Source organism: Nocardioides sp. CCNWLW239, assembly GCF_037137035.1.
GTDB lineage: Bacteria > Actinomycetota > Actinomycetes > Propionibacteriales > Nocardioidaceae > Nocardioides.
In genome coordinates this window covers 55715-111464 of record NZ_JBBBNW010000007.1, presented here as the reverse complement: position 1 = coordinate 111464, position 55750 = coordinate 55715, and the positions used below count along the sequence as shown (strand labels likewise).

At 69.0% G+C, this 55750-nt stretch carries 57 protein-coding genes and 1 tRNA gene (2 of these 58 cut by a window edge); 36 read left to right on the top strand and 22 right to left on the bottom strand.

The annotated features are described in order from the left end of the window. The 3 genes from rsgA to WBG06_RS22825 form a co-directional block, all read right to left on the bottom strand. Positions 1 to 57, bottom strand: partial view of a ribosome small subunit-dependent GTPase A gene (rsgA, locus tag WBG06_RS22835; protein WP_336739549.1) — the 5' end (the start) only. The gene continues 966 nt to the left of window position 1, outside the view; the window shows 57 of its 1023 coding nt (coding positions 1-57); it begins with the start codon at positions 55 to 57; the stop codon falls past the left edge of the window. A gap of 4 nt (positions 58 to 61) precedes the next feature. Further along, positions 62 to 1345 (bottom strand): 3-phosphoshikimate 1-carboxyvinyltransferase, encoded by a 1284-nt coding sequence (gene aroA, locus WBG06_RS22830; protein WP_336739547.1) that lies wholly within the window; start codon positions 1343 to 1345, stop codon positions 62 to 64. 85 nt (positions 1346 to 1430) lie between these two features. Continuing rightward, complete coding sequence (locus WBG06_RS22825) at positions 1431 to 3986, bottom strand: sigma-70 family RNA polymerase sigma factor (protein ID WP_336739545.1); 2556 nt, start codon at positions 3984 to 3986, stop codon at positions 1431 to 1433. 375 nt (positions 3987 to 4361) lie between these two features. Here WBG06_RS22825 and WBG06_RS22820 point away from each other — a divergent pair, with 375 nt between their 5' ends. The 5 genes from WBG06_RS22820 to WBG06_RS22800 all read left to right on the top strand — a co-directional run bounded on the left by WBG06_RS22820 (position 4362) and on the right by WBG06_RS22800 (position 9321). Then, the gene (locus tag WBG06_RS22820; RefSeq protein WP_336739544.1) at positions 4362 to 5003 is read left to right on the top strand and encodes a hypothetical protein; all 642 of its coding nucleotides are present in this window, start codon (positions 4362 to 4364) and stop codon (positions 5001 to 5003) included. 45 nt (positions 5004 to 5048) lie between these two features. Beyond that, positions 5049 to 5792: an SOS response-associated peptidase gene (locus WBG06_RS22815; RefSeq protein ID WP_336739542.1), complete on the top strand. Its 744-nt coding sequence runs from the start codon at positions 5049 to 5051 to the stop codon at positions 5790 to 5792. Position 5793: 1 nt separating this feature from the next. After that, positions 5794 to 6432: an alpha/beta hydrolase family protein gene (locus WBG06_RS22810; protein ID WP_336739540.1), complete on the top strand. Its 639-nt coding sequence runs from the start codon at positions 5794 to 5796 to the stop codon at positions 6430 to 6432. Between the two features lie 209 nt (positions 6433 to 6641). Beyond that, entirely contained in the window at positions 6642 to 8423 is a 1782-nt protein-coding gene (locus WBG06_RS22805) for an IlvD/Edd family dehydratase (RefSeq protein ID WP_336739538.1), read from the top strand. Positions 8424 to 8451: 28 nt separating this feature from the next. Then, the gene (locus WBG06_RS22800; RefSeq protein ID WP_336739536.1) at positions 8452 to 9321 is read left to right on the top strand and encodes a fumarylacetoacetate hydrolase family protein; all 870 of its coding nucleotides are present in this window, start codon (positions 8452 to 8454) and stop codon (positions 9319 to 9321) included. On the opposite strand, the gene WBG06_RS22795 is transcribed toward WBG06_RS22800, so the two are convergent. Further along, the gene (locus WBG06_RS22795) at positions 9311 to 10399 is read right to left on the bottom strand and encodes a LacI family DNA-binding transcriptional regulator (RefSeq protein WP_336739534.1); all 1089 of its coding nucleotides are present in this window, start codon (positions 10397 to 10399) and stop codon (positions 9311 to 9313) included. The two genes, WBG06_RS22800 and WBG06_RS22795, sit on opposite strands and share 11 nt — an antisense overlap. 256 nt (positions 10400 to 10655) lie before the next feature. Between WBG06_RS22795 and WBG06_RS22790 the strand changes: the two genes are divergently transcribed. The 6 genes from WBG06_RS22790 to rsrA all read left to right on the top strand — a co-directional run bounded on the left by WBG06_RS22790 (position 10656) and on the right by rsrA (position 16473). Continuing rightward, positions 10656 to 11564 (top strand): carbohydrate ABC transporter permease, encoded by a 909-nt coding sequence (locus tag WBG06_RS22790; protein WP_336739532.1) that lies wholly within the window; start codon positions 10656 to 10658, stop codon positions 11562 to 11564. Then, positions 11561 to 12427 carry a carbohydrate ABC transporter permease gene (locus WBG06_RS22785; protein ID WP_336739530.1) on the top strand — a complete coding sequence of 289 codons (867 nt, stop codon included), beginning with the start codon at positions 11561 to 11563 and terminating at the stop codon, positions 12425 to 12427. The genes WBG06_RS22790 and WBG06_RS22785 overlap by 4 nt, the downstream gene beginning before the upstream one ends. Positions 12428 to 12460: 33 nt before the next feature. After that, positions 12461 to 13789, top strand: coding sequence for an ABC transporter substrate-binding protein (locus WBG06_RS22780; RefSeq protein WP_336739528.1), 1329 nt, complete (start codon positions 12461 to 12463; stop codon positions 13787 to 13789). 70 nt (positions 13790 to 13859) lie between these two features. Further along, positions 13860 to 15368, top strand: a complete 1509-nt coding sequence (gene arfA / locus WBG06_RS22775; RefSeq protein ID WP_336739527.1) for an arabinosylfuranosidase ArfA — start codon at positions 13860 to 13862, stop codon at positions 15366 to 15368. A 149-nt stretch (positions 15369 to 15517) separates the two neighbouring features. After that, positions 15518 to 16213 carry a sigma-70 family RNA polymerase sigma factor gene (locus tag WBG06_RS22770; RefSeq protein WP_442945500.1) on the top strand — a complete coding sequence of 232 codons (696 nt, stop codon included), beginning with the start codon at positions 15518 to 15520 and terminating at the stop codon, positions 16211 to 16213. Beyond that, complete coding sequence (gene rsrA, locus WBG06_RS22765) at positions 16210 to 16473, top strand: mycothiol system anti-sigma-R factor (RefSeq protein WP_336739525.1); 264 nt, start codon at positions 16210 to 16212, stop codon at positions 16471 to 16473. The genes WBG06_RS22770 and rsrA overlap by 4 nt, the downstream gene beginning before the upstream one ends. A gap of 78 nt (positions 16474 to 16551) precedes the next feature. Here rsrA and WBG06_RS26530 read toward each other — a convergent pair whose 3' ends face one another. Together WBG06_RS26530 and WBG06_RS22760 are read right to left on the bottom strand one after the other, a co-directional pair. Beyond that, positions 16552 to 16626 (bottom strand): 50S ribosomal protein bL37, encoded by a 75-nt coding sequence (locus WBG06_RS26530; RefSeq protein WP_370249596.1) that lies wholly within the window; start codon positions 16624 to 16626, stop codon positions 16552 to 16554. A 79-nt stretch (positions 16627 to 16705) separates the two neighbouring features. Next, entirely contained in the window at positions 16706 to 17545 is an 840-nt protein-coding gene (locus tag WBG06_RS22760; RefSeq protein WP_336739523.1) for a DUF2785 domain-containing protein, read from the bottom strand. An 84-nt stretch (positions 17546 to 17629) separates the two neighbouring features. Here WBG06_RS22760 and WBG06_RS22755 point away from each other — a divergent pair, with 84 nt between their 5' ends. Beyond that, the gene (locus WBG06_RS22755; RefSeq protein ID WP_336739521.1) at positions 17630 to 19120 is read left to right on the top strand and encodes a sensor histidine kinase; all 1491 of its coding nucleotides are present in this window, start codon (positions 17630 to 17632) and stop codon (positions 19118 to 19120) included. 31 nt (positions 19121 to 19151) lie between these two features. On the opposite strand, the gene WBG06_RS22750 is transcribed toward WBG06_RS22755, so the two are convergent. Next, on the bottom strand, positions 19152 to 19406 hold the full coding sequence (locus WBG06_RS22750) for a WhiB family transcriptional regulator (protein WP_008362075.1): 255 nt from the start codon (positions 19404 to 19406) through the stop codon (positions 19152 to 19154). A gap of 292 nt (positions 19407 to 19698) precedes the next feature. On the opposite strand from WBG06_RS22750, the gene WBG06_RS22745 reads away from it, so the two are divergent. Beyond that, entirely contained in the window at positions 19699 to 20070 is a 372-nt protein-coding gene (locus WBG06_RS22745; RefSeq protein ID WP_336739518.1) for a hypothetical protein, read from the top strand. On the opposite strand, the gene WBG06_RS22740 is transcribed toward WBG06_RS22745, so the two are convergent. From WBG06_RS22740 to sodN, 3 genes are all read right to left on the bottom strand, one after another. Further along, positions 20067 to 20816 carry a SigB/SigF/SigG family RNA polymerase sigma factor gene (locus WBG06_RS22740; protein WP_336739516.1) on the bottom strand — a complete coding sequence of 250 codons (750 nt, stop codon included), beginning with the start codon at positions 20814 to 20816 and terminating at the stop codon, positions 20067 to 20069. The genes WBG06_RS22745 and WBG06_RS22740 overlap by 4 nt on opposite strands. Positions 20817 to 20865: 49 nt before the next feature. Beyond that, on the bottom strand, positions 20866 to 21246 hold the full coding sequence (locus WBG06_RS22735) for an anti-sigma factor (protein WP_336739514.1): 381 nt from the start codon (positions 21244 to 21246) through the stop codon (positions 20866 to 20868). A 134-nt stretch (positions 21247 to 21380) separates the two neighbouring features. Beyond that, positions 21381 to 21782, bottom strand: coding sequence for a superoxide dismutase, Ni (sodN, locus tag WBG06_RS22730; protein WP_336739512.1), 402 nt, complete (start codon positions 21780 to 21782; stop codon positions 21381 to 21383). A gap of 54 nt (positions 21783 to 21836) precedes the next feature. On the opposite strand from sodN, the gene WBG06_RS22725 reads away from it, so the two are divergent. The 4 genes from WBG06_RS22725 (at position 21837) to WBG06_RS22710 (ending at position 26383) form a co-directional block, all read left to right on the top strand. Beyond that, the gene (locus WBG06_RS22725) at positions 21837 to 22187 is read left to right on the top strand and encodes a S24/S26 family peptidase (RefSeq protein ID WP_336739510.1); all 351 of its coding nucleotides are present in this window, start codon (positions 21837 to 21839) and stop codon (positions 22185 to 22187) included. Between the two features lie 191 nt (positions 22188 to 22378). After that, entirely contained in the window at positions 22379 to 23572 is a 1194-nt protein-coding gene (locus tag WBG06_RS22720; protein WP_336739508.1) for an NAD(P)-dependent malic enzyme, read from the top strand. Positions 23573 to 23695: 123 nt separating this feature from the next. Then, positions 23696 to 24664: a zinc-binding dehydrogenase gene (locus WBG06_RS22715; protein ID WP_336739506.1), complete on the top strand. Its 969-nt coding sequence runs from the start codon at positions 23696 to 23698 to the stop codon at positions 24662 to 24664. A 201-nt stretch (positions 24665 to 24865) separates the two neighbouring features. Continuing rightward, positions 24866 to 26383, top strand: a complete 1518-nt coding sequence (locus WBG06_RS22710) for an MDR family MFS transporter (RefSeq protein ID WP_336739505.1) — start codon at positions 24866 to 24868, stop codon at positions 26381 to 26383. 15 nt (positions 26384 to 26398) lie between these two features. Here the strand turns inward: WBG06_RS22710 and WBG06_RS22705 are convergent, their stop codons facing one another. Further along, on the bottom strand, positions 26399 to 27034 hold the full coding sequence (locus WBG06_RS22705) for a TetR family transcriptional regulator (protein ID WP_336739503.1): 636 nt from the start codon (positions 27032 to 27034) through the stop codon (positions 26399 to 26401). A 145-nt stretch (positions 27035 to 27179) separates the two neighbouring features. Between WBG06_RS22705 and WBG06_RS22700 the strand changes: the two genes are divergently transcribed. Genes WBG06_RS22700 through WBG06_RS22690 form a run of 3 tightly spaced genes read left to right on the top strand, consistent with a single transcriptional unit; the run spans position 27180 to position 29650 of the window. Next, complete coding sequence (locus WBG06_RS22700) at positions 27180 to 28274, top strand: flavin reductase family protein (RefSeq protein ID WP_336739501.1); 1095 nt, start codon at positions 27180 to 27182, stop codon at positions 28272 to 28274. A gap of 18 nt (positions 28275 to 28292) precedes the next feature. Then, positions 28293 to 29420: a fatty acid desaturase family protein gene (locus WBG06_RS22695; RefSeq protein ID WP_336739499.1), complete on the top strand. Its 1128-nt coding sequence runs from the start codon at positions 28293 to 28295 to the stop codon at positions 29418 to 29420. A gap of 26 nt (positions 29421 to 29446) precedes the next feature. Next, a complete protein-coding gene (locus WBG06_RS22690; RefSeq protein WP_336739497.1) occupies positions 29447 to 29650 on the top strand; it encodes a hypothetical protein in 204 nt (67 codons plus the stop codon). Positions 29651 to 29760: 110 nt separating this feature from the next. Here the strand turns inward: WBG06_RS22690 and WBG06_RS22685 are convergent, their stop codons facing one another. Together WBG06_RS22685 and WBG06_RS22680 are read right to left on the bottom strand one after the other, a co-directional pair. Beyond that, the gene (locus tag WBG06_RS22685) at positions 29761 to 29937 is read right to left on the bottom strand and encodes a DUF6104 family protein (RefSeq protein ID WP_008362094.1); all 177 of its coding nucleotides are present in this window, start codon (positions 29935 to 29937) and stop codon (positions 29761 to 29763) included. A gap of 12 nt (positions 29938 to 29949) precedes the next feature. Then, positions 29950 to 30636: a TetR/AcrR family transcriptional regulator gene (locus WBG06_RS22680; protein WP_336739493.1), complete on the bottom strand. Its 687-nt coding sequence runs from the start codon at positions 30634 to 30636 to the stop codon at positions 29950 to 29952. Between the two features lie 85 nt (positions 30637 to 30721). Between WBG06_RS22680 and WBG06_RS22675 the strand changes: the two genes are divergently transcribed. After that, the gene (locus tag WBG06_RS22675) at positions 30722 to 32902 is read left to right on the top strand and encodes an MMPL family transporter (RefSeq protein ID WP_336739491.1); all 2181 of its coding nucleotides are present in this window, start codon (positions 30722 to 30724) and stop codon (positions 32900 to 32902) included. A 69-nt stretch (positions 32903 to 32971) separates the two neighbouring features. On the opposite strand, the gene WBG06_RS22670 is transcribed toward WBG06_RS22675, so the two are convergent. Next, positions 32972 to 36721: a multifunctional oxoglutarate decarboxylase/oxoglutarate dehydrogenase thiamine pyrophosphate-binding subunit/dihydrolipoyllysine-residue succinyltransferase subunit gene (locus tag WBG06_RS22670; protein WP_336739490.1), complete on the bottom strand. Its 3750-nt coding sequence runs from the start codon at positions 36719 to 36721 to the stop codon at positions 32972 to 32974. A 219-nt stretch (positions 36722 to 36940) separates the two neighbouring features. On the opposite strand from WBG06_RS22670, the gene WBG06_RS22665 reads away from it, so the two are divergent. Together WBG06_RS22665 and WBG06_RS22660 are read left to right on the top strand one after the other, a co-directional pair. Next, the gene (locus tag WBG06_RS22665) at positions 36941 to 37618 is read left to right on the top strand and encodes a hypothetical protein (RefSeq protein ID WP_336739488.1); all 678 of its coding nucleotides are present in this window, start codon (positions 36941 to 36943) and stop codon (positions 37616 to 37618) included. 5 nt (positions 37619 to 37623) lie between these two features. After that, positions 37624 to 38562 carry an LCP family protein gene (locus WBG06_RS22660; protein WP_336739786.1) on the top strand — a complete coding sequence of 313 codons (939 nt, stop codon included), beginning with the start codon at positions 37624 to 37626 and terminating at the stop codon, positions 38560 to 38562. On the opposite strand, the gene WBG06_RS22655 is transcribed toward WBG06_RS22660, so the two are convergent. Next, a complete protein-coding gene (locus WBG06_RS22655; protein ID WP_336739486.1) occupies positions 38559 to 39407 on the bottom strand; it encodes an alpha/beta fold hydrolase in 849 nt (282 codons plus the stop codon). The two genes, WBG06_RS22660 and WBG06_RS22655, sit on opposite strands and share 4 nt — an antisense overlap. 52 nt (positions 39408 to 39459) lie before the next feature. Between WBG06_RS22655 and WBG06_RS22650 the strand changes: the two genes are divergently transcribed. Continuing rightward, entirely contained in the window at positions 39460 to 40221 is a 762-nt protein-coding gene (locus WBG06_RS22650; protein ID WP_336739484.1) for a lysophospholipid acyltransferase family protein, read from the top strand. On the opposite strand, the gene WBG06_RS22645 is transcribed toward WBG06_RS22650, so the two are convergent. The 3 genes from WBG06_RS22645 to WBG06_RS22635 all read right to left on the bottom strand — a co-directional run bounded on the left by WBG06_RS22645 (position 40205) and on the right by WBG06_RS22635 (position 41744). Continuing rightward, complete coding sequence (locus WBG06_RS22645) at positions 40205 to 40543, bottom strand: MazG-like family protein (RefSeq protein ID WP_336739482.1); 339 nt, start codon at positions 40541 to 40543, stop codon at positions 40205 to 40207. The two genes, WBG06_RS22650 and WBG06_RS22645, sit on opposite strands and share 17 nt — an antisense overlap. A gap of 45 nt (positions 40544 to 40588) precedes the next feature. Continuing rightward, positions 40589 to 40936 carry a VOC family protein gene (locus tag WBG06_RS22640; RefSeq protein WP_336739480.1) on the bottom strand — a complete coding sequence of 116 codons (348 nt, stop codon included), beginning with the start codon at positions 40934 to 40936 and terminating at the stop codon, positions 40589 to 40591. Between the two features lie 202 nt (positions 40937 to 41138). Continuing rightward, positions 41139 to 41744 carry an acetoacetate decarboxylase family protein gene (locus tag WBG06_RS22635; protein WP_336739478.1) on the bottom strand — a complete coding sequence of 202 codons (606 nt, stop codon included), beginning with the start codon at positions 41742 to 41744 and terminating at the stop codon, positions 41139 to 41141. Between the two features lie 106 nt (positions 41745 to 41850). On the opposite strand from WBG06_RS22635, the gene WBG06_RS22630 reads away from it, so the two are divergent. Beyond that, on the top strand, positions 41851 to 42057 hold the full coding sequence (locus tag WBG06_RS22630) for a DUF4287 domain-containing protein (RefSeq protein WP_336739476.1): 207 nt from the start codon (positions 41851 to 41853) through the stop codon (positions 42055 to 42057). 4 nt (positions 42058 to 42061) lie between these two features. On the opposite strand, the gene WBG06_RS22625 is transcribed toward WBG06_RS22630, so the two are convergent. Further along, the gene (locus WBG06_RS22625) at positions 42062 to 42850 is read right to left on the bottom strand and encodes a nucleotidyltransferase domain-containing protein (protein WP_336739474.1); all 789 of its coding nucleotides are present in this window, start codon (positions 42848 to 42850) and stop codon (positions 42062 to 42064) included. A gap of 101 nt (positions 42851 to 42951) precedes the next feature. Between WBG06_RS22625 and WBG06_RS22620 the strand changes: the two genes are divergently transcribed. The 3 genes from WBG06_RS22620 to WBG06_RS22610 are packed head-to-tail and all read left to right on the top strand — an operon-like array spanning position 42952 to position 44941. Next, a complete protein-coding gene (locus tag WBG06_RS22620) occupies positions 42952 to 43575 on the top strand; it encodes a metallophosphoesterase (protein WP_336739472.1) in 624 nt (207 codons plus the stop codon). 8 nt (positions 43576 to 43583) lie between these two features. Further along, positions 43584 to 44426 (top strand): methyltransferase domain-containing protein, encoded by an 843-nt coding sequence (locus WBG06_RS22615; RefSeq protein ID WP_336739471.1) that lies wholly within the window; start codon positions 43584 to 43586, stop codon positions 44424 to 44426. Further along, on the top strand, positions 44423 to 44941 hold the full coding sequence (locus WBG06_RS22610; protein WP_336739470.1) for a hypothetical protein: 519 nt from the start codon (positions 44423 to 44425) through the stop codon (positions 44939 to 44941). The genes WBG06_RS22615 and WBG06_RS22610 overlap by 4 nt, the downstream gene beginning before the upstream one ends. A gap of 3 nt (positions 44942 to 44944) precedes the next feature. Here WBG06_RS22610 and WBG06_RS22605 read toward each other — a convergent pair whose 3' ends face one another. After that, positions 44945 to 45586 carry an HAD family hydrolase gene (locus WBG06_RS22605; RefSeq protein WP_336739469.1) on the bottom strand — a complete coding sequence of 214 codons (642 nt, stop codon included), beginning with the start codon at positions 45584 to 45586 and terminating at the stop codon, positions 44945 to 44947. Positions 45587 to 45675: 89 nt separating this feature from the next. Then, a tRNA-Arg gene (locus WBG06_RS22600) sits at positions 45676 to 45748 on the bottom strand. A gap of 86 nt (positions 45749 to 45834) precedes the next feature. Between WBG06_RS22600 and argS the strand changes: the two genes are divergently transcribed. Together argS and lysA are read left to right on the top strand one after the other, a co-directional pair. Next, complete coding sequence (argS, locus tag WBG06_RS22595) at positions 45835 to 47499, top strand: arginine--tRNA ligase (RefSeq protein ID WP_336739468.1); 1665 nt, start codon at positions 45835 to 45837, stop codon at positions 47497 to 47499. After that, on the top strand, positions 47496 to 48884 hold the full coding sequence (lysA, locus tag WBG06_RS22590; protein WP_336739466.1) for a diaminopimelate decarboxylase: 1389 nt from the start codon (positions 47496 to 47498) through the stop codon (positions 48882 to 48884). The genes argS and lysA overlap by 4 nt, the downstream gene beginning before the upstream one ends. 106 nt (positions 48885 to 48990) lie before the next feature. Here lysA and WBG06_RS22585 read toward each other — a convergent pair whose 3' ends face one another. Continuing rightward, positions 48991 to 49563, bottom strand: a complete 573-nt coding sequence (locus WBG06_RS22585) for a hypothetical protein (protein ID WP_336739465.1) — start codon at positions 49561 to 49563, stop codon at positions 48991 to 48993. An 81-nt stretch (positions 49564 to 49644) separates the two neighbouring features. Here WBG06_RS22585 and WBG06_RS22580 point away from each other — a divergent pair, with 81 nt between their 5' ends. From WBG06_RS22580 to rho, 6 genes are all read left to right on the top strand, one after another. Beyond that, positions 49645 to 50307, top strand: coding sequence for a hypothetical protein (locus tag WBG06_RS22580; RefSeq protein WP_336739464.1), 663 nt, complete (start codon positions 49645 to 49647; stop codon positions 50305 to 50307). A 70-nt stretch (positions 50308 to 50377) separates the two neighbouring features. Next, entirely contained in the window at positions 50378 to 51322 is a 945-nt protein-coding gene (locus WBG06_RS22575) for a zinc-binding dehydrogenase (RefSeq protein ID WP_336739463.1), read from the top strand. Between the two features lie 60 nt (positions 51323 to 51382). Then, entirely contained in the window at positions 51383 to 52696 is a 1314-nt protein-coding gene (locus WBG06_RS22570; RefSeq protein ID WP_336739461.1) for a homoserine dehydrogenase, read from the top strand. Further along, positions 52696 to 53763, top strand: a complete 1068-nt coding sequence (gene thrC, locus WBG06_RS22565; RefSeq protein ID WP_336739460.1) for a threonine synthase — start codon at positions 52696 to 52698, stop codon at positions 53761 to 53763. The genes WBG06_RS22570 and thrC overlap by 1 nt, the downstream gene beginning before the upstream one ends. A 3-nt stretch (positions 53764 to 53766) precedes the next feature. Continuing rightward, positions 53767 to 54717, top strand: coding sequence for a homoserine kinase (gene thrB / locus WBG06_RS22560; protein ID WP_336739459.1), 951 nt, complete (start codon positions 53767 to 53769; stop codon positions 54715 to 54717). A 200-nt stretch (positions 54718 to 54917) separates the two neighbouring features. Next, positions 54918 to 55750 carry the beginning of a transcription termination factor Rho gene (gene rho / locus WBG06_RS22555; RefSeq protein WP_336739458.1) on the top strand. It continues 949 nt past the right edge of the window, so 833 of the gene's 1782 nt are visible here — the first part of the coding sequence; the start codon lies at positions 54918 to 54920; the stop codon falls past the right edge of the window.

Sequence of the window (55750 nt, the reverse complement as noted above, 5' to 3'; positions counted from 1 at the left end):
CGGACGGTCGTAGTGCTCGACGTCCTCGGTCCCGTAGCGCCGCTGTGCCTTCGCCATGTCGTCAGAACAAGCCGGCCCAGAAGGGCGCGAAGTCGGTGAAGGTCTTGGAGGTGGTGGTGATGTTCTCGACCAGGACGTCCTCGACGGCCGCCCCGATGATCACGCCGGCGTGAGCCATCCGGTGGTCGGCGTAGGTGTGGAACACCCCGCCGTGCAGGGTCGCCGGCCGGATCGTCAGACCGTCGGGGTGCTCGGTGACGTCGGCCCCCAGCGCGCCCAGCTCGCGCGCGAGCGCGGCGAGACGGTCGGTCTCGTGGCCACGGATGTGGCCGATGCCGGTCAGGTGCGAGGGCGTCTCGGCGAGGGCACAGAGCGCTGCGACGGCGGGGGTGAGCTCGCCGATGTCGTGCATGTCGAGGTCGATCCCGGTGAGCTTCTCCGGCCCGGTCACGGTGAGCCCGTCGCCGGAGACGGAGACCTCGCACCCCATCAGCGAGAGCACCTCGCGCAGCTGGTCGCCGGGCTGGTCGGTGGCCTGCGGCCAGTCGCGCACGGTCACGGTGCCGCCGGAGACCGCCGCCAGTGCCAGGAACGGAGCCGCGTTGGACAGGTCCGGCTCGATGGTGCGGTCCAGGGCCTTGATCGGCCCGGGCGCCACGGTCCAGCGGTTGGCATCTGAGTCGTCGACCGCGACGCCGTGCTCACGGAGCATCGCGACCGTCATGTCGATGTGGGGGAGCGAGGGCACGGGCTTGCCGTCGTGGCGTACGTCCACCCCCTGCTCGTAGCGCGCCCCGGCCAGCAGCAGCGCGCTGATGAACTGGCTCGACGCCGAGGCGTCGACCACCACGGTCCCGCCCGGCACGGCACCGCTGCCATGGATCGTGAACGGCAGCGCCTCACCGTCGATCGTGACCCCGAGGTCGCGGAGCGCCCGGAGCACCTCGCCGACCGGACGGTTGCGCATGTGCGGGTCGCCGTCGAAGGCGATCGTGCCGGTGGAGAGCGTGGCCACCGGAGGTACGAACCGCATCACCGTCCCCGCCAGCCCGCAGTCGATCTCGGCGTCGGAGCCGAAGGATCCGGGCGTCACGACCCAGTCGTCCCCGGAGGTGTCCACCCGCGATCCCAACGCCGTCAGGGCGGCCGCCATCAGCAGCGTGTCGCGCGACCGCAAGGCACGACGTACGACGCTGGGCCCCTCCGCGATCGAGGCCAGCAGCAGCGCGCGGTTGGTGAGCGACTTGCTCCCGGGCAGCGACACCGTCGCCGTCACCGGCTCGTGCGCTCGGGGCGCCGGCCAGGGGTCCGCGATGTCAGCTGCACGGTCGGTCGTGGAAGTCACGTACCAACCTTAGTGTCTGCGACCTGCGAAAACCGCAGCGCGTCCGCTGGCCGAAGCCGACGGACGCGCGTTGAGCGGATGTGGATCAGTCGAACCCGATCGCCTTCAGGAAGTCCTTCCAGGTCAGTCCGCCCGTGCTGGCGTCGGCCTTCTTCTCAGGAGCGACGGTCGGCGTCTCATCGGGGTCGGCGGTGTTGCTGGGCGCGCCGGGAGCGCTGGAGCTGTCCTCCGGGTCGGCCGAGCTGCTGGACGGAACCGGCTGCTGCGGCGGGTCGGGTGTCCCGGGTGCGGTCGGATGCGGCGGCACCTCCGGCGTACCGGTCGGCGTCGGTGTCGGTGTCACCGTCGGTGTCGGGGTCTCGGTCGGAGACGGCGTCACGGTGGGCGACGGAGAGGGAGTCGGCTCAGGCGCCGTGCCCGAGTCGCCGACCTGGTCGTTCCCGGAGGCGGGGTCCACGTAGCCGACGGCGGTGAGGTTCGCCTCGAAGGTCCAGTCGCCGGCGGGGACGAAGTCCAGGTGGAGGACGTCCTGGCCGTTGTCCGCGCTGGTCAGGGTGCACTCACCCTCGACGACGCCGTTGTCGGGTGCCGGCGGAGCCTGCGACTCCGAACAGGCCCACGACTGCGAGCCGGCAGGCCCCGGGTACGGATCCGCGACACCGGTCATCCGGTAGCGCAGGGTCGAGGTGCGACCGCCCTCGGGGATGCCGTCGGCCGTGACCAAAAGGTGCTCATAGGTGGGGTAGGACATGCTGTCGAGGCTGACCGAGGAGTCGCGTACCTCCTCGAGAGTCACCGTGACGGTAGCCACATCCTCGCCGCCGTGGCCGTCCGAGACCCGATAGGTGAAGGTGTCGCTGGAGCCGGCGTAGTCCTCGTCCATCGTGTATTCGACCTTGCCGTCGACCTTCGTGGCCTCGCCGTGTGCCGGCTGCTCGACGATCCCGACCAGCTCGAGCGTGTCGCCGTTGACGTCGTCGTCGTTGCGGAGCACGTCGATGGTGGTCTCGGCCGACCGGCCCTGGTTGCCCTGGCCGACGCCGTTGTTGCCGTCCTCGACGACCACCTGTGCCTTCGCGGAGTCGTTGACGGCGTCCGGGGCAGCGTTGGGCGTGGTCACGTCCACGGTGCCGGCGACCTCGCCGCCGTTGCCGTCGGTGAGGACGTATTCGATGGCCGCGGTCCCACGCCAGCCCTTCTTGGCCTGGTAGGTCACTGTCGTGACAGGCTCGTCGGCCATCCGCAGGCCGCCGAAGACCATGCCGCTGACGTTGCCGCCCTTGCCGCCGGACGGGGCCGTGCCGCCCAGGGTGACGGTGCCGGCCTCCTCGGGGACGGTGGCCGACTTGACCGAGAGCGGGTCGCCGTCGGCATCGCTGGCGCCCTGGGTCAGGTCGATGACCGCTTTGCCGCCGGGCGCGACGCTCACGGCGGGCAGGGGCGAGGTGATGACCGGAGCCTCTTGCGCCGGTGCAGTGTCGGCCGGCTGGTCGGCCGGCTGGTCGGCGGGCGGGGCGGCCGGCTGGTCGGCCGGCGGAGCCGCGGGCGGGGCGGCGGGAGGCGCTGCCGCGGGTGGCGGCGCTGCCGGCTTGGGCGCGGGAGGCGCGGCGGGATCAGCCGGTGCAGCCGGATCGGCCGGATCCGCAGGTGCCTCGGCGGCAGGCTCGTCGGCGGTCGGCTGCTTCGGCGCCGGGTCCCCGCCGGTGAGCGCGAACCCGGCGACGACGGCCGCAGCGGCCGCGACACCGGTCGCCCCTGCGACCGTACGTCCCACCGGATCGCCCAGCACCCAGTCCCGGACGCGTCCGAAGAAGAGCAGCACGCCGCCCTTGGCGGCGACACCGCCACCGACAGCGAGGTAGCCCGCGCCCGCGGCACCGAGCAGAGCCGGTGCGAGCCAAGCACCCATACCGGAGTTGACCTCGGTGAGCTCGAGGTAGATCGCGGTGCACGGGCGGCAGTCCTGCAGGTGGTCGTCGACCTTCTTCGAGTCGCGCTTGGACAGGCCGTTGCGGATATAGGCGCCCAGGTTGGCGCGCGTCGTCGCGCAGGCCTCCTCGCCGGCATCCTGCGCGTGCATGGAGATGAAGGCCTGCTTGAGGCCCTCGCGCGCCCGGTAGGCGAGCGCGGAGACCGAGTTGGCCGACATGCCGAGCATGGGCGCGATCTCGGCCGGCTTCTGGCCCTCGACCTCGGTGTGCCACAGCACCTGCTGCCAGCGCTCGGGGAGCTGCTGGAACGCCCGCGCGGCCGCCTGGTTGTCGAAGCCCGAGACCGCGGTGTCCTCGAAGGGGACGCCCGGGTCGAACGGGGTCAGGTCGTCGGTCGTGGTGAGCTTCGAGGCAGCGCGGATCTTGTCCACGTGGAGCCGGCGCAGCGAGGTCAGCAGGTAGGCGCGGAACGCCAGGTCCGGGCCGCCGCCGCGCTGCAGCACGTTGAGCACCTTGGCGAACGCCTCGGAGACGAGGTCGTCGACGTCGCCCGCCGACACCAGCTGGCGGGCGAGACGGCGCGCAGACTCGACGTGGCGCTCGAACAGAGTCCCGTAGGCATCCAGGTCGCCACCGCGTACGGCGGTGATCAGCTCGGCGTCGCCCGGGGCGTCGAGGGTCGGTAGAGAGGTGGGGGTCGTTTCGCTCACAGCACCAGAGACGTTAGAGGGACGGAGGTATGACGCAGGTTGCGCCATCGGCAGACATACGTTGTGCTAACGGCAGCCGTGGCCAGCACGTCACGCCCACCTCCCCGGGATCTGACAAAAGTTTCCGAGAAACCCGGAAAAGGCGGGTCTCTATCGCGTCATGGTTGCCGATTTCACACGTCAAGTCCATGTGAACGCGCTGTGGATCGGCTCGTCCACCACTGTATCCATGACCTGACAACTTCGAGCGAGGAACGACGACAACGCCAGGAAACACGAGGAAAGAGGTGAGTTGTGCGGCTGTTCTCCGGGGGTCGGCGTGCGCGTGCGTCCACCCCGCCTGAGATCACAGAGCTCACCGAGGAGCAGCGCGCGGTGCTGCCCCCTCGTTTCGAGGCCGTTGCCGAAGCGCTGGCCGATCGAAGCAGCTACGTCGCCGAGGCCTGCTGGGTGGTCGGTCACGACCTGGCCGAGACCGGTGTCTCGCTCGGGGAGGGTCTCGAGGACCTCCGGACGACGACCCAGACCGTCGAGAGCCGCGATCCGGCCTTCGCCGAGGTGCATGCGCTCTCGGTCGCCTGGAGCGAGGCGACCCTCGGCTATCTGCACACCATCTCCTGCGCCGACCCGCTCACCGGCCTCTCCACCCTCGCCCACGTCCGCGAACGGATCTCGGATCTCTACCGCGAAGCCAAGGCGTGCAGCCACGCGCTCGTCGTCACCGACGCTCACCTCCCGGGTACGCCGGGTGGGAAGACCGACAGCATCGCCACCGCACGCCGGATGTCGCTGCTGGGCCAGACCGCCCGTTCGGTCTTCGCCGGCGCCGCAGCCGTCGGACAGGTCGGCCACAGCCGGATGATCGTGGTCGCGGCACGCGACGAGACGCTGGTCAGAAGGCTCGGTCTCCTCAAGCGGATGGTCGAGCACAGTGCCGACCGGATCTGGATCGAGGGGCTTCCTGAGAACGACACGTCGGCCGGCTTCCTGCTCGACGAGCTCGCCCGCGGAGCCTAGGAGATACCGGGCAACACGGCGCTCACCCGGCGCTATGGTGAACGTATGTGCGGTCGTTACGTGTCCAGCCGCCAACCCGACGAGCTGGCCGAGGAGTTCGAGATCGATGAGCTGCGCCTGCAGGAGCCGCTGACCGAGAGCTACAACGTGGCGCCGACCGACGACGTCTACGCCGTCCTCGAGCGTCCGCCGCGCGAGGACGACGAAACCAGCGAGCGCCAGCTCCGCTCCGTACGTTGGGGGCTGGTGCCGTCCTGGGCCAAGGACGTCAAGATCGGCAACCGGATGATCAACGCCCGCATGGAGACGGTCGCCGACAAGCCCGCCTACCGTCGGGCCTTCGCCAAGCGCCGCTGCCTGCTCCCGGCGGACGGCTACTTCGAGTGGTATGCCACGGACGCCGTCGATCAGAAGGGGAAGCCGCGCAAGCAGCCCTACTTCATCACCCCGAAGGACGGGGGAGTCCTGGCGATGGCCGGCCTCTACGAGCTGTGGCCCGACCCGGCCAAGGCCGAGGACGACCCCACCCGGTGGCTGTGGAGCTGCACGGTGATCACCACCGAGGCCGAGGACTCCTTGGGTCGGATCCACGACCGGATGCCGCTCATGGTGGAGCGTGAACGCTGGGACCAGTGGCTCGACCCGACCCGTCCAGGCGACCTGGAGCTGCTGACCCCGGCGTCGCCGGGTCGGTTGGAGGCCTATCCGGTCTCGACGCTGGTGAGCAACGTACGCAACGACGGTCGCGAGCTCATCGAGCCGCTACCGCTCGAGGAAGCCTGGGGCTGACATGGGTGGCACCACGACGCAGATGATCGACACGCCCTACGGCGAGGGCCGGCTCTACACCCGCCGGGCGCGGCGGCCACAGGCGACGCTGCTGCTCTCCCACGGCGCCGGCAACGGGATCGACACCCACGACCTGATGGCGCTCAACGACGCGCTGCCGGCCCAGGGGATCACCGTGGTCCGCTTCGAGCAGCCCTGGCGCGTCAAGGGGAAGCCGGTCGCGACACCGCCCAAGTCCCTCGATGCGGCGTTGACCCTGGCGGCCAACTGGATGCGGGTGCGTACGCCGCTGGTGGTCGGCGGCCGTTCCGCGGGCGCCCGCTCGGCGGTCCGCACGGCGCGCGGCTTCGGCGCTGCCGGGGCGCTCTGCCTGGCCTTCCCGCTGCACCCGATCGGCAAGCCGCACATCTCGCGCGCCCACGAGCTGCTGGAGGCCCGGGTGCCGACCCTGGTGCTGCAGGGCACCCGGGACCGGTTCGGCAGGCCCGAGGACTTCCCCGAGAGCGTCGAGGTCACCCCGATCCCGGGTGCGGACCACTCGCTCGTCGTCGGCAAGCGGAGCCCGGTCACCCAGGCCGACGCCGACGCCATCCTGGTCGAGTCCACCCTGGAGTGGCTGGTCCGCGAGGTCATCGCCTAGGCCGTGTCTCCCAAAGACACGGCGGCCGCGAGCGGCGTTTCGGGCCGATCTGGCAAGGCGTCCGCCGCGAAGACATCCTGACGGCTTTCGAGTGGCGGCAACGCAGCCAGATCGGATGCGAAACGTCGCGTAGCGGGCGTGGATTTGGGAGACACGGCCTAGACAGGTTTCCGGGGCGGCGGCGGCATCGCGACGCTAGGGTTTACCACGTGGTAAACACCCGTCGCCTGCGCAGTCGAGACTGGTTCGACAACCCGACCGATCCCGCGATGACGGCGCTCTACATCGAGCGCTACATGAACTGGGGAGTGACCCGCGACGAGCTCCAGTCGGGCAAGCCCGTGATCGGCATCGCGCAGACCGGCTCGGACCTGGCGCCCTGCAACCGGCACCACCTCGGGCTGGCGCAGCGCGTACGCGACGGGATCCGGGAGATGGGCGGGATCGCGTTCGAGTTCCCGGTGCACCCGATCCACGAGATGGGCAAGCGGCCGACCGCGGCGCTGGATCGCAACCTCGCCTACCTCGGTCTGGTGGAGGTCCTCTACGGCTATCCCCTCGACGGAGTGGTGCTGACGACGGGGTGCGACAAGACCACGCCCGCCTGCGTGATGGCGGCGGCGACGGTGAACATCCCGGCGATCGTGCTCTCGGGCGGGCCGATGCTCAACGGCTGGCTCAAGGGGGAGCGCATCGGCTCCGGCACGATCATTTGGAAGGCGCGCGAGATGCTCGCGGCGGGGGAGATCGACCTGGCCGGGTTCACCGAGCTGATCGCGTCCTCCGCGCCGTCGCCCGGCCACTGCAACACCATGGGCACCGCCGCCACGATGAACAGCCTCGCCGAGACCCTCGGGATGAGCCTGCCCGGCTCGGCCGCGATCCCGGCGCCGCACCGCGATCGCGGCCGGGTGGCCTACCTGACGGGCAGGCGCATCGTCGAGATGGTCCACGAGGACCTCAAGCCCTCCGACGTCCTGACCCGGGAGGCGTTCGAGAACGCGATCGTCGTGAACTCGGCGATCGGTGGCTCCACCAACGCCCCGGTCCACATCAACGCGATCGCCCGCCATGTCGGGGTCGACCTCGGCATCGAGGAGTGGGAGACGATCGGCCACCGGATCCCGCTCCTGGTCGACATGCAGCCCGCCGGCCGGTTCCTCGGTGAGGAGTTCCACCGTGCGGGCGGAGTGCCGGCCGTGGTCCACGAGCTGATGCGTCACGGGTTGATCCACGAGGGTGCGCTCACCGTCAACGGCCGGACCATCGGCGAGAACTGCCGCGACGCGGTGAGCGAGGACGCCGAGGTGATCCGCGACTTCGACAACCCGCTCGTGGAGTCCGCCGGCTTCATCGTGCTGACCGGCAACCTGTTCGACAGTGCGATCATGAAGACCAGCGTGATCTCGGCGGAGTTCCGAGACCGCTACCTCTCCGACCCCGAGCACCCGAACGTGTTCGAGGGCCGCGCGATCGTCTTCGACGGGCCCGAGGACTACCACGCCCGCATCGACGACCCCGCTCTCGAGATCGACGAGGGGTGCATCCTGTTCATCCGGGGCGTCGGTCCGATCGGCTATCCCGGCTCGGCCGAGGTCGTCAACATGCAGCCTCCCGCAGCACTCATCGAGCGCGGGGTGCACTCGCTGCCGTGCGTGGGCGACGGTCGCCAGTCGGGTACGTCGGGGTCGCCCTCGATCCTCAACGCCTCGCCCGAGGCTGCTGTCGGAGGTGGCCTCGCGCTGCTGCGTACGGGCGATCGTGTCCGGATCGACCTCAACGCGGGGCGGGCGGACATGCTGGTCCCGGACGAGGAGCTGGCCGAGCGGCGCGAGGCCGTCGGGGAGCTCCCGGTGCCGGAGTCGCAGACACCGTGGCAAGAGATCCAGCGGTCCATGGTGGGCCAGCTCGCCGATGGCATGGTCCTCGAGCCCGCCGTGAGATATCAGCGGGTGGCCCAGACCAAGGGCACCCCGCGCCACAACCACTGAGCGACAACCATCGAGGTAGGAGCAGCCGATGCACCTTGTCCGGTACGACCGCGGGAACGGTCCCCAGGTCGGCGTACGCAGGGACGACTCGATCACGCCGCTGAGCGGTGTCGGCTCCATGGCGGACCTCCTCGCGATGCCCTACGACGAGCTCCGGGCCACCGTCGAGTCCGCCGACGCGGCGCCGGTCCCGGTCGCGTCCGCACGTCTGCTCGCCCCGCTGGACGGGCGCGCCGAGCTGTGGTGTGCGGGCGTCACCTATGACCGCTCGCGCAGCGCGCGGATGGAGGAGAGTGCGGAGCGGTCGGTCTACGACAAGGTCTACTCCGCACGGCGGCCCGAGCTGTTCCTGAAGGCGCCGGCCTGGCGCCTGGTCACCGATGGTGAGCCGGTCGGCATCCGGGCCGACTCCGGCCACGACGTTCCCGAGCCGGAGCTCGCCGTCGTCGTCAACGCCCACGGCGAGGTCGTCGGCTACACGGTCTGCAACGACATGAGCTCCCGCTCGATCGAAGGCGAGAACCCTCTCTATCTGTCCCAGGCCAAGGTCTATGCCGGGGCCGCAGCGCTCGCGCCCGGCATCCGGCCGGCATGGCAGGTCGCTGACGCCACCGGTCTGGCCATCACCCTGGTGATCCACCGGGGTGAGCACGAAGTGGTCGCGGCGGAGACGACCTCTGGCCGGCTCGTACGTCCGATTCAGGAGCTCGTCGACTACCTGTTCGCCGGCAACGACTTCCCTGACGGTGCCGCGCTGGCCACCGGCACCGGGATCGTCCCCGACATCGACTTCAGCCTTCGGCCCGGCGACGTGGTGGAGATCGAGATCGCGGAGGTCGGCAGGCTCGTGAACCGGGTGGAGGTGGGCAAGGAGCCGTTCCGGTGGCTCAGCCGCTGAGCATCTGAGCTGTCGCGCCGGACTTTCGCGCTGACGCCGCTGGCATCCCGGCGGCGGCCCCGCCGGAGGACTCGCGCACGATCAGGTCGAAGGCTGCCTTGTGCAGCCGTGGCGGCCGCGACGACCCGGCGCCCCACTCGATGCGCTCGACGAGCATGCCGACCGCCGTCTCCGCGATCTCCGCCCGGCCGGGGTCGATGCTCGAGAGCGAGGGGACGGTGAGGTGGCTGATGGCGATGTTGTCGTAGCCGATCACGGCGACATCGTCGGGCACCGCCCGCCCCGCCTCACCGAGAGCCCGGAGCGCGCCCAGCGCGAGCGAGTCCGTGAGAGTGAAGATGGCGTCGAACTCCAGCCCCGACCGGATCAGGTCCCGGGCCGCTTCGGCGCCGTCCTCCGGATGCCAGGGCGCGACGACGAGCTCGAGCCGTGGGTCGTGCTCGATGCCGGCAGCGGCCAACGCCTCCCGGTAGCCCTGGATCCTCAGGTTCGAGGGCCCCAGCTGCCGGGTCTCTTCCTCGGGATGGGCGCCGATCACCGCGATCCGCCGGCGCCCGAGTGAGATCAGGTGCTCGACGGCCGCCCGGGCCGCGCTGACGTTGTGCATGGTCACGTGGTCGGTGGGGCCACCGAAGATCCACTCGCCGAGCATGACCAGCGGGAAGTCGACGTACGCCAGCAGGTCTCGGTCCTCGGTGCCGAGTCGCTCCGGGCTGAAGAGGAGACCGTCGGTCTGGGGGAGTCCGTGGGTGAGGAGCTCGATCTCGTGCTCGCGGTCGCCTCCGAGCTGTCCGACGATGACGCTCAGGCCGCGCTTGGCCGCCGCAGCGATGACGGCGTCGGCCAGCTCGGCGAAGTAGGCCTGCTTCAGCTCCGGCACCGCCAGCCCGATGACGCCGGTGCGGCCGGAGCGCAGACCGCGCGCGGAGTGGTTCGGGCGGTAGCCCAGCTCGGCGATCGCCTGTTGCACGCGTGCGCGCGTGTCCGGGTGCACGTTCGGGTGGTCGTTCACCACGTTGGACACGGTCTTGGGCGAGACGCGAGCAACGATCGCGACGTCGCGCATCGTCACAGCCATCGTCGCCTCGTGTTCCCCTCGTGCCCCCGGTTCATGGGCAGCCTACATCGGTGTTTTCGCGTCGGCCCTGACCGCCCTTTCGGACACTCCGTGTGGCGAATGTCACGTTCGGGTCTTGACACGGGTCTGACCGCAGGACAAGGATATGCGCTGATTACCACGTAGTAAATCCGCTGGTGAGGGACATACATCGTCGTAAACCGGCGGATCGCGCCCCCACCCGTGTGTGATGCCTCCAGCGAAGAGGAGTCTTCCGATGGTCGTTCTCCGGCGGCTGCTGTACTCGCAGAAGGCGGCGCCCTACCTCTTCATCGCGCCGTTCGTGATCACGCTGCTCGCCTTCTGGCTGCTCCCGCTCGCGCGCACCTTCCTGCTGAGCACTCAGGAGGTGGTCTTCGGACAGGCCGCCTTCATCGGCTTCGACAACTACCAGCGGCTCTGGGAGGACCGGCTCTTCTGGAAGGCGATGTTCAACAGTGCCCGCTACATGGTGCTGACCATCGCGCTCCTGATCCCGGTCCCGCTGGTCCTGGCGGCGCTGATCAACTCCAAGATCGGCAGCGAGCGCGTCAAGGCGGTCTTCAAGGCCTCGATGTTCGTGCCGGCGCTGACCTCGGTCGTCGTCGCCGGCATCATCTTCCGGCTGATGTTCGCCGAGACCGGCACCGGGCTGATGAACCAGATCGTCGGGATCTTCGGCCTCGAACCGGTCCGCTGGCTGCGTATCGACACCGGCGGGCTGATCGCGCTGCTGGCGCTGGCGATGTGGCGCTGGACCGGCGTCAACATCCTCTACTTCCTCGCCGGCATGCAGTCCATCCCGGAGGAGTACTACGAGGCCGCGACCATCGACGGCGCCAGCAGGCTGCAGCAGTTCTTCCACATCACCCTGCCCAACCTGAAGCCGACCATCGTCTACGTCACCACCATCAGCATCTACGGCGGCCTGGCGATGTTCCTGGAGAGCTTCATGCTCTACCGCGGCAACTCCTCGCCCAACGACCAGGGGCTCACCGTGATCGGTTACCTCTACCGGCGGGGGATCGAGCAGAACGACCTGGGCTTCGCCTCTGCGGTCGGTGTCGTGCTCGTCGTGGTCATCATGACCATCAACCTCACGTTCCTCACGCTCAGCGGGACCTTCAAGAAGGAGAGTGCGCAATGAGCGCTCAGCCGGCCACCCGCACGAAGGTCCAGCTGCCGCACTGGCTCCACGGGTCGGTCCAGACGGGGTTCCTGCTCGTGCTGACCCTGATCGTGCTCGCTCCGCTGCTGATCATGTTCGTGGCGACGTTCCAAGACGGCAACGACGTCATCCGGCGGGGCCTCTCTCTCGACATCGACCGCAGCTCGCTGTCGCTGGACAACTACGTGATGCTCTTCACCGACTCCGGGCCCTACTTCCGGTGGTTCGCCAACTCGATCCTGCTCACGGTTGTGCAGGTGGCCGGGACGTTGCTGGTCAGCTCGTTCGTCGCCTACGGCTTCGCCGTCTACGAGTTCAAGGGCAAGACCGCGCTGTTCATCGCCGTCCTGCTGCTCATGGCCGTGCCGTTCGAGATCATGATGCTGCCGCTGTACGTGCTGGTGAACGACGTCGGCCTGGCCGACTCCTACTCGGTGATCGTGCTGCCGTTCCTGGCAGCGGCGGTAACCATCTTCTACTTCCGGCAGTACTTCCTCGGCATCCCGAAGGATCTGCTCGAGGCAGGCCGGATGGACGGTGCCACGGAGTTCGGCATCTTCTTCAAGATCGTGGTGCCGGTGGCGAAACCGGCATTCGCGGCGATGGCCATCCTCAACGGGATGATCATCTGGAACAACTTCCTCTGGCCGCTGCTGGTGCTGCGCTCGGAGTCGAAGTTCACCCTCCCGATCGGGCTCAACACCCTGCTCACCCCGCATGAGAACAACTACGAGCTGCTCATCATCGGGTCCCTGTTCTCGCTCCTTCCCGTCCTGGTGCTCTTCCTGCTGTTCCAGCGGTTCTTCGTCGCTGGCATGACGGCCGGGGCGCTCAAGGGGTGACCCCTTGCCCAAACCTCACAGATGGAGAGAGCCATGACAACAAGGCGGAGAATCACCTCCTTACTCGCCGCGGGACTCGCTGCGACGCTCATGCTGAGCGCCTGCGGCGGCTCCGAGGAGGAAGGCGGACCTGACGCAGAGGGCCGCACCAGCATCGACATGTGGGTGTTCGCCGAGCTGCACGGCACCTACTACGAGGCGATGGCCGAGGCGTGGAACGAGAAGAACCCCGACAAGGAGATCAAGCTCGACGTCACGGTCTTCCCCTACGACGAGATGCACAACAAGCTGCAGCTGGCCGTGAACTCCGGCAAGGGGCTCCCGGACGTCGTGGACATCGAGGTGAACAAGTTCTCCAACTTCGTCACCGAGGACGGACGTACGCCACTGGCCGACCTGTCCGAGGCCGCCGAGCCCTACCAGGAGGACATCGTGCAGGCCCGGATGGACCTGTACGCCCGGGAGGGGAAGCAGCTCGGCTTCCCGACTCACGTCGGGGCCCAGGTGGCCTTCTACAACATCCCACTGCTGGAGAAGGCCGGGGTCGACTACACGACCATCAAGACCTGGGACGACTTCAAGGCGGCCGGCGCGAAGTACAACAAGGCGACCGGCAAGGCCTTCGGTGTCGCCAGCACCGACACCAACATCACCCAGCCGCTGGTGATGGCGCAGCTCGGCGGCGACCTGTTCGACGAGGACGGCAACGTCACCGTGAACAGCCCGGAGGTCGTGGAGGCGATCGAGCTGCTGCAGGACATGCAGAAGGCCGGAGCGCTCTCGACCATCCCGGGCGGCAGCCCGGACATCGAGGAGGCCTACGGCCCCATCAACAACGGGGACTACGCGGCCATCGTCTACCCGGCCTGGTACACGTCCCGGTTCGTCGACTACATGCCCGATCTGGCCGGGGACATCGCGATCGCGCCGGCACCGGTCATCGAGGGTGGTGAGGTCGCCACGGTCGGTGGCGGCGGCACCGGCACCGCGGTGATCGACAGCTCCCCGGACAAGGAGTTCGCTGCCGAGTGGCTCGCCTTCGCGAAGCTGTCGCCGGAGGCCAACGTCGCCGTCTGGGAGGAGCTCGGCTTCGACCCGGTCAACATGTCGGTGTGGGAGGACAAGGACGTCACCCACAACCCGGAGAACAAGTTCAACAAGTACTTCCGGACCAACCTCTTCGACGTGCTCAACGAGGTCAAGGGCGACATCGGCCACTTCGAGTCCTTCGAGAACCCGAACCTGCCCAAGGTCGACGAGGTGTTCACGACCAGCACGTACAACCAGATCTTCGGGGACGGTGTCCCGGCCAAGCAGGCGCTGGACCAGGCCCAGGCCGATCTGGAGAACCAGCTCAAGTAGATGGCGACGGACCCGGGCGCCGGCGATTCGCCGGCGCCCGGGATGCCGCTGCCCGGATCAGGAGGAACCCATGGAGAACGGCAAGCTGACAATCGATCCGGCGTTCACCGTCGCCCCCGTGAACAGGAGGGTCTTCGGATCGTTCGTGGAGCACATGGGGCGCTGTGTCTACGGCGGCATCTTCGAGCCGGGACACCCGACGGCGGACGAGGACGGCCTGCGGGGCGACGTACTGGATCTCGTCCGCGAGCTCGGAGTGAGCGCCGTTCGCTACCCCGGCGGCAACTTCGTCTCCGGCTACAAGTGGGAGGACGGCGTGGGGCCACGCGACCAGCGACCGACCCGCCGGGACCCGGCGTGGCGGAGCATCGAGACCAATGCTTTCGGCCTCAACGAGTTCATGACCTGGGTGAAGAAGGCCGGCATCGAGCCGATCATGGCGGTGAACCTGGGCACGCGCGGCCTGCCGGAGGCGCTCGAGCTGCTGGAGTACGCCAACCACCCCAGCGGAACCGAGCTGTCCGACCGTCGCATCGAGCACGGCGCCGTGCAGCCGCACGACATCCGGATGTGGTGCCTCGGCAACGAGATGGACGGACCCTGGCAGTTGGGGCACAAGACGGCCGAGGAGTACGGCCGTCTGGCCAAGGAGGTGGCGAGGGGGATGCGCCAGCACGACGCCGACCTCGAGCTGGTCGCCTGCGGCAGCTCGGGCCGCTCGATGCCGACGTTCGGCGCCTGGGAGGCGACGGTGCTCGAGCACACCTACGACGAGGTCGACTTCGTCTCGGCGCACGCCTACTACGAGCTCGACGGCGACGACATCGCGAGCTTCCTCGCCTCGTCGGTCGACATGGATCTCTTCATCCGGGACGTCGTCGCGACCGCCGACCACATCGGGGCGAAGCTCTCCTCGCCGAAGCGGATCAACATCTCCTTCGACGAGTGGAACGTCTGGTACCTGAAGAAGTTCCAGCAGGAGGGCATGCCGGAGGACTGGACCTTCGCCCCTCGGCTGAGCGAAGACGCCTACACGGTGCTCGACGCCGTCGTCGTCGGCTCGCTGCTCATCACGCTGCTCAAGCACAGCGACCGGGTGACCGCCGCCTGCCAGGCTCAGCTGGTCAACACCATCGGCTCGATCAGGTGCGAGCCCGGCGGGCCGGCATGGCGGCAGTCGATCTTCCACCCGTTCGCGCTGACCTCCCGGTTCGCGCAGGGGGAGGTGCTCGAGCCCCGGGTCGTCGCTCCGACGATCACCACCGCCAAGCACGGTGACGTCTCCGTCCTCGACTCCGTGGCGACCCACGACCCGGAGAACGGCCGCGTGGCGGTGTTCGTCGTCAACCGGCACCCGTCGGAGCCCCTGGCCTTCTCCACCGACCTGCGCAACTTCGGCGGCGTGGAGCTGGTCGAGGCGACGGTCCTGGGTGGCGAGGACCTGTTCGCGGCGAACAGCGTGGAGCATCCCGACCGGGTGGTGCCGAGGGCGTACGACTCGGCGAAGGTCGTGGGGGGAGCGCTCGAGGCCGAGCTTCCGCCGGCCTCATGGAGCATGTTCGTCCTGCAGACGTCCTGAGGTGGCCGACGGCCGCGGGGCTCTCCGACCGCGGGAATGTTTCGCGGCCGTCGCGACGTTCATGCAGCATGACCATCCTGCTCGAACGCCCCCCGGAGAACGTGTCGCCGATGGGCGCCCCGATGCTCACGCGCGTACCCTGGGACGTGATGAGCGACAACGACACTGAGACGACCGGAGCGAGGTCGAGCGGCGAGCTTGCTCGTCCGCTCGCGCCGAGCGAGGGAGTGACCGCGCGAAGCGCGGAGGTCGACCTGGCCACCGAGACTCCCGAGGAGCGCGCCCTGCGCTTCGAGCGGGACGCGCTGCCCTTCCTCGACCAGCTCTACTCGGCGGCGATGCGGATGACCCGCAACCCGGCCGATGCGGAAGACCTGGTGCAGGAGACGTTCGCGAAGGCCTACTCGTCCTTCCACCAGTTCAAGCCCGGCACCAACCTGAAGGCCTGGCTCTACCGCATCCTCACCAACACCTTCATCAACACCTACCGCAAGAAGCAGCGCCAGCCACAGCAGTCGATGTCCGAGGACGTCGAGGACTGGCAGCTCGCGCGGGCCGAGTCACACACCTCGACCGGTCTGAAGTCCGCGGAGATGGAGGCGCTCGAGCACCTGCCCGACTCCCAGGTGAAGGACGCGCTGCAGCGTCTCCCCGAGGAGTTCCGGCTCGCCGTCTACCTCGCCGACGTCGAGGGATTCGCCTACAAGGAGATCGCCGAGATCATGGAAACCCCGATCGGCACCGTGATGTCGCGGCTTCACCGAGGCCGTCGCCAGCTGCGCGATCTGCTCTCCGACTACGTACGCACCAACGACCTCACCGGCGCTCGTGGAGGTGCGTCATGAGTGCCCACGAACACGACGCCTCACCCAGCGACTGCGCAGACTTTCTCGAGCAGATCGTCTTCCTGATCGACAACGAGCTCGCCGCGGCCGACGCCGACCAGGTCAAGCTCCACCTGCAGAGCTGCAACCCCTGCCTGGAGACCTACGACCAGCAGCGCATCGTCAAGGCCGTCGTGGCGCGCTCGTGCACCGAGGTCGCCCCCGGCGAGCTGCGCGCGAAGATCATGGTCCAGATCCAGGAGCTCCGCACGCAGTCCTGACCCAGACGCGTACGGACCCGGACGCGACGAGAGCCCCAGCCGAATCGGCTGGGGCTCTCACGTCATTAACAGCCGTGATCAGCTGTTGGGGCGCTTGCCGTGGTTCGCGCCCTTCTTGCGGCGCGCGCGGCGCTTGCGGCCGGTCTTGCCCATAATGATCTCCTCCATTGGGGTACATGGACCCCGAGGGGTCTCGGCACAGTCTCTCAAAGCCAGGGGTGTCAGTGCTAATTCAGCCCAGGTAGGCCGCGTTGGACCGCTTCAGAGCGGCGACGACGACCAGTAGCAGATCGCCCCGGATCTGCGGGCTGTCGTTGCTGAGCGCGAGCTGGATGTAGAGGGCCCGCAGGAACGCCTCGGCGTTGCCGGTGAGCAGGAACGGGTCGCGGTCGGGCGTCTCCGGGGTCGCGGTGGCGACGGTGACGATCCGGTTGATCCACGGCTCCATGATCGTGAGCGGGACCAGGTTGCGGCGCAGCACCGACATCGTCGCCGCCGCCAGCCGGTCGGGCTCGCCGTGGGTGTAGATGGTGTCGCCTCGGGCCAGCACGCGGTCGGCGACGACGTCGAGGATCACCGTCAGCTCGGGCTTGCCGAGGTGTTCGGAGGAGGCCAGGGTGCCGAGGGCGTCGGCGCCGCGGGCGACCGCGTGCGCCCAGCCGCGCTCGGGTACGAAGGCACGCAGGTCCCGCTCCCGCAGCAGCCAGGTGGCGATCCGGTCGCCCCACTCCAGCACCTTCTCGGCGGGCACGAGCGAACGTGCGTTGTCCCGGGCGATGCACTCGGCCAGGGCCTCGACCGAGGAGGCCCGGCGGAAGACGCCGTTGTTGCCGGAGTCGCCGAGCCCGACGACCAGGCCGGCCGCCATCCCGTCGCCCAGGCCGGCCAGCAGGTCGTCGTAGACGCCGCGCTGGATCCACGTCGACAGGGCCGGCACGGCCAGCCCGCTGCGTACGTCCGGGTCGGGGTCGCCGAGCATCCGGGTGAGCTCGATCGTGAGGTCGCCCAACGGCCGGTCCGTGGGTACAGCGAGACCGGTCGAGTGAACCTCCCGCCAGTACGCCTCCGACATAGGGAACATCCTGCCAAACCCCGCCACGCGTGGACATCCGACCCGCGCAATGCTCATACCTTGGTCTACATCTACGCTGTCGCCGTGCCCACTCTGAGTGAGCTTGCCCAGAATCACACCGACCTCGACAGCGAGGACGTCGGCTGGCTTCAGCTGCTCATGGCCGACTGGCAGATCCTCGCCGACCTCTCCTTCGCCGACCTCGTGCTGTGGCTGCCCGACAAGTCCGGCAACGGCTTCTGGGCGGCCGGTCAGATGCGTCCCACGACCGGCCCGACGGCCTACGTCGACGATATCGTCGGCATGTTCGTGCCGAAGGGCCGCCACGCCACCCTCGACGACGCCGTCGACGTCGGCCGGCTGGTGCGCGAGGGAGACCCGGAATGGCGCGACGACGTCCCGGTGCGGGTCGAGACCATCCCCGTACGCCGCTCCGGCCGCATCATCGCGGTGCTGAGCCGCAACACCAACCTGCTCGGCGTGCGCACGCCCTCCAAGCTCGAGCTGTCCTATCTGCAGACCGCCAACGACCTGACCCAGATGGTCGCCAACGGCTTCTTCCCGGCGGTCGGGCAGCGCAGCGACCACACCGACACCCCCAGAGTGGGGGACGGGTTCGTCCGGGTGGACGCCGACGGCGTCGTCGACTACGCCAGCCCCAACGCGCTCTCGGTCTTCCGCCGGCTGGGTCTCTCCGGAGACCTCGCCGGCCAGTCCCTGGCCGGCATGACCCGTGCTCTGGTGCCGCCGCGCAAGCGTCCCGACGAGGAGACGCTGAGTGCGGTGCTCGGCGGGCGGGCGCATCGCGACACCGAGATCGACACCGGGGTGATGGCGATCATCATGCGCTCGATCCCGCTGCGGCCACGTGGCGAGGCGATCGGTGCGCTGGTGCTGCTGCGCGACGTCACCGATCTGCGCCGACGCGACCGTGAGCTCGTCACCAAGGACGCGACGATCCGCGAGATCCACCACCGGGTGAAGAACAACCTACAAACCGTGGCCGCGCTGCTGCGGATGCAGTCTCGCCGTGTCGACTCCGGCGTCGCGCAGGACGCGCTGAACGAGGCCGTACGACGGGTCGGGTCGATCGCGCTGGTCCACGAGATCCTCTCCCAGCAGGCCGTCGAGGAGACCGTCGAGTTCGACGAGATCGCCGACCGGCTCGCCTCCATGGTCGGCGAGGTCACCTCGGTGGGGGTGGCGGTGCGGGTGCGTCGCGAAGGCTCGTTCGGGTCGCTGCCCTCGGAGGTGGCCACACCGATGGCCATGGTCGTCACCGAGCTGCTGCAGAACGCCGTGGAGCACGGCTACCGCGGCAGCGGCCCGGGGGATCCCGAGACGGGCACGATCGTGATGTCCGTACGACAACAACCCGCCGGGCATCTCCAGGTGACCATCGAGGACGACGGTCATGGATTACCCGACGGGTTCAGTCTCGACACATCGACAAATCTGGGTTTGTCGATCGTGAAGACTCTCGTCGAAGGCGAGCTCGGTGGCCGGCTCTCGTTGGGGCCCCGGCCGGTTGGCCATGGGGCGAGAGCTGCGGTCGAGCTGCCGGTGGAGCTCTAGGTAGATCTGTAGGGGGATCTCTCGGGGGTGGTCAGACGGCGGTGCGGACACGCGAGCGGGCGTTGCGGCGCTTCAGCGCACGACGCTCGTCCTCGCTCAATCCACCCCACACGCCGTGATCCTGACCGGCCTCAAGAGCCCACTGAAGACATTGCTCCCGGACGTCGCAACGCCGGCAGACCTGCTTGGCTTCCTCGATCTGAAGGATGGCCGGACCGGTGTTTCCGATGGGGAAGAACAGTTCCGGGTCTTCATCGAGACAAGCCGAACGGTGGCGCCAATCCATGGCTGGGTAGACCCTCTTTCTGACGTAGGATGGGCAAGGCCCTGGTGCTTCGAGACCCTGCGAGCGGGCACGTGGCGGGGATGTGTGAATGTCTTCACGTGCGTGCTGTCTCTAGAGTTCCAAGAAATGGACGCCGAAACAACCCCTAACCAGTGTCTGCTTCGTCACCGGACCGTAACACTCGGTTGTCCTGGTGCTAGACAATTCGGTAACGCGGTGAGTTACCCGCAAGGTCGGTGGTGTATGCTCTCGCGGATTTTTCGACCCTTGGATCGGGTTCTAGGCTGCTCAGGTGACCGCGCCGCATCGTCCCTGGACCCTCTTGCTGACCGTGTTCGCCGCAGGCGTCGAGGCCGCGGCGATGCTGGTCTGGGGAGCGATGGAGTTCGTACGCATCCCCGACGCCGCCTCGCTCACGACCGCGATCGCGGGCGGCCTGTTCTTCCTGCTCTGCGCCGCCGCCATCGGCTGGTGCACCTTCATGTTCTGGCGTCTGGAGTCCTGGTCGAGGGCGCCGCTGGTGCTCGTCCAGCTGATCGTGCTCGGCCTGGCCTGGAACCTGCGTGAGGATCTCGCCGTCGCGGGCGGGCTGGCGCTCGTCGCGGTGGTCGCGCTCGCCGGCGTCTTCGCGCCCCCGAGCATCGCCGCGCTCGAAGATCGTTAGTCCTCTTCCAGCGCCTTGCGGAGCCGCGCGAGCGAGCGGTTGAGCAGCCGGGAGACCTGCATCTGGGAGACCCCGAGCTCGGCGGCGATCTCGGTCTGGGTCTTGCTGCGGAAGAACTTCAGCATCAGCACCTGCTTCTCGTGGGCGGAGAGGCCGTCGAGCACCGGCTTGATGGACTCGCGGACCTCGACGTCGTCGAGACGCAGGTCGTGGGCGGTCAGCGAGTCGAGCATCGGCGCCGTCTCGTCGCTCTCGTGGTCGAGGGACAGCGCTGCGTAGGCATTGCTGGACTCCAGGCCCTCGACGACGGTCTCGAGGCTGACGCCGAGCCGGGTGGCGAGGTCGCGAGCCGTGGGGGAGCGGCCGAGCTCCTGGGAGAGCTCGGCGGTCGCTTCGCGGAGGTTCTGCTGCAGGTCGCGCAGCCGGCGGGGCACGCTGACCGCCCAGCGGCTGTCACGGAAGTAGCGCTTGATCTCGCCGAGGATCGTCGGCACGGCGTACGTCGAGAACTCGACGTCACGCCCGAGGTCGTAGCGGTCCACGGCGTTGAGGAGGCCGACCACACCGACCTGGACGAGGTCCTCGTGCGGCTCGCCGCGACCGTAGAACTGGGAGGCGCAGTACTCCACCAGCGCCATGTTGAGGTGGACCAGCTCCTCGCGCGCGCCGGTTCGCTCCGCGTCGGTCAGGTCGGAGCCGGCAAGGGCCGTGAAGAGCTCGCGGGAGCGGGCGCGGGCATCCTCCACCTCGCCGGTGCTCCTGGACCTCGACGACCGAATCGTCTTCTGCGCCATGTCAGCGCGCGGCTCCGAGCGGGGTCGCGCCGGCAACCAAGGAGATCTTGAGCTGGTCCCCGGCGGGGACGGCGGTGACGTCCCTGGCCAGCGTGGTGAGCACCTGCCAGGCGAAGCTCGTCTCGTCGATCTCGGCCTCGGCGTCGCAGGTGGTGGTGACGGTGACCCCGATGGTGTCCTCACCGATGTCGAAGACGATGTGCAGGTCCGCGCCCTCGCTGGCGCACTCCAGGCAGATCGCCGCCGCCTCGCTGACCGCCATCCGCAGGTCCTCGATGTCCTCGAGGGTGAAGTCGAGGCGCGCGGCGAGGGCGGCGGTCGTCGTACGCAGTACGGAGACGTAGGCGCCTTCGGCGGGAAGGCGCAGCTCGACCTGGGGCATCTGGGTTGTCAGTCCTTCTGGGTGGGTGTCTCGATGATTATGCAACGAGACCGGACGCGCCGTGCCGTTAACCCACCGCAGCCGCTCCGAGATCGGAGCGGCTGCGGTGTACGGGGGCTGAGACCCGAAGGTCGTCAGGCCTTCTTGGTCTCCCAGAAGATCTCGGCGATCTCGTCGATCTTGGCGAGGAGCTTGTCGGCGACCTCGAGGTCGAGGGTGCCCTTGGTGCCGGAGGCGCCGGCGAGCTTGGTGGCCTCGTTGACGAGGGTGTGGAGCTGGGGGTACTTCTCGAAGTGCGGGGGCTTGAAGTAGTCGGTCCACAGCACCCACAGGTGGTGCTTGACCAGCTCGGAGCGCTGCTCCTTGATGAGCACCGCGCGGGTGCGGAAGTCGGGGTCGTCGCTGTCGAGGGCCTTGGCGATGACGGCCTTGACGGACTCGGCCTCGATGCGGGCCTGGGCGGGGTCGTAGACGCCGCAGGGCAGGTCGCAGTGGGCCGAGACCTCGATGGTGGGAGCGAAAAGTCGCGCGAACATGCGGGTCCTCTCAAAGAGTGTTCATGTGTCCTACGGATTGCGACACTACTCCGCATGGAGGACAACGCGGCCAGGGCACCCCGACACGCCTGGGGGATGGCGAAGGTCGAAGGGGTGTCGATGGAGCCGACGTTGCAGGCCGGGGACCGGTTGTGGGTCTCCTACCGACGTACGCCGGAGCCCGGTCGTGTCGTCGTCGCCCGGCTCGCCGACGGGGCGGTGGTGGTGAAGCGGGCGGTGGAGCGGCGTACGACCGTATCCGGGCGCTCCGGGTGGTGGCTGCTCTCGGACAATCCGGCCGCCCCGGGAGTGATCGACTCCCGTCATCGCGGGCCGGTGGCGGATGCCGACGTGATCGGCGTCGTCGTCGGCAGGCTCTGGCCACGCCCGCGCGTCCTGGCGTGAGCGTTCTGGCCGAGAGCTCCAGATGAGGGCTTGATCACCTTGTAGGAAACATCAACCGCTTCCTCCGGTAGCCTGTGGGACACTGCCATCCGGGCACCACATCCCTGTAGATGGCGCCATGCGCGGCTCCACCCCTCGGCTCGCGTTCGACCGCCCCGACGTTCCGAGTCCGTAGTTTCTGGAGGCCCCCAATGACCGAGTCCACCCTTTCCACCGAGACCACCGCCTATGACGGCGACCCGGTGTTCGAGCTTCACCGCGGCGGCAAGATGGCGATCGCGGCGACCGCCTCGGTCTCCGACAAGGCGTCGCTGTCGATGGCCTACACCCCGGGCGTCGCGCGGGTCTGCACCGCGATCGCCGAGCAGCCCGAGCTGGCTCACACCTACACCTGGGTGCCCAACACGGTCGCTGTCGTGACCGACGGCACCGCGGTGCTCGGCCTCGGTGACATCGGTCCTGCCGCGGCGATGCCGGTGATGGAGGGCAAGGCGGTGCTGTTCAAGGAGTTCGGCGGCGTCGACTCGATCCCGATCTGCCTGGACACCACCGACGTCGACGAGATCGTCGAGACCGTGGTCCGGATGGCGCCGTCGTTCGGTGGGATCAACCTGGAGGACATCTCCGCGCCGCGCTGCTTCGAGATCGAGGACCGCCTCAAGGAGGCGCTCGACATCCCGGTCTTCCACGACGACCAGCACGGCACCGCCGTGGTCACCCTGGCCGCCCTGATGAACGCGCTGAAGCTGACCGGCCGCAACCCGGAGTCGACCCGGGTGGTCATCTCCGGTGCCGGCGCCGCGGGCGTCGCGGTCGCCAAGATCCTGCTCGAGTTCGGCATCAAGGACCTCGCCCTGCTCGACCGCAAGGGCGTCATCTCCTCCACCCGCTCCGACCTGACCGCGTCGAAGAAGGCGATCGCCGCGGTGACCGCGGACGTCACCGGCCGGTCGGGCACGCTCGCCGACGTGCTCGCGGGCGCCGATGTCTATGTCGGCCTCTCCGGTGGCACCGTTCCCGAGGAGCTCGTCGCGACCATGGCCGACCAGGCGATCGTCTTCGCGATGGCCAACCCGACCCCGGAGATCCACCCCGACGTGGCGCACAAGTACGCCAGCATCGTCGCCACCGGGCGCTCGGACTTCCCCAACCAGATCAACAACGTCCTCGCCTTCCCCGGCATCTTCCGGGGCGCCATCGACGTGCACGCCTCCTCGATCACCGAGGGGATGAAGCTCGCGGCTGCCCAGGCGCTGGCTGCCCTGGTGAGCGACGAGCTCTCCGAGTCGAAGATCATTCCGGAGCCCTTCGACCCGCGTGTCGGCCCCGCGGTCGCCGCCGCGGTCGCCGAGGCTGCCCGGGCCGACGGGGTCGCGCGCGCCTGAGCGTGTTCCTCCGTCGAGGGATGCAGGCGAAGGCACGCATCCCTGGCGGAGCTCCGCTGGGGAAGTGTCCCGCCATCTGCATACCTTCATCGAGCAACCACCGGGATCGGTAGGGTCGGTCGCATGTTCGCTGCGTACGCCGAGAAGTTCTCATCCGACGACCCGATCTCCGGCCTCGTGCTGGGGGAGCGGCCTGACCCGGTCGCTCCGGACGGGTGGACGACGGTCACCGTCAAGGCCGCCTCGCTCAACCACCACGACCTGTGGTCGCTGCAGGGGGTCGGGCTCAAAGCCGAGGCGCTCCCGATGATCCTCGGCTGCGACGCGTCCGGGCTCGACGAGGACGGCAACGAGGTCGTCGTGCACTCGGTGATCTCCTCGCCGGACTGGACCGGCGACGAGACCCTCGACCCGAAGCGGTCGCTGCTCTCCGAGCGCCACCAGGGCACCTTCGCCGAGAAGGTGATCGTGCCCCGCCGCAACGTGGTCGCGAAGCCTGCCGGCATGTCGTTCGAGGAGGCGGCGTGCCTGCCGACGGCGTGGCTGACCGCCTACCGGATGTTGTTCACCCAGGGCGGGCTCAAGGCCGGCGACTCGGTGCTGGTGCAGGGTGCCGGCGGAGGCGTGGCGACCGCGGCGATCACGCTCGCGCGGGCGGCGGGGCTGAAGGTCTACGCCACCTCGCGCGATGAGGCGAAGCAGAAGCGTGCCCTCGAGCTGGGTGCACACGAGGCGCTGCCGAGCGGCGAGCGGCTGCCGGTCAAGGTCGACGCGGTGATCGAGACCGTCGGCCGGGCGACCTGGAAGCACTCGGTCCGGTCGCTGCGGCCGGGTGGCGCGATCATCATCAGCGGCACCACGTCGGGGGCGAACCTGGACGATGCGCTGCTGACCAACATCTTCTTCCTGCAGCTGAAGGTGATCGGCTCGACGATGGGCACCCGCAACGAGCTGGCGAGCCTGGTCTCGCTCCTCGAGGCGACCGGTGCCCGCCCGCTCATCGACCGCACGATGCCGCTGACCGAGGCCACGGCCGGGTTCGAGGCGATGCAGGCCGGTGATCTCTTCGGGAAGATCGTCTTCACCGTCTGAAGCGTCGTGACGTTGTCCGGCGCGGTGTGACGTACGGAATATCGTTCGACTCTCCCCGGTTGAGCAAGGGACCATTGAGTGTCACTGCCGGGGGCTCGGAGAGTTTTCTCGTGGCGTGATGTCGAAATCGGCCCCGCCCGTTCGATCTATGTATGAGAGCGGGCGGCAACGGGCCCCTGCGTACGACCCGAGGAACTCGTCATGACTGCTGCCGTCACACCATCACATCGTCCCGTAGACGGTGAGAAGCGGCGTACGCCTGCCGTCATCACCCTGCTCGTGCTGGCCACCTTCGTGGTGATCCTCAACGAGACGATCATGCTCAACGCGATCCCGAACCTGATGACCAGCTTCGGGGTCACCGAGCACGCCGCCCAGTGGGTCTCGACCGCGTTCATGCTGACCATGGCCTCGGTGATCCCGGTGACCGGGTGGTTCCTGCAGCGGGTGACCACCCGGACGGCGTACGCCACGGCGATGGGCGTCTTCATCGCCGGCACCCTGATCTCGGCGATCGCGCCGGTCTTCGGCATCCTGCTCGCCGGCCGTGTCATCCAGGCGGCCGGCACCGCGGTGATGATGCCGCTGCTGATGACCACGCTGATGACGGTGGTCGACGAGCACGACCGCGGTCGGGTGATGGGCAACGTCACCATGGCGATCTCGGTCGCGCCGGCGCTGGGTCCGACGATCTCCGGGCTGATCCTGGGGTTCGGCTCGTGGCGGCTGCTCTTCCTGCTGGTGCTCCCGATCGCCGTCGTCGTCGCGTGGTCCGGGCTGCGCCGGCTGGAGAACGTCGGTGAGACCTCGAAGACGAGCGTGGACTGGGCCTCCGTGATCATCGCCGCGCTCGGGTTCGGATCGCTCGTCTACGGGCTGAGCCGGTTCGCCGAGGGCGAGGTCGGGCGTCCCGTGGTCATCGCCGCCGTCGGTGCGGCCCTGATCGTCGCGTTCGTGTTCCGCCAGCTCCGGCTGCAGCGCGTCGGCTCGCCGCTGCTGGACCTGCGTGCCTTCCTGCACCCCACCTTCACCAAGTCGCTGGTCCTGATGGCGGTCGCGTTCCTGGCGATGATGGGCTCGATGATCCTGCTGCCGCTCTACCTGCAGACCGTGCGCGGGCTCTCCCCGCTCTACACCGGCCTCCTGGTGATGCCGGGTGGTCTCGCGATGGGTCTCCTCGGGCCGACCGTCGGGCGGATCTTCGATGCGTACGGTGGCCGGGTGCTCGTCATCCCGGGCTCCGTCGGCATCGTGGCCGCTCTCGCCGGCCTCTCGCAGATCTCGCTCACCACGCCCTACTGGTCCATCCTGGCGCTGCACCTGGTCCTGATGGTCAGCCTGGCCGCGGCCTTCACGCCGGTCTTCACCCTCGGCCTCGGATCGCTGCCGCCCCACCTCTACTCCCACGGCTCCTCGATCCTCGGCACGCTGCAGCAGGTCGCGGCGGCGTTCGGCACCGCGCTGGCGGTGACGGTGATGTCCGTACGCAGCGACCAGGTCATCGACGAGGTGGGTGCCGTCGCGGCTCAGGTCAGTGGCCTGCAGGCGGCGTTCCTGGTCAGCGCCGGGCTCGCCCTGATCGTGGTCGTGATGGCCGTCCTGCTGCCGGCTCGGGCAGAGGGGCACGATGAGCCTGCCGAGCAGCCCGAGGCGGATCTGGACGCCGAGCTCGCCGAGCTGTGCGAGCACGGGCGCGAGCCTGCGACCTGCGGCTGCTGAGCTGCTCTCAAACCGCTAGCGTTCCGACTGCCACTGGTAGACGCCGACCAGCAGCATCCTCAGCTGGGTTCTGACGGCTGCGACGATCTGCTGCTCCTGCTCGGGGCGGGTGGTGGAGAGAATCTGCTCGGCGGTGGCGACCAGGACCGTCACGAACAGTGACGAGAGCACGCGCAGATCCGTGCCGGTCCACGTGTCGGTGCCGGTCATCAGCGCCAGGTCGGTGGCGAGCTCGCGCTCGCAGAGCTCGATCTCGCGCCGGATGGCCTCACGCACCGAGGGTGGACCGGCGACCCGCTCGCGGGCGATGAACCCGAAGTGGTCGCGGCGTCGGTGGACGTGGTCGACGAGGGCGTCGATGGAGCCGTCGACGACATCCTTGTCGGCCTGCGCGTTGCGGCGTACGTCGCGGAGGAGGTCGCGCAGCGAGTCGAAGGACTCCTCGACGAGGGCCAGCCCCAGCGACTCGATCGAGTCGAAGTGGCGGTAGAACGCGGTCGGCACGATGCCGACCTGCTTGGCGACCTGGCGGAGCGAGAGCGCGGTCAGCGAGCTGTCGGTGGACAGCTCCAGCGTCGCATCGAGGATTGCTCGCCGGGTCCGGAGCTTGCGCTCCGCACGGCTCTCCGGCTCCGCGCCTGTCTCGATCACCCGACCATCTTAGGGTCACGCCTCCGAAACGGCGACAGTGCACGCGTGTACACCGTGATTCGGGTCACTGGCGTGCGGCCTTGACGCTGAACACGCGACCCGCCATGGTTGTGGGTGTACAGATGTTCACTGAAAGGCGAAACACATGGCACTCGACCTCGGCGGCCGGATCCTCCGCTCGCGCACGGTTGCGGCGCTCGCCTCACCGCACAGCATCGACCGCTACCTCACCCAGATCAACCCCATGCTGGCCGCGCACGAGGTGCGCGCCCGCATCACCGACATCCGCCCGGAGGTCAGCGCGCCCGACGCGCCCCGGGTGGCGACCGTGACGCTCCAGCCCACCTCGACGTGGCGCGGCCACCGCGCCGGCCAGCACGTCACGGTCGGCATCGACACGGGGGAGGGGCGGCGGACCACCCGCGTCTTCACCGTCTCCAGCACCGAAGGCAAGCCGGGTGAGCCGCTCACGATCACGGTGCGTGCTCACGACGACGAGCACGCGACCCCCTACAGCATCTCCAAGTTCCTGACCGAGCGAGCCACCGTCGGCACCCTGGTGCACCTGTCCCAGGCCGAGGGCGACTTCGTCCTCCCCGACCGTGTGCCCGAGCACATCGTCCTGATCTCCGGCGGCTCCGGCATCACCCCGGTGATGTCGATGCTGCGCTCCCTGCAGCGGCGTACGCACCGGGGCAAGGTCACCTTCCTGCACTGGGCCCCTGGCGCCGACCGTCAGATCTTCGCCGAGGAGCTCGAGGAGATCCGTCACCAGGGCCACGGCGTCGACCTGCACCTTCTCCACACCGCCGACGGTGCGCCCTACCTCTCCCCGGCGCTGCTGGAGAAGCTGGTCCCGGGATATCGGGACCTGCCCACCTGGGCCTGCGGGCCGGCGTCGCTCATCGAGGCGGCCCAGGCGGCGTACGAGGGCACCGACTCGCTCCAGGTGGAGTACTTCAAGCCGCCCAGGAGCGCTGGCGTGGCCGGCGGCGAGATGGAGTTCGTGCGCACCGGCAAGACCGTCACCAACGACGGCGCCACGATCCTCGACCAGGCCGAGGCCGCGGGACTGACTCCCGAGTCCGGCTGCCGGATGGGGATCTGCTTCTCCTGCACCACCAACAAGAGCTCCGGACGGGTGCGCAACATCCTGACCGGCGAGACCTCCGAGCTCCCCGACGAACAGATCCGGATCTGCGTGAGCACGCCTGAGGGCGACTGCTCCGTGGACCTCTGACCTCTCTAGGAGACCCCCATGACCACCGTTGAGAACACCGGCAACCGTCGCCTCTCCGCCGAGGAGCTCGAAGCCTTCGGCAAGGAGATGGACGCCATCCGCCAGCGGATCGTCGCCGACCTGGGCGAGAAGGACTCGGCCTACATCTACGACATCGTCAAGAAGCAGCGCGCCTTCGAGATCGCCGGGCGGGCGCTCTTCTACCTGCCCGTGATCGGCTGGGTTCCCGCGGTCGCCTGCCTGTCGATCTCCAAGATCCTCGACAACATGGAGATCGGGCACAACGTCATGCACGGCCAGTACGACTGGATGGGCGACCCCGACCTCAACTCGCGGATGTTCGAGTGGGACAACGTCTGTCCCTCCGACCAGTGGAAGTACTCGCACAACTACATCCACCACACCTTCACCAACGTCCTCGGCAAGGACCGCGACATCGGCTACGGCATCCTGCGGATGGACGAGGACCAGAAGTGGCACCCCTACTTCCTGGGCAACCCGCTGTATGCCTTCCTGCTGATGATCTTCTTCGAGTGGGGCGTCGCGATGCACGACCTCGAGGTCGAGAACATCGTCGCCGGCAAGCGCAAGATGTCGGACAACGCCGAGCTCCACCGCGGCCTCATGAAGAAGGTCAAGCGCCAGGCGCTGAAGGACTACGTCCTGTTCCCGCTGCTCTCCGGCCCGCTGGCGCCGCTGACGTTCCTCGGCAACGGTGTGGCGAACCTGGTGCGCAACATCTGGGCCTTCAACATCATCTTCTGCGGCCACTTCCCGGCCGGCGTCGCCTCCTTCTCGCAGGAGGAGTGCGAGGACGAGACCCAGGGTCACTGGTACTACCGCCAGCTCCTCGGCTCCGCCAACATCACCGGCGGCCGCATCTTCCACATCATGTCCGGCAACCTGTCCCACCAGATCGAGCACCACCTCTTCCCCGATCTCCCGGCGCGCCGCTACCCGGAGATCGCCGAGGAGGTCCGCGAGATCTGCGAGCGCTACGACCTCGCCTACAACACCGGTCCGCTGCACCAGCAGCTGTGGGGCGTCTTCAAGAAGATCTGCAAGTACGCCCTCCCTGACCGCAAGAAGCCGGCATCCGTCGGTGTCGAGAGCACCCCTGCGCTTTCCGCGGAGGTGGCGGCATGACGCCTGACCAGCCACAATGGGTTGTCATGGAGCCTGAGCTGAGCAAGAACGAGATCCGCAAGGATGTCGCGCAGAGCGCCGTCGAGGCCACCGCGACGACCGTCGGCCAGGTCACCATGATCATCACCGGCGCCGTACGCGACGTGGCCGGCGCCGTCGGCGGCCTCGCCACCGAGCTCTTCGAGCTCCGTGCCGCCGCCAAGCGAGCCGAAAAAGACCTCCCCGAGTAGTCAGTTTCTGGCCGCGAGTAGTCGAAAATTGGGGCCGAGAAGTCAATCCATTGACTTCTCGGCCCCAATTTTCGACGTTCCGGCGTCAGAAACTGACTACTCGGGGAGGTTTAGTCTTCGGGGTCGTCGAGGCGGGCCAGCCAGGTGGCGAGGCGCTCGATGGCGGTCTCGTGCTCGGGGTGGACGTCGACGAAGGCTTGGAGCTGCTCGGCGAGCCAGGCGAGGGTGACCTCCTCGTCGCCCCGGCGGGTGACGAGCTCCTCGATGCCACGGTCGGTGAAGTACATGGGGTCAGTCTTTCATTCTGCGTGCAGCGGTGAGTCGGAGGCCGGGCCGCCGGCGAGGCCGCGTACGACCATGCCGAGGGTGGAGCTGATGAGCTGGTCGCGCTCGGCGTCGGGGAACACGCGGTAGGGGCCGTCGATGAGCAGGACCGCGAGGCCGTGGACGGTCGCCCAGGCCGCCGTCTCGGCGTTCGGGCGGAGCTCCGGGGCCAGCCAGCCGGCGTCGACCAGATCGTCGAGCGCGGTGGTCAGGAAGGCATAGGGCGGCGCGTCGGCCAGAATCGCCGACATCTCCTCGGGTGGGTGAGCCTCGCCGTCGTGCTGTCGGAGGAACGCGGTGCGGAACAGGCCGGGCTGGGCGAGCGCGAACTGGACGTAGCCGCGCCCGGCCGCGGCGAGACGCTGGACGGCAGCCTCCGCTGGATGAGCGGCGGGCGTCTCGGCAGCCAGGAGATCGAGGATCGTCGCGGCCAACCGGTCCATCGCCTCGTGCTTGGCGGCGACGAGCAGATCGGCCTGGTTGGCGAAGTGGCGGTATGTCGCGGTCGGAGTCACGCCGACCGCACGCGCGGCGGCGCGGATGGTCACGGCGTCCGGTCCGCCCTCCTCGGCGAGAGTCGCGGCCGCATCGACCAGGGCGTTGCGGAGGTCGCCGTGGTGGTAGGGCCGGGCGCCCTCGTCCGAGCTCTCTGAGGATTTCACGGAATTCATGTTGACACCTGCCCACATCAAAGGGAAAGTTAACACCTGTAAAGTTTACGGCTGCACACATTCCCTGGGAGGACTCATGTTCCACCGACTCGGCACCTTCGTGGTGCGAAATCCGCGCCGGGTCCTGGTGATCGGCCTGGTCGCCCTCCTCGGCGCGATCTATCTGGCCACCTCGGCCTTCGGCAAGCTCGACGACGCCGGCTTCGACGACCCCGCCTCGGAGAGCAGCCGTGCGGCGACGGCGCTCGAAGAAGGTTTCGGCAACGAGGCCGGGTTCCTCCTGACCGTCAGTGCCGACGAAGGCACGGTGACCGAGGGCGCCGCCCTGACGGAAACCCGAGCACTCGTCGACCGCCTCCGCAGCGACGACGACCTGACCGACGTCGTCTCCTACCTCGATGCTCCGGGTCCCGGCATGATCTCCGAGGACGGTGCCCACGGCCTGATCTCGGTCGGAGCGAAGGACCCCGACAGCGTCGACGCCGCCGCGGTGATCGACCGCTACACCGACGAAGCGACCGCCGGCGCCACCACGGTTCATGTCGGCGGCCAGCTCGCGATCTTCGAGGAGGTCGGGACCCAGATCGGCGCAGACCTCGGCCTCGCCGAGGCCATCGCGATCCCACTGATGATCGCGTTGCTGGTCCTCGCCTTCGGCAATGTCGTCGCTGCCTTGGTGACGATCGGAGTCGGCGGCTTCGCCATCGCAGGCACGTTCGCGGAGCTCTCGGTGCTCGGCAACTTCACCGACGTCTCGATCTACGCCCTCAACCTGACGACGGGCCTGGGGCTGGGCCTCGCGGTGGACTACGGCCTGCTGATGGTGGCGAGGGTCCGTGAGGAGCGCACGGCCGGAGCAGACCACGCCGACGCCGTCGTGCGGGCTGTGGAGACCGCCGGCCGGACCATCGTCTTCAGCGCCACGACCGTCGCTGTCTCTCTGGCGTCGCTGCTCGTCTTCCCGCTCTACTTCCTGCGCTCCTCCGCATATGCGGGCATCGGGGTCATGGTGATCACCGCGGTGGTCGCGGTGGTCCTGCTCCCCGCGACGTTGGCCCTTCTGGGGGACCGGATCGACGCGCTCCGAGTCCCCGGCGTCCGTGGCCTCCGTGGCGGCGCGGCCCCGTTCTGGAGCAGGCTGGCGGGCTTCGTCACCAGACGCCCGTGGGTCGCGCTCCCGGTCGTCGCCGTCCTGCTGGCGATGGCCACACCGTTGGCCGGCATCGAGTTCGGCACCCCCGACGACCGGGTGCTCCCCGCCTCGGCGGGGAGCCGCCAGGCGGGCGATCTGCTGCGCGAGGAGTTCGACGGCGACGGCACCAGTCCCATCCGCGTCGTGACCACCTCGAGCGTCGAGGACGAGAGCCTGGCGACGTACGCCGCCGATCTCTCTCGGATCGATGACGTCGACCGGGTCGACACCCGCGTCGGGACGTACGTCGACGGCGCCCTCGCCTCGAGGACACCGGCCCTCCCGCCCGGCGACGACGCGGACGAGCTGGCGGTCGTCAACCAGCTCGATCGCCAGTCGGCGGAGGCTCGTGACCTGGTCCGCGACGTACGCGCCGTCCCGGCCCCGGCCGGGACCGAGGCGCTCGTCGGCGGAGGTGCCGCCGAGCTGCTGGACTCCCTCGACGCGATCGGCGCCAAGCTCCCGTACGCTGCCGGCGGCCTCGCGCTCGCGATGGTGGTGATCCTCTTCCTGTTCACCGGCAGCCTGGTCCAGCCGCTACGTGCCCTGGTGCTCAACGTCATCGGTCTCGGCGCAACCCTCGGGACGACCGTGATGATCTTCCAAGACGGCCTGGGTGCCGACCTCCTCGGCTTCACCGCCATGCCGCTCAACGTCTCGATGGTCGTGCTGCTGCTGGTGATCGCGTTCGGGCTGTCGATGGACTACGAGGTCTTCGTGCTGGGCAGGATCACCGAGATGCGCCGGCGCGGGCTCGGCAACGTCGACGCCGTCGTGCAGGGGCTGGCCCACACCGGTCGGATCGTCACCACGGCCGCCGCCCTGATCGCGACCAGCTTCTTCGCGTTCATGGTCAGCGACATCAGCTTCATGAAGTTCTTCGGGCTCGGAGTCGGCCTCGCGATCCTCATCGACGCGTTCCTGATCCGCGGGATCCTCCTCCCGGCAGCGATGCGGGTGCTCGGCGAGGCGGCCTGGTGGGCGCCGCGCCCGCTGCGACGCCTGCACCGCAAGGTCGGGCTGAGCGAGGAGCCCGTGGAGGAGCCCGTCCCGGTCCCCGTCTGAGACGACCAGGTCCAGGACGTACGAAAGGTCCCTCGGTGCGAACACCGAGGGACCTTTCGTGGGTGCGGATCAGGCGAAGGCGCGCTCGATGAGCTCCTTCTGCTCGACCGTGTGCCGCTTGATCGTGCCGACGGCGGTGGTGGAGGAGGCCGGGCGGGTGATCGGCTCGACCTCGCGGCCCAGCTCGGGGACCACATTGAGGTAGTAGCTCGGCCACGGGCCCTGGTTGTAGGGCTCGTCCTGGACCCACTTGATCTTCGCGTTCGGGTACTTCGCGAGCTCGGTGGCCAGCTCCTCGGTCGGCCACGGGTAGAGCTGCTCGACGCGGACGATCGCGACGTCCTCGCGCTCCCGCTTCTTGCGCTCCACGGCGAGATCCCAGGTCAGGCGACCGGAGACCACCAGCACGGTGCTGACCTTCGAGGCGTCCGCCTCGGAGTCGCCGATCACCGGCAGGAACGCGCCCGAGGTGAAGTCGGCCGGCTGCGAGGCGGCCTCCTTGCGACGCAGCATCGACTTCGGGGTGAAGACGATCAGCGGGCGGTGCTCCTCGCCGAGGGTGTGCGTACGCAGCAGGTGGAAGTAGGACGCCGGGGTCGAGGGCTGAGCCACGACCATGGCCTCGTCGGCGCACAGCGTGAGGAAGCGCTCGATGCGCGCCGAGGAGTGGTCGGCTCCCTGACCCTCGTAACCGTGCGGCAGCAGCAGCACGACGCCGGAGTCCTGGCCCCACTTGGTCTTTCCGGCCGAGATGTATTCGTCGATGACGGACTGGGCGCCGTTGACGAAGTCACCGAACTGCGCCTCCCACATGGTCAGCGCCTCGGGGCGAGCCACGGAGTAGCCGTATTCGAAGCCGAGGGCGGCGTACTCCGAGAGCAGCGAGTCGTAGACGTAGAACTTCGCCTGGTCCTCGCTCAGGTTGTTCAGCGGCGTCCACTCGTCGGCGTTCTTGCGGTCGATCATGGTCGCGAAGCGCTGCACGAAGGTGCCGCGCCGCGAGTCCTGACCGGCCAGACGCACCGGGCGGCCGTCGAGCAGCAGCGAACCGAAGGCGAGGGTCTCGCCCGTGCCCCAGTCGATGCCACCGTCGGAGATCTGGGTCGCGCGACGCTGCAGCTGCGGCATCACCTTCGGGTGGACAGTGAAGCCCTCCGGCGGCGTGACGTAGGCGTCCGCGATCCGCTTCAGCACGTCCGGCGTGATCGCGGTGACGGTCTCGCCGGCAGGCTTCTCGGGGTAGTCCGGGACGGTCTCCCAGGCCTGCGGCATCTTGTCGGCCTCGCGCACCTCGGTGAAGACCTGCTCGAGGCGGGCCTGGTAGGCCGCCAGGACCTGCTCGGCCTCCTCGATCGTGATGTCGCCACGACCGATCAGCGACTCGGTGTAGAGCTTGCGCACCGAGCGCTTCTGCTCGATCAGGTCGTACATCATCGGCTGGGTGAACGACGGGTCGTCGCCCTCGTTGTGACCGCGGCGGCGGTAGCAGATGAGGTCGATGACGACGTCCTTGTTGAACGCCTGGCGGTATTCGAAGGCGAGCCGCGCGACGCGCACGCAGGCCTCCGGGTCGTCGCCGTTCACGTGGAAGATCGGCGCCTGGACCATCCGCGCGACGTCGGTCGCGTAGAGCGAGGAGCGCGAGGAGCCCGGCGAGGTGGTGAAGCCGACCTGGTTGTTGATGACCAGGTGGACCGTGCCACCGGTGCGGTAACCACGCAGCTGGGACAGGTTGAGCGTCTCCGCGACCACACCCTGGCCGGCGAACGCGGCGTCACCGTGGACCAGCAGCGGCAGCACCGGGAACACGGCGCCCTGGTCGAGCACGTCCTGCTTGGCGCGGGCGATGCCCTCCAGGACCGGGTCGACGGTCTCGAGGTGGGACGGGTTGGCGGCGACCGAGACCTTGATCTTGTCGCCCAGGTCGGAGACGAACTCACCCTCGGCGCCGAGGTGGTACTTCACGTCGCCCGAGCCCTGGACCGTGCGCGGGTCGATGTTGCCCTCGAACTCGCGGAAGATCTGGTTGTAGGACTTGCCGACGATGTTGGCGAGCACGTTGAGGCGGCCACGGTGGGCCATACCGATCGTGACCTCGTCCAGACCGGCCTCGGCGGCGGCCTCGCAGACCTCGTCGATGACCGGGATCGCGGTCTCGCTGCCCTCGAGGGAGAACCGCTTCTGACCGACGAACTTCGTCTGCAGGAAGGTCTCGAAGGCCTCGGCCTCGTTGAGCTTCGACAGGATCCGGAGCTGCTCCTGGCGCGGGGTCTTGTCGTAGGGCCGCTCCACGCGGTCCTGGATCCACCGGCGCTGCTCGGGGTCCTGGATGTGCATGTATTCGATGCCGGTGGTGCGGACGTAGGAGTCCCGCAGCACACCGAGGATCTCGCGCAGCTTCATGAACGGCTTGCGGCCGCCGGCGAAGGAGCCGACCGGGAACTCGCGGTCGAGGTCCCACAGGGTCAGCCCGTGCGACTCGATCTGCAGGTCGGGGTGCGAGCGCTGCTTGTATTCCAGCGGGTCGGTGTCGGCCATCATGTGACCACGCACGCGGTGGGCGTGGATGATCTCGCCGACCTTGACCTGCTTGGAGATCTGGTCGTCGTGGGTGGTGTCGATGTCCTGGTTCCAGCGGATCGGCTCGTAGGGGATCCGCAGCGACGCGAAGATCTCGTCGTAGAAGTCGTTCTCACCGAGCAGCAGCTTGTGCACGGTGGCGAGGAACTCGCCCGACTGCGCACCCTGGATGACCCGGTGGTCGTAGGTCGAGGTCATCGTCATGATCCGCGAGACCGCGTTCTGGGCGAGCTTGGACGGCGAGGCGCCCTGGAACTCGGGCGGGTAGTCCATCGAGCCGACGCCGATGATCGCGGCCTGGCCCTGCATCAGCCGCGGCACCGAGTTGTTGGTGCCGATGCCGCCGACGTTGGTCAGGCTGACCGTGGTGCCGGAGTAGTCGGCCATGGACAGCTTGTTGTCCTTGGCCTTGCGGACGATGTCCTCGTAGGCGGTCCAGAAACCGGCGAAGTCCATCAGCTCGCAGCCCTTGATGGACGGGGCGACGAGCTGGCGGGTGCCGTCCTTCTTCTGCTGGTCGATGGCCAGGCCGAGGTTGATGTGCGGCGGGGTCACCATGGTCGGCTTGCCGTCGATCTCGGCGTAGGTGTTGTTCATCGCCGGCATCGCCTTGATCGCCTTGATGATGGCGTAGCCGATGAGGTGGGTGAAGGAGACCTTGCCACCGCGAGCGCGCTTGAGGTGGTTGTTGATGACGGTGCGGTTGTCCCACAGCAGCTTGACCGGCATGTTGCGCACGGAGGTCGCGGTCGGCACCGAGAGCGACACGTCCATGTTCTTGGCGGTGGCGGCGGGGATGCCGCGCAGCGTGGTGTAGGTCGGCTCGTCGGTGACCGCGACGGCGGTCGGCTTCGGGGCGTCCTTGGGGGTGGGCGTCGCGGTGCCCTGGGCCGGCTCGGCGGCCTGCGCGGCAGGTCGCGGCTTGGCCTTGGGGGCCGGCGCCGCCTTGGCCACCGGAGCCTCGGTGGAGGCGGGGGTGGTCGGCGCGGGCGCGTTGGCCGGAGCGTCGGCCGGAGCGGTCGGGACCGGAGACTTGGCAGCAGGCGTGGCCGGGGCCGCGCTGGCCCCGTTCGGCGACGCGCCAGGCTGTCCGTTGGTCTCGAAGAACTTCACCCACACGGGGTCAACACTGCTGGGATCCTTCGTGTACTGGTCGTACATCTCCTCGACCAGCCACTCGTTGGCGCCGAATTCCGCTGGGATGTCGGCAGTGTTGGGGGACGGGGTGCCTGAGGACACGGCTTGATTCGCCTCTTCCGAATTTTCGCACAGTAAGAAATGGGTTGCCCACGGGCAAGGCTATCCCCCCGAACACGCAAATGCCCGATGCAGGCTCTCCCTGTGGACAGGATGTAATCCGTCCCACATCCTGCGTTACCTACCGGGTGCAGTTGCAACCCGGGTCGATGTGCGTACAGTGGCCCGGTCCCGGAGCAGGTCGATGAGACGGATCCCCACATGACGAGCAGCAGTACGAGGCCCCGCTGGGCAGCCGGACGGCGGGTCACCACGGCACTCACGGCAGCGGTTCTGAGCGGCACGTTGGCGCTCGCCGGATGCGGTGGTGAACCCGACAAGCCGGCCGCGTCGCCGTCCCCGTCGCCGACCCCGCCACCCACCGTGAAGTCGGCGGCGAAGCTCGTCCACGTGCAGGGCAGGTTCCCCAAGAGCCGCCATCAGGCCGTCGCCACCAACGTGGCCGCGGTCGTCGACCGCTGGCTGCAGGCCGCGTACGTCGGGGGCGACTATCCCCGCGCGACCTCGACCTTCACCGCGAAGTCCTTCCCGGGGTTCTCCCCGGGCACGATCGCTCAGGCCGGCAAGCAGATGAGCCTGATGAGCAACGCCACGATCGCACCGCACATCGACGGCGTCGAGGTGGTCGCCAGCGACGTCCACGTCGACCTGCTGGCCAACAACAACTACCCGGTCGGCGCGGTCGCGCGGGTGCGGATGGTCTACGACACGACCGGTGAGCGCGAGTCCCGCCAGACCGTCCGCGGCACCCTCGACATGGTGCCGACCAAGACCTCCTGGGCCGTCTTCGGCTTCAACATCACCCGCGAGGAGAAGCTGGCATCAGACCCGGCTACGGCGCCGTCCGCCTCGCCCAGCCCGTCGGGAGACAAGTCGTGAGCCGCATGACGAAGCTCGTACGCCGCCGCCTGCTGACCACGCTCGCGCTCGGTGTGGTGCTGGCGCTGACCGCCGTCCTGGTGCCCGACGCCGAGGTCGCCGAGCCACGGGCGGAGCTGATCGCCACCAAGTGGGCCAAGGGCCTCGACGTCGGCAAATACACCCGCAAGGGCGGCACCATCTGGGTCCTCGCCGTCGGGTCGGACGCCCGTCCCGGGCAGAAGGTCACCCGCACCCGCGGTGACGCTCTGCACCTGATCGGTTTCAACCCGTCCTCGGGCTATGCGACCGACATCAGCATCCCACGCGACTCCTACGTCACCATCCCCGGTCACGGCCGCTCCAAGATCAACGAGGCGCTGACGGTGGGTGGCCCGAAGCTGATGGGCCGCGCCGTCGGCAACCTGGTGGGCGTGCAGCCGCAGTACGTCTTCGTCACCTCCTTCTCCGGCATGAGCGACCTGGTGATCGGCATCGGCGGTGTCGACGTCGACAACCCGCGGGCCTTCAGCGACCCGTACGTCGCGCCCTACGGCTTCAAGAAGGGCCGGATCCACATCAGCGGTCCGCACTCGGTCGACTTCGCGCGGGCTCGCAAGACGCTGCCCGGCGGTGACTTCGACCGCTCGGCCAACCAGGCCCGGGTCATCCGCGGCATCCACCGCAAGATCGTCGCGCGGCAGCACGACGTCGGCTTCATGGCCAAGGGCGTCTCGCTGGTGATGAAGAAGATGCACACGACCGGCCTCTCCGGCCGCGACCTCTACCAGCTGGCCAGCGCCGTCGCCGCGATCAACCCCGGCAAGGTCCGCACCTGCGTCGTCCCAGGCGGGATCGGCAACGCCGGCGCCGCCAGCGTCGTGTTCCCCAACGTCGGGGCGGCCCGGGCGATGGGCAACGACGCACGCCACGACGGCCGGCTCAACCGTGGTTGCCGCGGTTAGCCGCGGCTGAGGACGAAGTCGCGCACCAGCGGAGCGATCCGCTCGGGATGCTCGGCCGCCACCCAGTGCGAGCCGTCGACCTCGCGGACCGTCAGGTCCGCGACGTACGGCCCGGGTGCCTCGGTCGCGAGCGCGCGGCTGACGTAGGCGTCGCGGCTCGGGACGATGACCTGGACGGGGACGTCGACCGGCCCCGGCCGAGGATGGACCATCCGGGCGATCGCGTTGGCGCGGTAGAGCTCGAGGCCGTTGATCCGGTCGGCCCGGGTGCGGTCGACGGCCGACCCGCCGACGATCCGGTCCAGGATCCCGGAACGCCAGGCGAGCTCGGGGAGCAGCGGCGTCTGGAAGAAGCCGATGTACGTCGACTCGGCGCCCTGCTTGAGGCGCGCGAGGACGCCGCGTGCTGTCCGGCCGGGCGTACGCAGCCACGCCCCGGTCTGGTCCAGGCTCGGCCCCGAGATCGAGGTGAACGACGCGATCCGCTCGGACGGTACGTTGCCGGCGACCGCCTCCCAGGTCTGGGTCGAGCCCCAGTCGTGGCCGAGCAGGTGCACCGGCGCCGACGGGCTGACCGCGTCGATGACGGCCTCCAGGTCCGCGTTGAGCTGCTCGATCAGATAGCCCTCGCGCGTGGCCGGAGCCTGCGAGCTGCCGTGGCCGCGTACGTCGTAGGTCACGATCCGCAGCTCACCGCCCAGGATCCTGACCAGCGGCAGCCAGTTGCTGGAGTTGTCGGGGTAGCCGTGGACGCAGACGAGCGTCGGGCGGGTGTCACCGGGAGACCCGAAGTCGGTGACGGCCAACCGGAGCCCGTCGGTCGTCTCCACGTAAAGGCTGCTCACACCGGCGAGGCTAGTCGGGCGGCGTTGACACCGACGTGACACGATTCGCCCCATGGACATCAGCTATCCGGTCACGATCGCCGCGGCTCGCACCTGGTTCAAGCTCGGCGACATCAAGATCAACATGACCGGCGCGGAGCACATCCCCGAGAAGGGCGGCGCCCTGCTGGCGGTCAACCACCTCTCCTTCGTCGACTACATCATGGCCGGGTTCCCCGGGGCGGAGCGCGGCCGGCTGACCCGGTTCATCGCCAAGAAGGAGGTCTTCGACCACCCGGTCGGGGGCCCGGTGATGCGCTCGTTCCACCACATCCCGATCGACCGCAGCTACGGCGCGGCCGGGATGAAGAAAGCCGTCGAATACCTCCAGAACGGTGAGATCGTCGGCATCTTCCCCGAGGCCACGATCTCGCGCTCGTTCATGATCAAGGACCTCAAGACCGGCACCGTACGCATCGCCGCCGACGCCGGTGTCCCGCTGATCCCCGTCGTGCTGTGGGGCACCCAGCGGATCATGACCAAGGGTCAGAAGGTCGACCTCTCGCGTCACAAGACGATCGGGATCGAGATCGGCCCGCCGCTGCCGGTGACCGGGGAGGACCCGGCCGCCGAGACCGCCGCGCTCAAGGCGCAGATGGAGGCCATGCTCGACCGGCTGATCAAGGCGCACCCGGCCGAGGAGCAGCCCCCGGGCTCGTGGTGGCTCCCGAAGGCGTACGGCGGCTCGGCCCCCACCCTGGAGGAGGCTGAGGCGATGTACGCCGAGGAGCGCCGTCTCCGCGCGCAGCGGAAGGCCGCTAAGAGGAAGTCGTGACGCCGACGCGCTCGGCGACGGCGCCGACCTTGTCGTGGAACATCCCGAGCGACTTGGCCTCGTTGCCGGTCATGTGCTCGACCGCGGTCATCGCGGTGATCGCCACGTCGAGGAGCTCGTCGACGACGTCGTCGTAGGTGTGGGTGATGCCCTTGCGGGGGTTCTGCCCGGTGGCGCCGATGAGTGCGGCGATGGCCTCGCCTGCCTCTTCGCTCACCTTCGCGACTCTCCCCCAGAGAACGGCTTCCGCGTCGCGATCGCCCTGGGACTCGTCGAGCCACCGGGACAGATACGCGAGCAGAGCCGGCGTAGCGTCGGTCATGCGGTCGGAGTCTAGGCCCGTCCAGGTGATTCGGTCGAGCCTTAGTTACTCGGCAGGCTGGTAGACCCCGAGTCGGTTGCCGGACGGGTCGGTGAAGATGAACCGGCGCCCGCCGGGGTAGTCGTAGGGGCCTTCGGCGATCGTGCCGCCCGCCTTCTCGACCGCCGCCACCGCGGCTTCGAGGTCGGTCGTGCGGATCAGCGGGAGCGGAGCGACGGGGGTCTCGGAGGCGTACATCCCCCCGCTCTCGTCGCTGCCGTCAGGTCCGACGATGCCCGTGTACATCCCGCCGTAGTCGTTGAAGGACCAGCCGAACGCGGACTCGTAGAAGGTGCGTGAGCTCGGGAGGTCGGTCACTGCGAGCTCGAGGTAGTCGATGTGGATGGCATTCATGTCTCCCGACGCTATCTGCGGGCACCGACAGTGTTGTCTGCGATTGCTTCGCAATTCGCGCAGCGCCTCCGCTTCACCCTCGTCTTCCTCCGCTCCGTTCGTCGCTGCGCTCCTCACTACGCTGCGTCCAGACGAGGGACGCTCCGGCGCTGTACTTGTGGCGATTGCTCCGCAATTCGCCAAGCGTTGCCGCGCGGCCGGCTCAGCCGAAGTCGACCTCGAAGTCCATGCCGCGGAACGAGCCGATCTTGGTGGCGCCGCGGAGATACGCGAGCGGGCCGTCAGGATCGAAGACCCAGCTGCCGTGTGCGGGCAGGAGCTTGGCCCGGCCGGCCATGGTGAGCCAGGCGGTGTCGGGGTGCTCCTCGATCCCGGGCTGCTCCACGGCGCCCCGCATCGGGAGGCGCGGGGCGAGCCGGGTGACGTCGCCGAACTTGGCCGTCGCGATCGGGCCGTCGTCGTTGCTCGCCTCCCAGGTGTGGGTGGCCAGCGGTCCCTTCTTCGACGATCCTCCGCTGAATGTGGCCAGCCCCTTCGGGATCGCCCACAACGTACGGCCACCGGCCACGGAGTCGGGGGAGTCCACCCAGATGTCGACCACGCTCACCGCCTTCTTCCCGTTGGACGCGGTGATCACCCGCGCCGAGAGGAGCTCGCGGTAGGTCAGCGGGCTCGGCTCGGTGTAGTCGACCAAGGCGACGGCGTAGATGCCCTTCGGGTGCCGTTCGTCGACGTCGTGCGCGAGCCGGTAGACCGAGAGCCACATCGATCCGTGCATGTGCCAAGGGGCTGGGGGATAGCTGGTCACGTACGTCTCCCGAATTCTTTTGTCGATCCGTGTCGAAGCGGTGATGCTCTGCTCGACGCGTTGGCGAGTGGCGATGGTCGCCACGCTTCGCACAAGGAGACCAGAGATGACCGACCAGGTGAAGGGCCCCGCCTCCTACTTCCCGTCCATCGAGAAGAAGTACGGCCGACCGATCGCGGAGTGGAAGCAGGTCATCCGCGAGTCCGGGATCACCAAGCACATGGAGCTCGTGGCCCACCTGAAGAGCGAGTACGCCCTCGGGCACGGTCACGCCAACGCCCTCGTCGCGCACACGCTCGCCGAAGGTCGGTGAGGTCTCACCAGCCCCAGTGCCGGCGCTGGGCGCTGATCGCCCAAGCCGAGATCCGCTCGTAGTCGGCGAACTCGGGTAGGGGAGTGCGCGCGGAGTCGAGGAGGTCACGGACCTTCAGCTCGATCGCCGTGATCTCCGCCGACACCTCGGCACGCGGGATCTCGCCACGCTTCACGCTCAGGACCCGCTCCCGCTGACCGTCGGGCAGCGGGAGCGTGAGCGTGCCGGTGGCGGCGATCTCGTGCCCCTGATAGGCCAGCCGGAGCGCGTGGCTGCCGTACTTCACGTCCCAGCCGTAGCGCTCGACCAGCTCGGGCCGGTTGGGGACGTTGCGGGCCGACAGCCCGAGCATCCGCTCGTGCTGGCTGTGCATGTAGCCCAGGAAGCGCTCCACCGCCTGCTGGGAGAGGAACGCTGCGCGCATCTCGCGCAGCTCCGCGCCGAGGTCGGTGATCTTCACCAGGTCGGCCTCGGGCGCGTAGAGCGGCAGCATCACCGTCGGGTTGCCCTTGACCGCAAGGCGCAGGTACTTCCGCAGGCCGTACATCACCAGGTCGATGTCGCCGTGCCCGCTGCGTACGCCCTCGGGCTGCGTGCGCCAGATGAAGTCGTCACGGTGCGGCTCCAGACCGAGAACGTACGCCGGAGGCTCGATGTAGACGCCGAGCTCGTCGTGGTCGTCGGTGCCGGAGATCGCGATCCCGTGCACCCCGGAGCCCACGACTGAGCGCAGGATCTCGCCGGCGTACGCCACCTCGGCGTCGCCGTACTCCACGTTGGGTGCCGTCGTCATGGCGAGAACCGTAGAGGTCGTCTCAGATCACATGCGAACGAGTTTCTCGGGTCTCACAAACCCGTTGGCTCACGGCGTACGAAGGCTGGGACCCTCTTCCCATGACGACCTGGTTCACCTCCGACCTCCACTTCGGGCATGCGCGGCTGCTCGAGCTCTCGCCCGTCCGCGGCGCGGCGTTCACGACGGTCGCAGAGATGAACGAGGGGCTGATCGCCAACTGGAACTCCGTCGTCGCGGCCGAGGACACCGTGTGGGTGCTCGGTGATTTCGACATGCACGGCAAGGCTGCCTCGCTCGCGCTGCTGCCTCGCCTGAAGGGGACGAAGATCCTGGTCAGCGGCAACCACGACGCGTGCTGGGCAGGGGTGCGCGACGGCTGGAAGCACAGGTCCCGCTACCTGGAGGCAGGTTTCGCCGCGGTCATGGACTTCGCGGTCACCAAGCTTCCTCCGCTGGGTCCGGAAGCGTCGGCGACGAGGGTGCTTCTCTCGCACTTCCCGTACGCCGGAGACTCGCACGACGAGGACCGCCACGCCCAGTTCCGCCTCCGTGACGAGGGCGTTCCGCTGCTGCACGGACACGTCCACGAGGCGTTTCGGGAGCGACGTACGTCGGAGGGCACCTGGGGCATCAACGTCGGCGTCGACCACTGGGGCTTCTGCCCGGTCTCGGCCGAGACCCTGGCGCGCCATCTGGCGGAGCTGAGCCGCGCTGATGGTTGACTTCGACCATGCGCGAGGGGCCGTTGGAGATCACCGACCTCCTCTGGTCCGGATCGGGCGTCCCGGTCGTGCGTGCGGACGCGGTCGCGCTGCTGCGATCGCGCGGGCAGGGGCGGGCGGCGCAGATCGTGGAGCGGCTGCCGGCCCGGGACGGGCTGCTCGATGTCGCCGGCGTGGATGCGCTCGGACTGCGGATCCATCGTGAGCTGCAGCGGCTGGGGGAGGAGCTGCAGCTCGGGCGGCGGGTGGCGTCCCTGGTGCGCTCGTTGCTCCCGCCCGGCGATGGCCCGGTGCGGTTGGTCGACGTCGGGTGCGGGCTCGGGCACGTGCTGCGGTCGATCGCGGCGCACGGCGACCTTCCGGCGCGGGTCGAGCTGGTCGGGGTCGACCTCAATCCGCTGCTCGTCGACGAGGCGGCTCGGCTGGCCACGGTCGAGGGGCTGAGATGCCGCTTCGTCACGGGTGACGCCTTCGAGCCGGGTCTCGCCGTGGATGACGGCGGGCGGACGATCGTGGTCTCCAGCGGGCTCATGCACCACCTCGGGCCACCGGAGCTCTCGGAGTTCTTCGCTGCCCAGGCGCGGTTGGAGGTGGCCGCGTTCGCGCATTGGGACATCGCCCCGTGCCTGTGGTCGACCGTCGGCGCCTGGATCTTCCACCAGGCCCGGATGCGGGAGCCCATCTCGCGCCACGACGGCGTGATGTCGGCACGCCGGGCGCATCCGGCGGAGACGCTGCTGGCGGCGGCCGGACAGGGGGCGCCCGACTACCTCGTCGAGGTTCGGGAGGGTTCCCGTTGGCATCCCAAGGCCCTCGACGTGCTCCGCCCGCTGGTCGGGGTGCGCCGGTGAGCGTCGTCATCCTGGTGCTGCTCGGTGTTCTCGACGCCGCGTTCAGCGGCTTCCGATCCGCCCAGGGCCGCAGCGGACTGGTCGACCACGCTCAGGAGGACTCGGCGGGCATCCTTCGAGGAGTCCGGCTGTTCCCGTGGGTGGCGGCGCCCGCCGTCGCCGTCGCCGTCGTCGACGTGCTCCGTGGAGGAGGGGCGGCGTACGGGACGGCTGGTGACCTGTTCCTGCTGATCATCGCCCCGTTCGCTGTCATGGTCCTGCTCGCGCTCGCGGCGTACGGGATCCTCCGCTGGGAGTTACGGTATCTCGCCTCCGCGATCATCCTCGGGCCCTGCACGTTTCTGAGGCCGTACGTGGTGACGGTCGCTGCGATCATCGTGATCGTCCGCACCGCGGAGGTGACGGTGGCCGTCGCAGCGACTCTCGCGGTCATCGCGGTGCTCGTCGTGGAACCGATCCTCGACGCCCGCGCGAGACGAGGGAAACCGCCGGCAAGGCGGGTCCCGAGGAGCTAGCGGTCACAGACGGACGCCGTGCCTTTTCAGCTGCTCGAGGAGTGACGGGTCGCCGGTGTGGTCGGCCGTATCGCCGCTGTCGAAAGCCCACTGGATCGCTGACAGACCTGCGGACCGGGCGGCCTCCACGTTTCCAGCGCTGTCGTCCACGAGCAGGATCTCGCTCGGGTCGGCGGCGATGCGATCGGCCGCGCGCAGGAAGAAGGACGGGTCGGGCTTGGCCACCCCGAGGTCGTAGGAGTAGCAGCTCACGTCGAAGAGGTCGTCGTAACCGAGAGTCGTACGCATCAGCTCAGCACGATGCGAGGCTTGGTTCGTGGCGAGGTGCACGCCGTAGCCGGCGGCGCGCACGCGGTGCACTACGTCGACTGTCGCGGCCACCGTGTCCAGCGTCCCCCACAACGCCGTGTAGACCTCCGCCACGGAAGCGGTTGAACCGTGCTCGACGAGCAGTTCCTTCAGCATCGCCACGAAGTCGGCTCCGCCGCCGGTGAGCAGGGGGCGTTCCGCCGCCCAGGCGGCGTGGAGGAAGGCGCTCGACCTCTCGCCGAGAAATGGCTCGGCCGCGGCGTACCAGCCACCAGGGAGGTGTTGGAGGACGCCGTCGGCGTCGAAGAGGACGTGACGTACGCGATCGGTGGTCATCTCGCCGAGATCGTGCCAGGAGCCGAGAAGTCGCGTGGCGGTTTCCCTGGAAATGAGAGAAACCGCTGGTCATCCAGCGGTTTCGTCTGTGCCCCCGGCAGGAATCGAACCTGCGGCCTACGGTACCGGAAACCGGCGCTCTATCCCCTGAGCTACGGAGGCAGTGCACCGCCTGAGCGGTGCAGATGGAACCCTACAGGCTGGGACGGATAACGGTGAAACCGACTGGCGCTTATACGCTGGACCTTGTGACTCCTGAGCAGCTTTCCACCGCGGTCGTCGATGTCCTCACCGCGCTCGTCGAAGAGGGTGCGATCACCCTTCCCGACGGCGTGCCGAGCACTGTCACGGTGGAGCGACCCCGGCAGAAGGGGCACGGCGACTACGCCACCAACGTGGCGCTGCAGCTGGCCAAGAAGGCCGGGATGAACCCCCGCGCGCTGGGGGAGCAGGTCGCGGAGAGGCTGAAGGCCACCGACGGGATCGCCGACGTCGAGATCGCCGGCCCCGGGTTCCTGAACATCTCCGTGGAGGCCGGTGCCCAGGGCAAGCTGGCGGCGGAGATCGTCGCGGCGGGCACGGCCTACGGCAACAACGACTCTTTCAAGGGCCACAACATCAACCTGGAGTTCGTCTCCGCCAACCCGACCGGCCCGCTGCACCTCGGTGGTGTTCGCTGGGCCGCGGTCGGCGACGCGCTCGGCCGGGTCCTGCAGGCGTCCGGCGCCGAGGTCACCCGGGAGTACTACTTCAACGACCACGGCGGTCAGATCGACAGGTTCGCCCGGAGCCTCCTGGCCTGGGCGCAGGGCAAGCCGGTGCCGGAGGACGGCTACGGCGGGGCGTACATCGAGGAGATCGCCAAGCAGGTCCTCGCCAAGGAGCCGAACGCGCTCGAGGCCGACGACCCGCAGGAGGTCTTCCGGGCGATCGGCGTCGAGCTGATGTTCGCCGAGATCAAGCAGAGCCTGCACGACTTCAACGTCGACTTCGACGTCTACTTCCACGAGGACAACCTCCACAAGTCGGGTGCCGTGGAGCGCGCGATCGAGAAGCTCCGCGAGCTCGGCAACGTCTACGAGAAGGACGGCGCGATCTGGCTGGCGACCGAGAAGTTCGGTGACGACAAGGACCGTGTCGTCATCAAGGCCGACGGCAACGGGGCCTACTTCTCCGGTGACCTCGCCTACTACCTCGACAAGCGCGAGCGCGGCTTCGACCGGTGTTTCATCATGCTCGGCGCCGACCACCACGGCTACGTCGGCCGGATGATGGCGATGTGCGCCGCCTTCGGCGACACCCCCCACGAGAACCTCGAGATCCTGATCGGCCAGATGGTCAACCTCCTCAAGGACGGCCAGCCGATGCGGATGTCGAAGCGTGCCGGCACCGTGGTCACCATCGACGACATCGTCGAGGCGATCGGCGTGGACGCGGCCCGCTACGCGCTGGCCCGCTACTCCAGCGACTCCAACATCGACATCGACCTCGACCTGTGGGCCAAGGCCGACAGCGCCAACCCGGTCTACTACGTGCAGTACGTCCACGCCCGCACCTGCCGGATGATGGCCAACGCTGCCGACCTCGGCATGGCGGTCGACCTCGACACCTTCGACCCGTCGCTGCTCACCCACGAGCGCGAGGGCGAGCTGCTGCGTGCGCTGGCCGAGCTGCCCCGCGTGGTCGCCACCGCCGCCGAGCTGCGCGAGCCCCACCGAGTGGCCCGCTACCTGGAGGACACCGCCGGGATCTTCCACCGATGGTACGACGACGACGACTGCCGGATGCTCCCCAAGGGTGACGAGCCGGTGGCGCCCGTCAACCTGGCCCGCCTGGCGCTCGTCTCCGCTGCCCGCACCGTCTTCGCCAACGGCCTCGGGCTGCTCGGCGTCTCCGCTCCGGAGCGGATGTGAGCGCGCACGCGTCGCCGGGCTCGTTCACCGGCACCTCGCCGGTGTGGCTGAAGACCCCCGACGACGTCAACGCCCTCGTGCCCGCGCTCTGGTCGGCGACGGCCGAGAAGGACGCGAGCGGTGCCCTCACTGTCGGCGGCGTCGCGATCCCTGATCTGGTCGCGAACATCAACACCCCTGCGTACGTCTTGGACGAGGCCGACTTCCGCGAGCGCGCCCGCGCGTTCCGGGACGCGTTCACCGGCTACGACGTCTACTACGCCGGCAAGGCGTTCCTGTGCACCGAGGTCGCGCGCTGGGTGGCGCAGGAGGGGCTCTGCCTCGATGTCTGCTCCGACGGAGAGCTCTCGGTCGCGCTGCGCGCCGAGATGGACCCGGCGAAGATCGGCTACCACGGCAACAACAAGGCCCCGATGGAGCTGCGCCGGGCGATCGTCGCCGGCGTCGGGCGGATCATCGTCGACTCCTTCGCCGAGGTCGAGCGGGTCGCCGCGATCGCGGCCGAGACCGACATCACCGTGCGCGTGATGGTGCGGGTGACCGCCGGCGTCGAGGCCCACACCCACGAATACATCGCGACCGCCCACGAGGACCAGAAGTTCGGTTTCTCGATCTCCTCGGGCGACGCCTTCGAGGCCGTACGCCGCCTGCTGGAGGCGCCCAACGTCGACCTGCGCGGGCTGCACTCCCACATCGGCTCCCAGATCTTCGACTCCTCCGGGTTCGAGGTCGCCGCACGTCGGGTGCTGGCGCTGCAGGCCCGGATCCGCGACGAGCTCGGCACCGAGCTGCCGGAGATGGACCTCGGCGGCGGCTTCGGCATCGCCTACACGACGCAGGACGACCCGTCGACGCCCAAGGCGCTGGCCGAGGAGCTCACCGCGATCGTCGAGCACGAGTGCCGCGGCTTCGGCCTCGCGGTGCCGCACCTCTCGATCGAGCCCGGGCGCGCGATCGTCGGACCGTCGATGTGCACCGTCTACACGGTCGGCACCGTCAAGGAGGTCGCCCTCGACGGCGGCGTCACCCGGACCTACGTGAGTGTCGACGGTGGGATGAGCGACAACATCCGCACGGCTCTCTATGACGCGGACTACTCCGCCACTCTCGCCGGCCGCTCCTCGTCCGCCGAGCCTGTCCTGGGCCGGGTCGTCGGCAAGCACTGCGAGTCCGGCGACATCGTGGTCAAGCACGAGTTCCTGCCCGCCGACATCGCCCCCGGCGACCTGATCGCGGTCCCGGGCACGGGTGCCTACGGACGCTCGATGGGCTCCAACTACAACCACGCCCTGCGGCCGCCGGTCGTCGCCGTCCGCGACGGCGAGTCGCGGGTCATCGTGCGTCGAGAGACCGAGGACGACCTGTTCGCCACCGACATGGGTTAGGCGAGGTCGGCGGCGGTTCGTCTAGGTATGTAGACGAACCGCCGCTCCCCTGGCGGAGTTCCACGTGGGGAGCGCTGGTTCATCTGCATACCTAGACGAACATCCCTCACCTCCGCAACGCCCGTAGCACCGCCCGCCCGCGCGGCGAGAGCCGGTAGCCGACAGGGAGGGACTCGGTGAGTCCGAGCTCCTTGAGCCGGCGGATGTCGGCCTTGAACGGCTTCTTCTCGCGCCCGATCGAGGCGGCGATCGTCTCGGCCAGCTCGCCGGGACGGGCCTCGATGAGCTCGAGGTGCTGGCGGGTCCACGGGCCGCGGCGGCTGCGCCGGTCCATGTCGGCCAGCTTCTCGACCAGCGCGGCGGTCTCCTTCTTCCCCGGGCGCTTCGTACGCAGCGCGACACGCTCGTCCTCACCGGCGAAGCGCATCTCGATCCGGTAGATCTCCCCGTCCTTGCGGGCCAGGAAGGCCAGCAGGTCGGGCAGCGTGGTGCCCGCCCGCCGGGCGTCCTCCTCGGTCAGCGACTCGAGGGAGACCGGCGACACCGAGACGAACTCGACCACACCCATGCGGGTGCGCTGGCGGCCGCCGGCGACATGCATCGGCCGCTTCCAGCGGCGGAAGGCGAGATCGACCTCGCCGGTGCGGATGCGTTCGAGGTCGGCGTTGGGGAACAGCACCCTCCCATCAAACCCCGTAGATCAGGAAATTCGGTTTCGCCTTCCCGAAATCCCGTGGTCCGGGAGCCTACGATGGTCCGCATGTCGAGGGGGGTCTACTCAGAAAGACCGCTCGCGACGCCGTCCCAGGCGCCGCGAGTCTCCTTCGCCCGCCTGACCAAGGAGCGACGCGAGAGCGTCACCCGCGCGGCTCAGACGTTCGGCTGGCCCGTGGTGACCGGCAAGGCCGCAGCGCAGCGGCCGGTGCGCTGGGAGGTGCTGGGCCCCGACGTGCGTGCCGAGCGGTGCGACCTCGTCGTCGACGGGTCCTGTGACGGGATCCTGGTCGAGTACTGGCATGGCAAGGCTTCGCCGGGGAAGGGTCCGTGGCGCGCGGCCCGCTGGGTGGTGGTGCGCGTCCCTGCCCACCTGCCGAAGACGGCAGCGATGATCGGGCTCTCCCCGGGCTCCGGCAACACCGGCACCGGCCGGGTGCCGACACCGGTGTTCTTCCCGCCAGAGTTCCGAGCCAAGACCAACGTCACCACTCCCGACGGGGCTGTCATCGCGGCCGACGAGGAGCACGCGAGGTCGCTGTCCCGGTTCGCCAGCCACGTCGTCGACGAGCGGCTGTGGGTGGTGGCTCGTGACGACGCCATCACCGTCACCACCGACATCGAGCCGGATGTGGAGGAGCTGCTCCGTCGCGTACGCCTGGCTCGTGACGTCGCCGCGGTGCTCCGGCCGATCGCGGAGCTCGCCTGAGGCTGAGCTCCTCACAAAACACAGGCAAAAAGCTTGACCTCAAGTGAACTTGAGCATGTTGACTCGAGGCATGAGAGCGATCAGACAGCACGAGTTCGGTGGCCCGGAGGTCCTGCGACTCGAGGAGGTGCCCGACCCGACACCAGGTCAGGGCCAGGTACGCATCAGGGTGGAGGCCGCCGGCGTCCACCGTCTCGACACCTCGATCAGAGCGGCGGACCTCCCCGAGACGATGCTCCCGACCCTGCCCATGACCCCCGGTCGCGAGGTCGCCGGGGTTGTGGACGAGATCGGCGAAGGCGTCGACCCTGACTGGGAGGACGCGAAGGTCGTCGCCCACCTCGGCCCGGGAAGCAGCGGTGGATACGCCGAGCTCGTGCTCGCCGAGGAGCGTCAGCTCTACCGCCGGCCCGACGGCCTGGACTCACCCGAGGCGGTGGCCGCCATCGGCACCGGTCGTACGTCGGCAGGGGTCCTCGCGCTCGCTGACATCAAGCCCGACGACGTCGTCGTGGTCACCTCCGCAGCAGGCGGTATGGGCGCGATCCTCCTTCAGGGCATCCGCAACGCCGGCGCCCGAGCGGTCGGCCTCGCCGGTTCCGCCGAGAAGCTCGAGATCGCGCGGAGGTTCGGCGCCCAGACGGCGATCGACTACCGCCGTGACGGCTGGCTCGAGCGCCTTCGCGACGAGGAACCCCGCATCACCGTCCTCCTCGACGGGGCGGGCGGCGACGTACCCCGCCAGATCCACGCCACGATGGAAGCCGAGGCGCGGATGGTCCGTTTCTCCGGCGACAACGACGGCTACACCGGCAAGGCGACGATCCACGACATCCTCGGCCCCTGGATCCAGGGGCGGGTCAAGGAGTTCGAGCAGGCCTCGCTCGAGGCCGCTGCGGACGGCACCCGGAGGCCGTACGTCGGATCGACGTTCCCCCTGGCCGAGGCCGCGGCGGCGCACGCCGCCCTCGAGAACCGTGAGACCACGGGGAAGGTCGTCCTGGTGACTCGCTGAGGTGTCCGCGCCTAGAGCGGAAGTCGGACCCTGGAGCCTGTCCCGGATACCCTTGGGCGCGTGAGCAGCAACAAGACGACCGCGCACGCCGTCGAGCCCCTGGGCGTCGCCGTCCTCGGCTGCGGTGTGGTGGGGTCCCAGGTGGTCCGGCTCCTGCTCGAGGGCGATGCGGATCTCGCCGCCCGAGTGGGCGCTCCGTTGGAGATCAGAGGCGTGGCCGTACGCCGCCTCGACGCTCCCCGCGACGTCGAGGTGCCCGCCGAGCTGCTCACCACCGATGCCCACGGTCTGGTCGCCCGCGACGACGTCGACCTCGTGGTCGAGGTGATCGGTGGCATCGAGCCGGCCCGCGGCCTCATCCTCGAGGCCCTGGAGAGCGGCGCGAGCGTCGTCACCGCCAACAAGGCGCTGCTCGCCGAGGACGGGCCGACGCTCTACGAGGCCGCCGAGAAGGCAGGCACCGACCTCTACTACGAGGCTGCGGTCGCCGGCGCGATCCCGATCCTCCGCCCGCTGCGCGACTCGCTCGTCGGTGACCACGTCACCAAGGTGATGGGCATCGTCAACGGCACCACCAACTACATCCTCGACAAGATGGACACCTACGGCGCCGGCTTCGAGGAAGCCCTCGCCGAGGCCCAGGAGCTGGGCTACGCCGAGGCCGACCCGACCGCCGACGTCGAAGGCTTCGACGCTGCCGCGAAGGCCGCCATCCTGGCCAGCCTCGCCTTCCACACCCGGGTGACTGCCAGCGACGTCTACCGCGAGGGCATCACCGAGGTGACTGCCGGCGACGTCGCCTCGGCCAAGGCCATGGGGAGCGTCGTCAAGCTGCTCGCGATCGCCGAGCTCGACGGGGACGACGTCTCGGCCCGGGTCCACCCGGTGATGATCCCGCGCACCCACGCGCTGGCGACCGTACGCGGCGCCTACAACGCCGTCTTCGTCGAGTCCGCCTCCGCCGGCGACCTGATGTTCTACGGCCAGGGCGCAGGCGGCGAACCGACCGCGAGCGCCGTCCTCGGTGACCTGGTCACGATCGCCCGCAACAAGGTCCTCGGCACCCGCGGCTTCGGCGAGTCGTCCTACGCCGCCCGCGCGGTCCGGCCGATGGGCGAGACCGTCACCCGCTACCACGTCAGCCTCGACGTGGCCGACAGGGCCGGCGTGCTCGCCGCCGTCGCGACCGCCTTCTCCGAGCACGGCGTCTCGATCAAGGCCGTTCGCCAGGAAGGTCGAGGCGAGGACGCTCAGCTCGTCGTCGTCTCCCACGAGGCCCCCGATGCCGCACTCGCGGCGACCGTGCAGCACCTGCGCGAGATGGAGTACGTCCGCGACGTCGCCTCGGTGATGCGCGTAGAAGGAGCAGTGTGATGACCAGTAGCCAGTGGCGGGGCGTGATCGAGGAGTATCGCCCCCTCCTCGACATCCCCCAGGACACCCCGGCGGTGACCCTCGGCGAGGGCGGCACCCCGCTGGTCCACTCGGAGTGGCTCTCCAGCGCGACCAAGGGCGAGGTGTGGCTCAAGGTCGAGGGCCAGAACCCGACCGGCTCGTTCAAGGACCGCGGCATGACCGCGGCCATCTCCGTCGCCGTCCACGAGGGCGCCAAGGCCGTCGTCTGCGCCTCGACCGGCAACACCAGCGCCTCGATGGCCGCCTACGCCGCCAAGGCCGGGATCACCCCGGTCGTGCTCGTCCCCAACGGCAAGATCAGTGCCGCCAAGATGGCCCAGGCGCTGGTCCACGGTGCCGAGGTGGTCAAGGTGCGCGGCAACTTCGACGACTGCCTCAAGCTCTCGCGCGCGCTCGCCGACAGCTACCCGGTCGCATTGGTCAACTCCGTCAACCCGATCCGCCTCGAGGGTCAGAAGACGGCCTCCTTCGAGGTCGTCGACCGCCTCGGCGACGCCCCCGACTACCACCTCATGCCGATCGGCAACGCCGGCAACCTGTCCGCCTACTGGCTCGGCTACGAGCAGTACGCAGCGGCCGGCCATGCCACCAAGACCCCGGTCATGCGCGCCTTCCAGGCCGAGGGCGCGGCCCCGCTCGTGCTCGGTCACCCGGTCGAGCACCCCGAGACCAAGGCGACCGCGATCCGCATCGGCAACCCGGCCTCGTGGCAGCTCGCCGAGGCCGCCGCCGCGAAGTCCGGCGGTCGCTTCCGTGCGCTCTCCGACGAGCAGATCCTCTCCGCGCAGTCCCAGCTCGCCCGCAACGACGGCGTCTTCGTCGAGCCTGCCTCGGCCGCCGGTGTCGCCGGGCTACTCGCAGACCTCGAGGCGGGGGAGACCTACGCCGGAGCCACGACGGTCATCACCGTCACCGGTCACGGCCTCAAGGACACCGCCACCGCGCTGGACTACTTCGGTGAGATCCCCGAGATCGTCATCGACGCCGACCTCGAGGCGGCTGCTGCCGCGGCTGGGCTCGCGTAGGACATGACCTTCGTCGAAGGCCCGGTGACGGTCACCGTCCCGGCCACCTCCGCCAACCTGGGCCCCGGCTACGACTCGCTGGGGCTGGCGCTCGACCTGCGTGACGAGCTCACCGGCGAAGTGGTCGCGGACGGTCTGGAGGTCACCGTCGAGGGGGCGGGCGAGGGCACGGTCCCGCTCGACGAGTCCCACCTCGTCGTACGCTCCATGCGGGCCGCCTTCGAGATCATCGGCAAGCAGCCGACGGGTCTCCGGCTGCACTGCCACAACCGGATCCCGCACGCGCGCGGTCTGGGATCGTCCTCGGCCGCGATCATCGGCGGCCTGGTGCTGGCTCGTGCTCTGGTCGCCGGCGGAGAGCTGATCCTGGACGACGAGACGCTCTTCCAGAAGGCCGCCGAGATCGAGGGCCACCCCGACAACGTCGCGCCTGCCTTCCACGGCGGTTTCACGATCGCTGGGGAGGACGAAACCACCCCGACCGGCTCTTCGACGAGCGACGGAGGGCCTGCGGGACGGCACAGCTTTGCGGTCCGTACGGCCGTCGACCCGAGGATCAGCGTCGTCGTCTTCGTCCCTCCGACCGGTGTCGAGACCAAGGCCGCCCGCGGCCTGCTGCCCGACACGGTGCCGCACTCGGACGCGGCGGCCGATGCAGGACGTACCGCTCTCTTGGTCGCCGCCTTGAACGACGCACCGGAGCACCTGCACCGCGCCACCCGCGACTTCCTCCACCAGGAATACCGTCGACCCGCCATGCCGGAGTCGCTGGCCCTGGTCGATGAGCTGCGTGCCGACGGCGTCGCGGCGATCGTGTCCGGTGCCGGACCCACCGTCCTGGCCTTCAGCAGCGGGGTGGCATCGGCAGAGACGACCAAGCTCACCGCTCGCTGCCCCGAGGGCTGGGACTGCCATGCGCTGGCCGTCGACATGGACGGCGTGCGCATCCTCTGATCCGGGTTCAGGCCCCTGCTGTGGTGGGTGCCGTGCGTGTTAGCCTGGGAATACCTCGGTTGGGTCGTTCAGGTCCGCCGAAGTGCTATCCCCCTTTCGCGCCGAGCCACTTCGTTTGGCGCGCATCGGCGCGTCAGGGGTTCTGACAAACGAGCCGTCGGTGTCGTACGCCGATCGGCGATACGTGGGAAAGGACTCACGTGACTGAGACCATGGAATCCACCGCTCCGGAGCCGAACGCCCCGAAGAGGCGCGGTGGCCTTGGCGGAATGCTTCTCGCCGACCTCAAGGCGATGGCGAACGGGATGGGCATCAGCGGGGCCAACTCGATGAAGAAGGCCCAGCTGATCGAGGCGATCAAGGCTGCCCAGGGCAGCCGTGCCCAGTCGGCCCCGGCGGAGAGGGCCCAGAAGCCTGCCGCCCGGAAGCCGGCCGCCGAGAAGCCTGCTGCCGAGAAGCCTGCCGAGAAGCCCGCGGAGAAGGCGACCGAGACGTCTGCCGAGAAGCCTGCCGAGAAGCCTGCCGAGAAGCCCGCGGAGAAGTCCGCCGAGGCTGCCGACGCCGGCAGCGAGGGCGGCCAGCGCCCGCGCCGCCAGCGCAACCAGAACCAGAACCAGAGCAAGAGCGGTGGCCAGGGCGGCCAGCCCGCCGGTGGCCAGAGCAAGGGCCCGGCCAAGGCCGGTCAGCCTGCCGCTGAGAAGAAGAACGAGGACGCCCCGAAGGAGAAGCCGGCCGAGCAGGCCGATGACTCCGCTGGTGATGACGACGGCGAGGGCGGCAGCCGCCGCAACCGTCGCCGTCGGGGCCGCGACCGTGAGCGCAACCGGCCGGGCCGCGGCGAGCCGGACACGACCGTCCTGGAGGACGACGTGCTCGTGCCCGCGGCGGGCATCCTGGACGTACTCGACAACTACGCCTTCGTCCGCACCTCCGGCTACCTGCCCGGACCCGACGACGTCTACCTCTCCCTGTCGCTGGTCAAGCGCCTCGGCCTGCGCCGGGGCGACGCGATCGTCGGTCAGGTGCGCCAGCC

Coding starts and splice junctions, on each gene's coding strand:
- WBG06_RS22675 (WP_336739491.1), top strand. CDS start 30,722: ATGTTCCACCGACTCGGCACCTTCGTGGTGCGAAATCCGCGCCGGGTC.
- rsrA (WP_336739525.1), top strand. CDS start 16,210: ATGAGTGCCCACGAACACGACGCCTCACCCAGCGACTGCGCAGACTTT.
- WBG06_RS22615 (WP_336739471.1), top strand. CDS start 43,584: ATGCGCGAGGGGCCGTTGGAGATCACCGACCTCCTCTGGTCCGGATCG.
- WBG06_RS22720 (WP_336739508.1), top strand. CDS start 22,379: ATGACCGAGTCCACCCTTTCCACCGAGACCACCGCCTATGACGGCGAC.
- WBG06_RS22650 (WP_336739484.1), top strand. CDS start 39,460: ATGGACATCAGCTATCCGGTCACGATCGCCGCGGCTCGCACCTGGTTC.
- WBG06_RS22810 (WP_336739540.1), top strand. CDS start 5,794: ATGGGTGGCACCACGACGCAGATGATCGACACGCCCTACGGCGAGGGC.
- WBG06_RS22735 (WP_336739514.1), bottom strand. CDS start 21,246: ATGCCCCAGGTCGAGCTGCGCCTTCCCGCCGAAGGCGCCTACGTCTCC.
- WBG06_RS22785 (WP_336739530.1), top strand. CDS start 11,561: ATGAGCGCTCAGCCGGCCACCCGCACGAAGGTCCAGCTGCCGCACTGG.
- WBG06_RS22725 (WP_336739510.1), top strand. CDS start 21,837: ATGGAGGACAACGCGGCCAGGGCACCCCGACACGCCTGGGGGATGGCG.
- WBG06_RS22690 (WP_336739497.1), top strand. CDS start 29,447: ATGGAGCCTGAGCTGAGCAAGAACGAGATCCGCAAGGATGTCGCGCAG.
- WBG06_RS22630 (WP_336739476.1), top strand. CDS start 41,851: ATGACCGACCAGGTGAAGGGCCCCGCCTCCTACTTCCCGTCCATCGAG.
- WBG06_RS22760 (WP_336739523.1), bottom strand. CDS start 17,545: ATGTCGGAGGCGTACTGGCGGGAGGTTCACTCGACCGGTCTCGCTGTA.
- WBG06_RS22580 (WP_336739464.1), top strand. CDS start 49,645: ATGTCGAGGGGGGTCTACTCAGAAAGACCGCTCGCGACGCCGTCCCAG.
- WBG06_RS22625 (WP_336739474.1), bottom strand. CDS start 42,850: ATGACGACGGCACCCAACGTGGAGTACGGCGACGCCGAGGTGGCGTAC.
- WBG06_RS22575 (WP_336739463.1), top strand. CDS start 50,378: ATGAGAGCGATCAGACAGCACGAGTTCGGTGGCCCGGAGGTCCTGCGA.
- sodN (WP_336739512.1), bottom strand. CDS start 21,782: ATGTTCGCGCGACTTTTCGCTCCCACCATCGAGGTCTCGGCCCACTGC.
- WBG06_RS22750 (WP_008362075.1), bottom strand. CDS start 19,406: ATGGATTGGCGCCACCGTTCGGCTTGTCTCGATGAAGACCCGGAACTG.
- WBG06_RS22780 (WP_336739528.1), top strand. CDS start 12,461: ATGACAACAAGGCGGAGAATCACCTCCTTACTCGCCGCGGGACTCGCT.
- WBG06_RS22620 (WP_336739472.1), top strand. CDS start 42,952: ATGACGACCTGGTTCACCTCCGACCTCCACTTCGGGCATGCGCGGCTG.
- WBG06_RS22815 (WP_336739542.1), top strand. CDS start 5,049: ATGTGCGGTCGTTACGTGTCCAGCCGCCAACCCGACGAGCTGGCCGAG.
- WBG06_RS22710 (WP_336739505.1), top strand. CDS start 24,866: ATGACTGCTGCCGTCACACCATCACATCGTCCCGTAGACGGTGAGAAG.
- WBG06_RS22715 (WP_336739506.1), top strand. CDS start 23,696: ATGTTCGCTGCGTACGCCGAGAAGTTCTCATCCGACGACCCGATCTCC.
- arfA (WP_336739527.1), top strand. CDS start 13,860: ATGGAGAACGGCAAGCTGACAATCGATCCGGCGTTCACCGTCGCCCCC.
- WBG06_RS22800 (WP_336739536.1), top strand. CDS start 8,452: ATGCACCTTGTCCGGTACGACCGCGGGAACGGTCCCCAGGTCGGCGTA.
- WBG06_RS22685 (WP_008362094.1), bottom strand. CDS start 29,937: ATGTACTTCACCGACCGTGGCATCGAGGAGCTCGTCACCCGCCGGGGC.
- WBG06_RS22695 (WP_336739499.1), top strand. CDS start 28,293: ATGACCACCGTTGAGAACACCGGCAACCGTCGCCTCTCCGCCGAGGAG.
- WBG06_RS22640 (WP_336739480.1), bottom strand. CDS start 40,936: ATGAATGCCATCCACATCGACTACCTCGAGCTCGCAGTGACCGACCTC.
- WBG06_RS22605 (WP_336739469.1), bottom strand. CDS start 45,586: ATGACCACCGATCGCGTACGTCACGTCCTCTTCGACGCCGACGGCGTC.
- WBG06_RS22645 (WP_336739482.1), bottom strand. CDS start 40,543: ATGACCGACGCTACGCCGGCTCTGCTCGCGTATCTGTCCCGGTGGCTC.
- WBG06_RS22790 (WP_336739532.1), top strand. CDS start 10,656: ATGGTCGTTCTCCGGCGGCTGCTGTACTCGCAGAAGGCGGCGCCCTAC.
- WBG06_RS22665 (WP_336739488.1), top strand. CDS start 36,941: ATGACGAGCAGCAGTACGAGGCCCCGCTGGGCAGCCGGACGGCGGGTC.
- WBG06_RS22660 (WP_336739786.1), top strand. CDS start 37,624: ATGACGAAGCTCGTACGCCGCCGCCTGCTGACCACGCTCGCGCTCGGT.
- thrB (WP_336739459.1), top strand. CDS start 53,767: ATGACCTTCGTCGAAGGCCCGGTGACGGTCACCGTCCCGGCCACCTCC.
- WBG06_RS22700 (WP_336739501.1), top strand. CDS start 27,180: ATGGCACTCGACCTCGGCGGCCGGATCCTCCGCTCGCGCACGGTTGCG.
- WBG06_RS22770 (WP_442945500.1), top strand. CDS start 15,518: ATGAGCGACAACGACACTGAGACGACCGGAGCGAGGTCGAGCGGCGAG.
- thrC (WP_336739460.1), top strand. CDS start 52,696: ATGACCAGTAGCCAGTGGCGGGGCGTGATCGAGGAGTATCGCCCCCTC.
- WBG06_RS22795 (WP_336739534.1), bottom strand. CDS start 10,399: ATGGCTGTGACGATGCGCGACGTCGCGATCGTTGCTCGCGTCTCGCCC.